Origin of the sequence: Vibrio sp. Isolate24 (genome assembly GCF_022398215.1) — a bacterium.
GTDB classification, from domain to species: Bacteria; Pseudomonadota; Gammaproteobacteria; order Enterobacterales; family Vibrionaceae; genus Vibrio; species Vibrio coralliilyticus_A.
Genome location: NZ_JAKEUU010000001.1, coordinates 1383269 through 1440939, shown reverse-complemented (window position 1 = coordinate 1440939; position 57671 = coordinate 1383269). Strand labels below are relative to the sequence as shown.

Here is a 57671-nt window from a genome sequence, read left to right as displayed (position 1 = left end):
TTTACACACAGCTCAAGAGTCGCTTGTAATTTATCGAGATTTATCTGCTGCTCCTGAGCGTAAGGAAGTGAAATCACAGCGACATCTTCATCTCGTATTTTTCCAGTGACGCCTTTCCCGCGCATGTTGTGAAAACCTTCAACCTCAGTCAGCTTAAGCTGAAGATCTTGAGCTTGTTTTACAATGGCTTTTGCCAATGGGTGTTCTGAGTATTGCTCTATGCTAGCGGCGGTCATCAGCAAGCGATTCTCGTCTTGGTTGAGTGAGTAGACATGGTGTACTTCGGGCTTACCTTGTGTCAGGGTTCCCGTTTTATCAAACACAACGGTATCGATCTGGCTTGCCGATTGCAGCACATCGGCATCTTTGATCAATATGCCCATTTCAGCGGCTTTACCAATACCAACGGTCACTGAAAGCGGCGTGGCTAATCCGAGCGCGCAAGGGCATGCGATAATGAGAACTGTGGTTGTGACAACCAACATATAGCTGGCTTTCGGCTCAGGTCCGATCATGAACCATATCAGTGCGGAGAAAAGAGCAATTGCAACAACGACGGGAACAAACACCGCTGAGATTTGATCCGCTAGCTTGGCGAGAGCAGGCTTACTGCTTTGTGCCTCTCGGACCATGGTAATGATGCGCGATAGCATAGTATTGCTGCCGACACCGGTCGCTTCGATGACTAAACTACCATCTTGGTTTAATGTACCGGCAGAAATGGTATCGCCATTTTGTTTGTAAACGGGTATGGGCTCACCGGTCAGCATGGATTCATCTATGTACGACGTGCCGGACACGACTTGACCATCAATGGGGGCTTTTTCACCGGGTTTAATTCGGAGTTGCATACCTTCGGTGATCTGCTCGATGGCAATGATTTGATCCCCTGATTCCGTTATTAATGTGGCCTTATTTGGTTGAAGGTTGATCAAAGCTTGTAATGAGCGAGTTGTCTTGGCTTTCGCTTTTGCTTCAATGTAATGACCTAGGGATATAAGGCCCACAATCATCGCACTGGCTTCAAAATAGACGTGCCTTGATGCAGCGGGAAACCACTGTGGAAATAGCACGACAAGCATTGAAAATAACCAAGCGGCTCCAGTGCCAAGCGCGACTAAGGTATCCATGGTCGCTCGTTTGTGCACTAATGCTTGCCAGGCATTAGTGAAAAAGCTCCGCCCAGCCGTCGCAAGTAGCCAGAAACAGAGCGCTCCGATCCCCCCCCAAGCCAGTTGATCCTGAGCGGTTCTAATCATCATGTTACCACCGAGTACCCCCCATAACATGAGTGGTACACCGAGCATAATGCCAGCCAAAGCACTTCTTTTATGGTGGGCCTGTAGCGCATTTTGCTGAGCTGCTTGCTTTTCTTGTTGAGTGCTTGGATCGTCGATGAGTTCCGCCTGATAACCCGCTTGTTGAACTGACTTGGCTAGTGCGCTGAACAGAGTACGACTTTTGTCCTCTGTAAAGACCAGAGCACTTTGCTCAGCAAGATTAACTTGAGCCTTTATGACCCCAGGAACTTGGGCGAGTGCTTTTTCTACGGAAGACACACAGCTGGCGCAGGTCATCCCTGCAATTAACAGATGAATTGTTTGTGTACCTTCTGGCGTGTTAGAGGGAGTAGAGCGAGTTTGGCTTGGAACGTGTTCAATCTCACTTTCTTCCTCTACACCAGTGTATTCACTGGCTTGGTAGCCGAGAGATTCAACCAATGCTTGTACCTGTTGTCGGGTTAAAAGCGTCGATATCGAAAGTTGAGTTTTTGCAACATCAAACTGACCGACTAATTCATGCGCTTCAAGAGCCGCTTTAACCTTTGCCACACATCGACCACAGTTCAGTCCGGATAAATGAAACGTATATTGGAATCCAGCTTGGTAACCAAGTGAGCGAATAGAGCTCTCTAATTCGGCAAAAGAACAATTGCTCTCCAGGGTGATGTGCTTTGGTGTTAAATCATGAATCGTAACTTGATACTGGGAGGTAAGCTCATGTTCAACTTTTCGGGCACACCCCATACAGCTTAACCCTGATAGTGGAATATCGAACTGACGCATAACATTACCCTCAACAAAGAACTGTTGCTGAGCATAAACCTTCCCTCAAGGGGAAGGTCAAGTGTCATTGTTCGAGAAAGACTAAAACCTTAAATAGACGCTTTATTCAGGTTATGTGATTTAGTCTGTGAGACATTCCAAATGTTTAGCTGGAAATTGGTCAAGCGAATAGACTTACTTTAAGTAAAACACCTCAGTGAATAATGAATTCTGTATAAGACGGATTGTAGATTTGCACATCAGTGCTAAAATACGCGCAATTTTGGCGCCATTCATCATCTCTATAGAGTGGTGCGGTCATTTCGACAATCAAGGTATTTTACATGACGGTTAAAACTCGTTTTGCTCCTAGCCCAACAGGCTACCTTCACGTGGGTGGTGCACGTACTGCACTTTACTCTTGGCTATACGCTAAAAACCAAGGCGGTGAATTCGTTCTGCGTATCGAAGATACTGACTTAGAACGTAACTCTCAAGAAGCAGTCGATGCCATCCTAGAAGGCATGCAGTGGATGGGGCTTGAGTGGAATGAAGGGCCTTACTTCCAGTCAAAGCGCTTTGATCGTTATAACGAGATGGTTGATAAACTCCTTGCGGAAGACAAAGCGTACAAATGTTATGCTTCTAAAGAGCTTCTCGATGAAATCCGTGCGGAGCAAGAAGCCGCTAAAGAGATGCCGCGTTATGATGCGAACCACCCAAAAATCGTTGCGGCTAATGAAGCAGCTAAAGAAGGTGACCCGTGCGTTGTCCGTTTTCGTAATCCGAAGCAGGGCAGTGTCGTCTTTGAAGACCAAATTCGTGGCCGTATCGAGATTGCTAACGATCAACTCGATGACCTTATTATCCGTCGAACAGATGGGTCTCCTACGTACAACTTCGTTGTGGTCGTCGATGACTGGGATATGGGTATCACGCATGTCGTACGTGGTGAAGATCATATCAATAATACGCCTCGTCAAATCAACATCTACGAAGCATTAGGTGCCCCAGTTCCGACGTTTGCACACTGTGCAATGATCCTAGGTGATGATGGTGCGAAACTGTCTAAGCGTCACGGTGCTGTTTCAGTCATGCAATACCGTGATGAAGGTTACCTTCCAAATGCTCTAAACAACTATCTAGTGCGTCTTGGTTGGTCTCACGGTGACCAAGAAATTTTCTCTACTGAAGAGATGATCAATCTGTTCTCTCTAAATGCGGTTTCTAAGTCAGCGTCAGCATTCAATACTGAAAAGCTACTTTGGTTGAACAACCATTACATCAAGACATCGGCTCCTGAGTACGTAGCTGAGTACCTACAATGGCACTTAGACAACCAGAACCTAAACATTGAAAACGGCCCAGCAATCACTGAAGTGATCACACTTGTTGGCGAACGTTGTAACACTCTAGTAGAACTCGCTGAGCAGATCCGCTACTTCTACGAAGACTTCTCTGAATTTGAAGCCGGCGCAGCTAAGAAACACTTACGTGGCGTCGCTAAAGGCCCACTAGAGTTGGCTCTTGCAAAAGCAGAAGCGCTAGAAGAATGGACAACGGCCAATATTAAAGAGAGCGTCATTGCTGCTGTATGTGAAGAGTTAGAGATTGGCATGGGTAAAATCGGCATGCCACTTCGCGTTGCGGTTACCGGTGGTGGTCAGTCTCCATCCGTTGATGCGGTTATGGAGCTGGTGGGTAAAGAACGTGTGCTTGCTCGCATTAAGATGGCGATAGCGTTTATCGAAGAGCGTGAAGCTAACGCATAAAAAAATGTACTTATTGCATATTAACCGCAGCTTAATGCTGCGGTTTTTTTATATTTCTATTTTTTTAAGGATAAATAAATAGCGGTCAGTACTTTTATTGGTCTGTGATTATGGTTCCAGTTTCTTATCTTAGTTGAACCGCAATAACGCAAAGTTATCTAATTAGATGAAATTAAATAAAAATTCACAAAGTTAATTGTCATTTATCTCGTTAAGGTGTAGTGTCCGCACAATTGTACGGTAACACTCTATGTGTTTGTTTTTATGTGGCTTGTCTATAGCGTCGCAAATCTAACGCGTATTAATAAGGTATGAAAAATGAAAAAATTAGCAGCGGTAGTTTCTGGCACACTTCTTCTTGCTTCAGCATCAGTGAATGCGCAATTTTATCTTGGCGCAAAAGCGGGAGCGAGTTGGGTAGATGATTTGTGCACAACAGGTGAATGTGATGATAACTCTTGGGCGCTTGGTTCATTTGTTGGCTATGAGTTCAATGACTATTTAGCCCTAGAAGCGGGCCTAGATACATTAGGTGAAACAACGGGCTCTGGTTATAAAGATGCTGGTTTGGTTTCTTATTCATTGGCGCCGCGCTTCAGCTTGCCATTAACAGAGAATGTTGATGCCTTTGCCAAAGCGGGTGGGGCTTATGTGGAGTATGGTAACAAGAGCGATAGCTCTTTCGTTGGTGGCGTTGGGCTAAGCTATAGTGTCCTGCCAAACATTGATATTCAAGTTGAGTATCAGCGCTTAACGGACATCGATATTGATACGCATGGTATTGCGGGTAATGCGGTGACACTAGGATTCACAACTAAATTTGGTGGTAGCGAACAACACACCGAGACACCCATACAAGAAGAAATGCAGGTGGAAGAAGTTGTCGAAGAAACGGTAGTGGTTCAGCCTATACTGCAAACGTTTGAATCGAAAGTGGTCTACTCGGTCAGCTTTAAATTTGATAGTGCAGAGCTGACTTCTGACAGTGAAATGGCGCTTAAAGAAGTGGCTGCTTTCATGAGCGAATATCCTCAAGCAACCGTGGATGTGGTGGGTTATGCTGACTCAGTTGGCCCAGCAGCATACAACCAAACTCTGTCTGAGCAGCGTGCTCAATCTGTAGCGGATATTATTGCAGATTATGGGGTAAACCAGTCACGTATTCACGTAGAAGGAGCGGGGGAATCCAAGCCTATCGCACCGAATGATACCCAAGAAGGGCGTATGCAGAACCGTCGTGCAGAAGTCACAATGAATGAGTTTGAATATCAAGTTCAGCCTTAAGCGCTCTGTTGATTGTAAAATTAAATCAAAGCCCTGTTTCGACAGGGCTTTGTCATATTTACGAGAAAGTAAGTCATTAGCATGCAAAAGGTGAAATTGGTCCATAAACCCATTTGTACATGTTATGAACTAAGGTGTACTGTTATTGCGACCATACTGTAACTTGATGATTGTTATTGTGTGGTGTGTTTGTTGTGGCACACAGTGCTGACAGTCATAAGGAAAAAACAATGAAAAAATTAGCAGCGGTAGTTTCCACCACACTTCTTCTCGCATCTACATCAGTAAGCGCTCAGTTTTATTTGGGTGCCAAAGCAGGAGCCTCTTGGCTCAATGAGTCATGTTCTACGGGGCCTTGTGATGATAATTCTTGGGCGTTGGGCTCCTTTGCCGGTTATGAGTTTAATGACATGATAAGCCTTGAGCTAGCACTGGATACATTAGGGGAGACCACTGGTTATGGCTATACAGATGCAGGTTTAAGCTCCTATTCCCTTGCGCCCCGATTCACTATGCCTTTGTCAGAAAAATTTGATGCATTTGCCAAGTTAGGTGGTGCGTATGTTGAGTATGGCAATAAAGACGATAGTTCTTTACTTGGTGCTTTGGGTGTGACGTATGCCTTCATGCCGACTATCGATTTTCAGTTGGAGTACCAACGTTTAACCGACATTAACATTGATACTCATCGTTTTAAAGGCAATGCCCTAACACTAGGTTTCATTGCGAAGTTTGGAGGTAATGATGAACCAACCTCGTATCCAGCTGAAGAAGAAATGGTGGTTGAAGAAGTTATCGAAGAAGAGGTTGTGATTGAACCTATCGTCAAGACCTTTGAGACGAAAGTGGTTGATTCCAGTAGCTTTGCACTGAACAGTGCAGAATTGAAACCAGAGAGCAAAGCGATGCTGGCGGAATTAGTGAATTTTTTGATGGAGCTTCCGCAGTCAACGGTCGAAGTGGTTGGTTACACGGACTCCAGCGGTGCAGCCTCGTACAACCAAGAATTATCTGAGAAGCGGGCTCAGTCCGTTGCTGAAGAGCTTGAAGAACAAGGTATCGATGCATCAAGAATCACAGCTCGTGGAGAGGGGGAGAGTAACCCGCTCGCTTCTAATGAAACCAAAGAAGGGCGAGCACAGAACCGACGGGTAGAAATTATGGTACCAGCTTTTGAGTATCAGGCTCAGTAAAAAACACTTCCCTAGCGTCTAAGCACCTCGAATCAATGTTCGGGGTGCTTCTATTTGAGGTCGATACTATTGAGTCGCCCCATAAATTCGAGGATTTCTAGGTTATCTTTATTCGCTTCCAGCAAGGCTTTCTTTGTTTTTGTATAGGCAGCGAGCCGACCGTGCTTTTTGATTGAGCACACTACACTCTTATAAATCAATTTGCCGTTTTCATCATAATTCCGCCAAGCCGCAATATAGCACTCATCTTTGGCATCGGGTTCTGCTTTGGTTGGACGAGGTTTGAAAATAATTTTGGGTTCTAAGGAGTGAGGGAGTCGAGTCATAAGGTAGGGATCTTTGAGCAACTTGCGCCAGAATTTTCCCCACATTGCACTACCCAATTCATTACGAAGTTTGATGGCTTTTTTTAGCCCTTTCTTTTCACCAATTCTCACGTAGCCGACAGAGCGGTGAAGTACCGTATCATCGGGTGTATGAATGTGAATTTTAAATGCAGTTTTAGCTTTAGATATAAAGCGATGACCAGTGTTAGTGGTCAAGTTACTTTTCTTCATTAATTGCTTATGAATAGTTCTGTTAATAATCATTTTAGTTGAATGTCTTCAATTGTTGAAGCCTTGATTTACCGCTTGCGAATTGGTTTGGTGAGGTGCCGTGATTAGGTGTGACTCTTGATTGGCAGTGCAGCAGATGATCAGTTAAAGGAGAGGGAGGCTTACGAGTGAAGAGTTTGATGTCAACCATAGTATTAGCGGGATGACTCTGACGGTTTTAAGTATATGCATCTGTTATATGGTAAGTTTCTCCTTCTGTTGTCCTCAAAAGAGATCTCTAGGCTATGAATTACAATAAAGAATACCATAGCAACGGCATAGTGCAGTTTGATGCTGCGAAAGAACTCATTCAGCTTTTACCAGACAAAGTGGATAGACTTCTTGATGTTGGCTGTGGTTCAGGAAAAGTCTCGCATTTAATACAGGAACACTCAGAACCGAAGACGATGGTGGCTATAGATGCATCTGCGGAAATGCTTGAGCAAGCGCATAGGCTTTACCCTGATAGCCGGATTCAATTCGAACACGCTGATATACGTCATTACACGACTGCTACAGGCTTTGATGTCATTACTTCAAACTCATCGTTTCAATGGTATCAAGATTATGATGTCGCACTTCTGGCAATCAGAAGTGCGCTAAATGTGCACGGTACCTTTGCTTTGCAAACGCCTTACAAACAAGAATGGTGTCCACTGGTTTCTGAATTGATGACGGAGTTTTTTCGTGATTACTATCCACAACTTGGCCAGTGTTTTCGTATGCCGTGTATGCATTTAGAGAGTGCAGAACAATACAGAGAAATGTTTGAATCAAGAGGGTTCCGTGTACTTTCGATAAAACCTAGGGAGTTTGTGTACTCCTTTGCCGGTGAAGAGTTCAAAAAGTTCTTCATGTCAGGGGCGTATAAAGTTTATACCTTAGCTCAAAGCTACACGTTGCCGATTCCTTCAGCCTTTACACGGGATTTGGAAAGTTTCATTGAAGAGATCGCAAACAGCAACTCGCGTTTCGATGTTAGTATCTTCAGGTTGTTAGCGTGCTTCGGACGGGCATAGTGAGTAGAGGTACTAACTATCCAGTAAGAAGCTCGGCCATTTGTGGTCGAGCTTCTTTCTTTTGGTGGGATTATCTATGCGTAGTTGGAACTTTCATCTAGTTCAGAAGATTCATTTTGCAGAAAAGTAATCGAGATAATTGAGATATAAGTAGAGCAGCGTGAAAGATATGAAAAGACCAGATCTATTGGGTTTAGATCTGGCCTCAATATGATATGGCGCTCCCGACAGGATTCGAACCTGTGACCTATCCCTTAGGAGGGGATCGCGCTATCCAGCTGTGCCACGGGAGCTTATTGCCATCATACTTAATTAAATCAAGTTGTTAAACCTTAGCTCACGGATTTATAGCATCTTGTGCATAACATCGCCAATTTGAATACTGCCTGCGAGTTCGGGCTGGTCTACTGTTAATTCCGCTTCGTTTTCATACACTCTGGATACTGTCAAAGTAATGTTTGACTCAGTGACTTTGTTTCTTGGTAAGCCGCGTTGATCAATGAAAGAGCCTGTGTGCCAAAGTTTGAGCTTATCGCCGAGCTGGACACCATGAATGCGTCCGAGGTCCATGGTGAGAATATTGTCCCACTTTGAAATGATCTCCGGGAGCGTGATTTTGCATGACACTTCGGATTCTAGATCCAACATGATATTACGACTGACGCGCAGCATCATATCACCGTAGGTTGATGCCCAGAAGCGAGCACTCTTAGTATCGACTTGGCTGGTTTTTGGAAATGGCCAGCGAGCGACTTCACGGTAATTTCGGTTATAAACCTCATTTCCCGTCTTGCCATCAAACACTGTCATTTCAAGAGCAAACTGACGATTGATGATGTCATCTTTCAATAATTTCTGTTCTATAGTGGCGGTTAAATCGGTAATAACACCACCGATGATGTATTGTGCACCAGTATCTTGTGCAATCATTTTAAGTCGTTCTGGATAGCGTTTACTGATTTGATAATCGGTTGTCCCCACAGAAACAAAGTTGGCTGATTGTTGATCAAGCTGGCGATTGATCACTGTAGCGAAGTCATCACCGACGCTATAAATCTGGCCCATCACCGCTTGTTGAGGTGAAGCAACATCTATGTTACCGACTAGGAAGGTCTTTTTATACTGACTGACATGGCAAGCTGTTGCCGATGGGTAAATATCAATGCGTGCTTTGACAAACATGACGCCATTACGCACCTTCTGCTCATCAACCACGATGTAGCGGACTTCCGTATTGCTGAACTGATACTCCTTGCGTTCGCTTTCTAGGAGTGGCCTCAAATTGGAGATGCTGCCGATATCTGCGCCAGAGAAGCTGATGGCCTTAAAAATGGCATCTTCCAAGGCATGAATACGTGCGACTTCTTCGGAGGAGACCACAGTAGCGGTACCCGTTACTTCATACCATCCGGCTGACACTATACTCGTGTACAGTGAGGCATAAATGGTTGAAATCATGATAAGAAGCATTTTTTTCATATTCATCTTCCAAGTTGGTTCATTTTTTGCTTTCTCTATCTTAGCTGGTTTAGGCATTGCCGTTCTGAATGGTTGCAGATTTAGAAAAGCAAAGAATGTTCCACTTTTTATGAGTGATAGAGAATGGGACAAATCAGTGCCTAATATATATCGGAGATTAGAGAATGAAAAAATGGCTAATGCTAGTGCCAGTGGTGTTTCTCACTGCTTGTGCCTATGCCCCAATATACAACGGTAAAGAACCGTATCCAGGTTCGCAGTTTATGCTGATGGAGAGTCCGCGTCATACTCTTGACTTCTTTATTGAAAGTATGACTGAAGAACTGGTGGTTTCGAACACTAGTGTGTCAGCACGGACACCTATTGCCGTTACTTCTTTTGTTGATTTACAAAATATGGACGCAACGAATTGGTTAGGTAACTCTGTATCTGAAGGATTTATCCACCAATTCCAACGTCGCGGCTTTAAAGTCGTCGACTACAAAACGACGGGCTCTATTCAAGTCACTCAGCAAGGTGACTTTGCCTTCAGTCGTGATTGGAAAGATTTGTCGCAGGAGCAGGATATTCAATACGTCCTGACAGGAACCATGTTACGTCAGGAAGGTGGCGTCCTAGTCAATGCGCGAGTGGTTGGTATGCAGTCTCGTGTGGTTGTCGCGACAGCTCAAGGCTTCCTACCTGCTGATCGTATTGGTCGTGACTTAGACACACTTAACAGTATCCGAACTGAGGATGGTGTTTTGATTCGCTCTGACCCTACAATAAGACAACCGTATACGGTTATTCTGCGTCCATAGGGAGTTGAGATGAAGAAGTTACTTTTACTGGCTGTTGCACTAATCATGGTTGGCTGTCAGCCTTTGCAGACTATGCGCCCAGATGATTGGTTAACCGCGGTAGGCTATGCCAATATCAGTGAGCAAAAAGGTCGTACTGATGAAGAGCGTCAGGTTCGCGCGATGCGTGCTTCAAAAATAGATGCCTACCGTGAGCTTGCAGAGCAAGTGTATGGTATGCGAGTCAGTGGCCGTGCTGATCTTCAGGATCAACGTTTGGGGACAGAGTTGACATCAGGTGCTGTGGATGGGGTCATCCGAGGTGCCGAAGTGGTGCGTAGTTATAAAGTGGGTGACAGCTATGTGACTGAACTGCGATTGGACATAAAGAAGATGAACAAGCTGCGCGACTATGGTGAAGTTCAGGTCGTACCGGAAAAACGTCAGCAAACCCTTTTCTAATTCTTTCTAATCTTCGAGCAAAATAAAAGCGGCAATGTTTGCCGCTTTTTTAGATTCTGATACTAGGCTTTAATGTTTGTGCCGAGTGTTGTGACATTTTTGGTCTGCCCTTCAGCTGTGTAGGTCATGCCGAGTTTGCCTTGGCTTTGCTGCATTAGGTTATTGAGTTTATTAAAACTCAGCTGTGCTCTTTGCAGTGCTTCACCATTCACGGCATTAGCTTGTTGACAGTCATGAACGATAGTACGAATTTTATCGACCAGAGGGCTCAACTCTGGGTCGGTAGATAAAGTCGCAACATCTGGATGCTGGCTAATGCGCTGGTCGGTTTGCTGAAGTTGGTTAATCAGAGTTAGTTTTTCTTTAGCAACTTGCTCAATGTCTTTGGCGACTCGGCTGGTAATTGCCGCTTTTTCTTTCTCGAGCAACAGAGATAAGTCAGTGGCACTTTTAAGCTGAAATTCAATTAAGCTGCTTAGGGCTGCCATAATAGAAACTCGTTATTCGAAACCGCCAAGTTCTTTTTCGAACTTGATCATATTATCGGCTAGCTTTTGCGGATCTACGCTGTAGGAACCATTAGCAATAGCTTCTTTGATTGCAGCCACTTTTGCTTGATCAAAACTTGGCTGGCTAGCAAGTTGAGTGTGCATTTCACCGACTGCCTTACCTTGTTGGCTTAAGGATACTGAGTCTTTTGCCACATCTGACTTTTTTGCCGAGTCAGTGCTTGTCGAAGGGTTATTTTCATTACGCGCAGTGCTTCTTGTCGACGTAGTGAGCGACTGCCCAGAGCGTATGTTATCAATACCTGCCATGTGTGTGAGCCTTTCGTGTTTAGAATCTTATGTTGTCAATATCGACTAGAGTAGGGATTACTTTAGGCTTTTTTTGGACTGATCAGAAAATAACCGTTACTTCCGAGATCCCAGTGACTCTCCCTTCAATTATACGGTTGGATTTTGTATTTTTCACTCTTATCTGTTCACCATGTGACCCATCGGTCAGGGCTGTGCCTTTGGTTGTGATGGTCATACCAGATTTTACCGCTTTGATTGTGACTGTTTCATTGCGGCAAACTACACATACATCATTGCTTTCAATGATTTCGCCAGCACGTAAGTTTTTCTTTGTTTTTGCTCCAATTACGTCATCAATGTTGGAAAAGCCTTGCCGCCTGAAGCGTTGCAAGTCTACCATATTAATAGTGACATCATTACGTGAGATGATTTGTCCCCGGCTTAGAGGACCTGTTAAGGTCACTTGAGGGCCAGTTCGGGTTAGTCTGACAGGAACATATAACTTCCAGTTATCTTCGCTACACTCTACTAACACGGTGATATTGCTGGCGTTAGGGTTGGTTGAAGATGAGGAGGTTTCAAGGTTACTTGGGCAGTCTGTGGCAAAGACACGGTTGTCAATATTTGCCGCTGTGGCATCTAAAGTGCCGTCTTCTGGCCATTCAATCGTCGAGAGAATGTACTCTTCTGCGGCTTGCTGGATAGCGATAATTTGCTCAGAGGTGGCTGATGTTGCTGAAAAACTAAAGAAAAAGCATAAAAAGACGATAGACTTATAAAAGTTTTTATAGAAAGCTCTACAATTAGTTATGGAAAATGAGCATAAGTGTGATTTAAGGTATGTCATTCTTTTTCTCTAATAGTTTCACATGGCCGTTAGTAGACTACCATTTTTTTAGCATGAAAGTTTGAGATGGAGATGAGCTTATGACGGGTATTCTTGATTCGGTGAATCAGCGTACACAACTCGTCGGTCAAAACCGACTAGAACTCCTAACATTTCGCCTAATGGGGCGACAGCGTTACGGTATTAACGTATTTAAGGTAAAAGAAGTTCTTCAGTGCCCTAAGCTTACTTCAATGCCAAACTTACACCATCTCGTTAAAGGTGTGGCTCATATCCGTGGCCATACTGTTTCCGTTATTGATTTAAGTCTGGCTGTTGGTGGCAGGCCGACTACTGATGTGGACAAAGCCTTTGTTGTAATTGCTGAGTTTAACAGAACCATTCAGGCCTTTTTGGTTACTTCCGTTGAGCGTATTATTAACATGCACTGGGAAGCAATTCTGCCACCGCCTGAAGGGGCTGGTAAATCCAACTATTTGACTGCCGTGACCAACATTGATAATGAACTGGTTGAAATTCTCGATGTAGAAAAAATCCTAGCAGAAATCGCGCCAGTCGATGAAACCATGGACTCAACCATTGGTGAAGAGATTGCCCAGGTTCAATCAGAGAAAGAGATTGTTCGTCGTATTTTGATTGCAGATGACTCAACGGTTGCCCGTAAGCAGGTTGAGCGCGCAATTACATCACTAGGTTTTGAAGCGGTGGCCGTAATTGATGGTAAACAAGCGTATGAAAAACTTGTTGAAATGGCGGCAGAAGGGAGTATTTACGATCAGATTTCTTTGGTCATCTCTGATATCGAGATGCCTGAAATGGATGGCTATACATTAACTGCCGAAATTAGGCGCAACCCTGATCTTAAAGATCTTTATGTAATTCTCCATTCATCACTCAGTGGTGTATTTAACCAAGCAATGGTTGAACGCGTGGGAGCCAACTCCTTTATTGCTAAATTCAATCCAGATGAGCTTGGTAATGCAGTGAAGACTGCGCTTACTGAATAAAGAGAAGTAAATGACAGCGATAACTATAAGCGATCAAGAATATCGTGATTTCAGCCGTTTCTTAGAATCTCAATGTGGCATCGTACTAGGTGACAGCAAGCAGTATTTGGTGAGGAGTCGCTTAAGTCCTCTGGTGACAAAGTTTAAGCTCAGCTCTTTGTCTGATCTATTACGAGATGTTGTCACTGGCCGTAACCGTGAACTACGAGTTGCCGCTGTTGATGCCATGACCACCAATGAAACCTTGTGGTTTCGTGATACTTATCCGTTTGAAGTCCTTGCTAACAAACTGTTGCCGGAAGCAGCGGCAAATAAACGGCCAATTAAAATTTGGTCAGCGGCAAGTTCTTCAGGTCAAGAGCCGTATTCGATGGCAATGACTATCTTGGAAACTCAGCAACGCAAACCAGGAATGTTGCCGAGCGTATCGGTAACGGCAACGGATATTTCAGCCAGTATGTTAGACATGTGTCGTGCTGGTGTTTATGACAATTTGGCTTTAGGACGTGGCCTATCGCCTGAGCGTCGTCGCAATTTCTTTGAAGATGCTGGTGATGGTCGAATGAAAGTCAAAGACAATGTAAAGCGATTAGTTAATTTTCGTCCACAAAACTTGATGGATAGTTATGCTTTACTGGGTAAGTTTGACATCATTTTCTGTCGTAATGTGTTGATTTATTTCTCTCCAGATATGAAGTCACAGGTTTTAAATCAGATGGCCAACAGTTTAAATCCAGGTGGATACCTACTACTTGGTGCGTCTGAATCTTTAACTGGGTTAACTGATCGTTTCGAGATGGTCCGCTGTAACCCTGGTATTATCTATAAACTTAAATAAGCCGATTACATTCCACTCAAGCCCAGCTACACGCTGGGCTTTTTCGTATTGGGATTATTTCTCTATACTTACAGTGACATTCCATTGCTCCACAATTCCACTCTTTGGCGTGGTAATTGCTGAGAAGCAAAGAGCAAAGAAATTACGAGTTAACTAAAGTTGGTACGCTAATTGCTTTGCTATCTAGTAGTAACGGTCAGTACTTGAGTAGAGGTTAACATGGCTATTTCTTTCGACAACGCATTAGGTATCCACCAATACACGGTGGGCGTTCGTGAACGCAATGCTGAGGTGATTTCCACCAACATTGCCCAAGCGAACACTCCTGGCTACAAATCGAAAGGCATGGACTTCCAAAAGGCATTGCAGGCGGCAACATCGGGGGCAAGCATTGGACTTAGCCGTACCGATAGTCGGCATATTCCTGCCTCTACTAGGGTGACTGGGGAAGTTATGTATCGTCTTCCAACACAACCCGACACGGGTGATGGCAATACGGTTGATGTCGATTTGGAGCGTAACTTATTTATGCAGAACCAAATCAGACATCAGGCATCACTTGACTTCTTAGGAAGTAAATTCAAGAACTTAACGAAAGCATTAAAGGGGAGTAACTAGATGAGCTTATTTAACGTTTTTAATGTAACTGGCTCTGCCATGAGCGCTGAATCTGTTCGTCTAAATACGACCTCAAGCAATCTGGCAAATGCTGATAGTGTCTCAAGCTCTGCAAAAGACACTTATAAAGCTCGTCACGCTGTGTTTGGTGCTGAGTTAAGTAAGGCTAAGTATGGTCGTGATCATTCGGTGCCAGTACAAGTGTTAGGGATTGTTGAAAGTGATAAGCCGCTGGATGCGGAGTACAACCCAGATCATCCACTTGCAAATGATGATGGCTATATCTACAAGCCAAACGTCAATGTGATGGAAGAAATGGCCAATATGATATCTGCTTCTCGTTCGTATCAAACCAACGTACAAGTGGCAGATGCAAGCAAACAAATGCTGCTGCGTACGCTGCAGATGGGTCAATAAGGATAGGAGGTAACCTATGGCCGGAGGCATTAATAATAATGTTGGTCAAAGTGGCTTGTCCTATGTTGACCAGCTTAAACAGCTTCAGGACAAGAATAAGCCTGATGAAACAACAGGTAAGCAGGATCTTAAACAAGAAGACTTCTTATCTTTGCTCACCAAGCAGCTTGCTCAGCAAGATCCGTTTAAGCCGGTTAGCAATGACCAGATGATTGCTCAAATGGCGTCGTTCGCGACGGTGGATGGTATCGGCAAAATGAACAATCAGTTTGAAACACTGAATGCGTCGATGACTTCTAACCAAGCGCTTCAGGCTTCATCACTTGTTGGTCGAGACGTTTTAGTCCCGGGTGCTGCAGGGGTGAAAGCGGATGATGGCGCCATGGCTGCCATGGTCAAACTACCTCAATCTGTTGATAACCTGATGGTGCGAGTAGAAGACCAAATGGGGCAGCTTATCCGTACCTTCGATGTCGGTTCAAAACCTGCAGGTGATAGCCGTGTCGTGTGGGATGGTAAGGATCAAAACGGTAATCCATTGCCGGCTGGCAAATACAATGTGAAAGCATCGGGTTTGCTGGACGGGCAGTCGAAAGAGTTTGAAGTTTCGACTTACGCTAACGTTAATAGTGTTTTGCTTGGTAAAGGTGATGGTAACGTACTACTCAATCTGGCTGGCTTTGAGTCGCCAGTTCGACTTGCTGAAGTACTAGAAGTTGGCAAAGCGTAATCACGCTGGCTAGATAGGAGATTTGGAATGTCTTATGTTGCATTAAGCGGCTTGTCCGCAGCTCAGTTAGATCTGAACACAACCAGTAACAACATTGCGAACGCAAACACGTATGGCTTTAAAGAGTCTCGTGCCGAGTTTGGTGATGTTTATTCAAATTCATTGTTTACTCATGCTAAGACCACACCAGGTCAAGGTGTGCAGGCCGCTAAAGTGGCTCAGCAGTTCCATGAGGGGTCGAGTATTTATACCAATAACCCTATGGATTTACGCGTCTCGGGTACCGGTTTTTTTGCTGTAGCTAAAGATCGATTAACGCCTACCTCGAATGAGTTGACGCGAAATGGTGCTTTCCACTTGAATAAAGATAACTACATGACAACTGCAAATGATGAGTTTCTATTAGGTTATCAAGTGAATAAAGATACTGGTGATGTACTGTCTTATGAGCCTTCACCGATTAATATTCCTAAAGAGTTTGGTAAACCTAAGCAGACTTCAAATATTGATGTTGGTGTTAATTTGCCTGCTGGTGGAGAGTTGAAGGACCCGGCGTTATTTGATTTCACCGATCCAGAAACGTACAACCGCTCAACCTCTTCGACGATCTATGACTCTATGGGTCAATCGTATAAGTTGACCACGTACTACTTGAAGGATCAGAACCAAGCCAATACTTGGCAGACGTATTATACAGTCACTGACAGTGCCGGCGAGAAACCGATTAATATTGTAGGTGGTGATGCGACGGCACCGACTGGCCATGTTGGTCACACGATGCGATTCAATAATGATGGCACATTAGCGAGCTTAAATAACGGTCAGAATATTGTGTCTGAAGCGCTAGGTGCCGGAGCTAACCCTGTTGAGCTCAATGGTGCAGATGCTACCCAAGTTTTATCATTCGGTCTGCGAGATGCGACTCAGTTTGCGGCTCCATTCGAATTGACTAAGTTTGACGAAGACGGCGCAACGACGGGCTTCCTGACTAAAGTTGATTTCGATGAGAACGGCAGTGTGCTGGGTACTTACTCAAATGGTGAGAATATTATCTTAGGTCGTGTGGCACTGGTTCGAGTCGCGAATGAGCAAGGTCTAGATAAGAAAGGGGGAACCCAGTGGGATTCAACTCAATTCTCTGGTGATAAGATTTGGGGTGAATCAAACAAAGGTTCCTTTGGTACGATTTCGAGTGGTACGCTGGAACAGTCAAATATTGATATGACTCAAGAGCTGGTGGATCTTATTTCGGCTCAACGTAATTTCCAAGCGAACTCTCGTTCTCTTGAAGTTCATAATCAAACTCAGCAGAACATCCTGCAGATTCGTTAATTAATGTTCTGAGAGTGAAGACATTCCGCAATCATCTGAATAGCAGGCTGGTGGCAACAACCAGCTTGCTATTGTTGCCACCTATGGCAATTCCCTTCGTATATCTCTTCCTATTATCGTTTATTTTTTTGATAAACATCTGATTTTTATTGATATTTTATTTTGGCACGCCATTTGCTTTAATTGATCTGAATTGTGATTATTGGAGCAAATTATGGATCGTGCACTGTTTCTCGCTATGAGTGGCGCAAAGCAGAATATGCAGGCTATGCAGCTTAGAGCGAACAACTTGGCAAACGTCAGTACCACGGGTTTCCGTGCTGATTTGGCGCAAGCCCGCTCAATGCAAGCCTATGGTGATGGTATGCCAAGCCGCGTATTCAGTATGACAGAACGCCCGGGCCATAATTTTCAACAGGGTAGTGTCATTACGACTGGGCGTGACTTAGACGTGACCATTCAAGATCAAGGTTGGATCTCTGTTCTCGATAAAACCGGTAAAGAAGGCCTGACACGCAACGGTAATATGAAGGTAGATGTTAATGGCCTGCTTACCACAGGTAACGGCAACTTGGTGTTAGGAGAAACTGGAGCGCCAATTACTATCCCTATCCCAGTCAGTAAAATTGAAGTTGGTACGGATGGTACCATTTCTGTTGTCCCTCAAGGGGCACCAGCTGATGCTATCGAAATTGTTGACCGTATCAAGCTGACCAGCACCAATAATCAATCACTATACAAAGATGTTAACGGGCTTTTCCGTTCCAAAGATCCTAATGCGGCATACGAAATGGATGCCGGTGTCAAACTGCTGACCGGTGCGCTGGAAGGCAGTAACGTCAATGCCATTGGCGAAATGACCAATCTGATTGACCTTCAGCGTCAGTTTGAGATGCAGGTCAAGATGATGAGTACAGCGGAAGAAATGGACAAAGCGTCTGATTCACTGCTTCGTATGAGCTAACCAGAATATTAGGAGAGAGATATGCATCCGGCATTATGGGTAAGTAAAACGGGTTTAGATGCCCAACAAACCAATATTTCTACGATTTCAAATAACCTGGCGAACGCTTCGACAGTGGGTTACAAAAAAAGCCGTGCTGTCTTTGAAGATTTGTTTTATCAAAATATTAATCAGCCAGGCGGTCAATCTTCACAAAATACCGAACTGCCAAGCGGATTGATGCTGGGAGCGGGTTCAAAAGTGGTGGCGACACAAAAAGTGCATACTCAGGGTAACACGCAGACCACCAACAATAGCCTCGACATGATGATCGAAGGTGATGGCTTCTTCCAGATTCTCATGCCTGACGGCAATATCGGCTATAGCCGTAACGGCCAATTTACGGTTAACGATGAAGGTGTCGTGGTGACTTCTGGTGCCGGTTATCCATTGGAGCCAGAAATCGCCATTCCTGAAGATGCAGTCAGTATTACGATCGGTACGGACGGTGAAGTGTCAGTAAGAGTGCGTGGTCAGCAAGAGAACCAAGTGGTTGGTCAGATTGCGACGGTAGATTTTGTCAACCCTGGTGGCCTTGAGCCAGTCGGGCAGAACTTGTACTTACCGACAGGAGCAAGTGGAGACCCTCAGGAGGGCGTGCCTGGTTTTGATGGCTTTGGTGATATCCGCCAGTCGATGTTGGAAACTTCGAACGTTAACGTTACAGAAGAGCTAGTGAATATGATTGAAGCTCAGCGCGTTTATGAGATGAACTCAAAAGTGATCTCGGCCGTTGATAAAATGATGAGCTTCGTTAACCAGCAGCTATAAGCTTGAGAAATTAAGGAACCATTATGAATCGCTTACTGACCATAATTGCTATCGCCTTATTATCGGGTTGTTCAATGTTGGAAGCCCCAATTGAAACGTCAGATGTTGTTCAGGGAACGACGACCGTTGATGCGGTTGAAGGTGATAAATCTCAAGATGAGAGTGCTGGTATCGTTGATACGCTTCGAGGCAGAAGCGATCCCGTTGCTGGTGATCCTGCTTGGGCGCCCATTCACCCCAAACATCAACCTGAGCATTATGCTGCTGAAACCGGCTCTTTGTTTAATACGGCGCAAGCAGCCAGCCTCTACGATGACTCCAAGCCACGTGGCGTTGGGGACATTATAACTGTGACCTTGGATGAAAACACCAAAGCCGCAAAAAGTTCAGATGCTGATCTATCGAAAAATAACGATGCCTCCATGGATCCTCTTGAAGTGGGGGGGCAGCAACTTAATATTGGCGACTATAACTTCTCGTATAATTTAAGTAATGATAACAACTTCAGTGGCAGTGCAGCTGCGAATCAGAGTAATAGTATTTCTGGATCAATCACTGTCGAAGTGATTGAAGTACTGGCAAATGGCAATTTGGTCATCCGAGGTGAAAAATGGCTAACGCTAAACACGGGTGATGAATATATTCGCCTAAGCGGCACTATTCGTCCCGAGGATATCTCCTATGAGAACACGATAGCGTCTAATCGTATTTCTAATGCCAGAATCCGCTATTCAGGCACGGGCACTCAACAAGATATGCAAGAACCTGGATTCTTGGCACGATTCTTTAATGTGGCTTTATAGGACTATTTTAAGTCGAAGTTTTGGCACTGAGTATTGAGTAAAGGTATCCCGATGAAGAAGCTAATTTTGTTACTGACCAGCCTAATTATCGTATCGACACACGCGTACGCGGCACGTATTAAAGACGTGTCACAAGTTGCTGGTGTTCGTAGCAACCAATTAGTTGGCTATGGTTTGGTTACTGGTTTACCGGGTACCGGGGAATCGACCCCTTTTACCGATCAAAGCTTTAATGCCATGCTCGAAAATTTCGGTATTCAGCTTCCACCAGGTACCAAGCCAAAGTCTAAGAATGTCGCAGCTGTTATCGTTACGGCAGACTTAGCGGCGTTTTCAAAGCAGGGTCAAACCATTGATGTCACAGTGTCGTCTATCGGATCTGCGAAAAGTTTACGTGGTGGCACACTCATGCAGACGATGCTGAAAGGTCTTGATGGGCAAATCTATGCCGTTGCTCAAGGAAATTTAGTGGTCAGTGGCTTTAGTGCGACTGGTGCAGACGGATCTAAAATTGTTGGTAACAACCCAACGGCAGGGATGATTTCAAATGGGGCTATCGTTGAACGAGAAATTCCATCACCGTTTAGTCGTGGGGATTACATCACTTTTAACCTTCTAGAATCTGACTTTACCACTGCGCAGCGCATGGCGGATGCGGTAAATAACTTCCTTGGTCCACAAATGGCTCAAGCTATCGATGCAACTTCAGTAAAAGTCCGAGCCCCGCGAGATATATCTCAACGAGTTTCATTCCTTTCTGCAATTGAAAACCTTGAATTTGATCCGGCAGAAGGCTCAGCGAAAATCATCGTCAACTCACGCACAGGGACGATTGTGGTAGGTAAGCATGTACGACTCAAACCTGCAGCTGTGACCCATGGTGGTATGACAGTCGCGATCAAAGAAGACTTTAATGTCAGCCAGCCAAACGCATTTGGTGGAGGTGAAACAGTCGTCACGCCTGAGAGTGATATCGAAGTGACAGAAGAGCAAGGGAAAATGTTTAAGTTCGAACCGGGGTTGACGTTGGATGACCTAGTTCGTGCGGTAAACGAAGTCGGTGCAGCACCGTCAGATTTAATGGCAATTCTTCAGGCTCTTAAGCAAGCCGGTGCGATTGAAGGTCAGTTGATCGTAATCTAGGGAGGCGGCATGATTAATAACGGTAAAGACATCGGTTTCATTCATGATATCGCTAACTTGGACAAACTACGTCAGAAAGCGGTGGATGGTGATGAGAACAGTGAAAAAGAAGCGCTGACCGCCGCAGCGAAACAGTTCGAAGCTATTTTTACTTCCATGCTGTTTAAGTCTATGCGTGATGCTAACTCGACGTTTGAATCTGGTTTGATGGATAGTCAGAACCAACAGTTTTACCGTCAGATGATGGATGAGCAAATGTCTAGCGAGTTAAGTGCATCAGGCTCTTTAGGATTGGCAGATATGATTGTCGCTCAACTGACCTCCGGTTCTGTCGAGAATCCGAACGCTGCTAGCCGTGAGGCAGACTTTGAAGCACTAATGAAAAAAATTGATCATGTGCGTCAAACTCGCCAGCCAGATGTAGAGTCGGCTCCGGCTGTTGAGCCATCCTCAACGAAACAGTCATTTGATTCCCCAGAAGCTTTTGTCGCTTCAATGAAACCCTATGCGGAAAAAGCAGCACGCGCTTTAGGTGTCGATTCTTCATTGCTCCTCGCTCAAGCGGCTCTTGAGACAGGGTGGGGACAAAAGGTGGTGAGCAATAGTCGTGGCAGTAGTAACAACCTGTTTAACATCAAAGCAGACAAGAGTTGGGCTGGCGATAAGGTAGCCACTCAGACATTGGAGTATCATCAAGGTGTACCTGTAAAAGAAAATGCTGCTTTCCGTTCATACACGAGCTTTGAAGATAGCTTCAATGATTATGTCCGATTCTTGAATGATAACCCTCGTTATACAATGGCACTTCGTCACGAAGGTAGTAACGAACAGTTTATTCGAGGTATCCATCAGGCCGGCTACGCGACAGATCCACAGTACGCTAATAAAGTTCTGAGGGTAAAAGCACAAATAGATGAAATGTAAAATGACTCACCTTCGGGTGAGTTTTTTATCAGCGAATGCACGTTATCTTCATAAACGGTGACCTTTGTGTTTTGCAAGATTCTAATCTGTTGACATTTGCTCCGCCTCAGAGAAAACATAATCCCGCACCCGCACCCGCACCCGCACCCGCACCCGCACCCCGATAACTTGGTATACATATTGCATTTTGATTAAGTAAGTTATTCAGTTCTACTGATTTTATTAGGTTTCTTGGGGGCGATATGGCGTCTGATCTTCTGAATCTTGGTTCGCAAAGCGTACTGACGGCTCAGAGACAACTAAACACCACGGGTCATAACATCTCTAATGTCAATACAGAGGGTTATAGCCGTCAGTCGGTGATACAAGGTGCAAACATGCCGCGCCAGTATGGCGGGGAGACTTATGGCATGGGCGTACATGTGGAAAAAGTTCGCCGCTCTTGGGATCAGTTTGCCGTTAACGAGATGAATATTTCTACGACCAACTACGCACATAAGGTCGATGATGAAGCCAATTTGGAAATGTTATCCAACATGCTGTCATCCGTTGCATCAAAGAAGATTCCAGAAAACCTGAACGAATGGTTTGACGCCGTCAAATCACTTGCGGACAGTCCGAATGATGTCGGCGCACGCAAAGTCGTACTTGAAAAAGCTGATCTTATCACCCAAAACCTCAATGACTTTCACGAAACGGTTCGTCGTCAATCAGATGTGACGAATAAAAAGCTCGACTTAGGTATTGAACGAGTAAACCAATTAGCACTTGAAATTAGAGACTTACATCGCCTGATGATGCGTACTCCAGGGCCTCATAACGATTTGATGGACCAACATGAAAAGCTCATCGCAGAGTTATCAGAATACACCAAGGTAACGGTCACGCCTCGTAAAAATGCTGAAGGTTTCAATGTTCACATCGGTAATGGCCATACCTTAGTGTCAGGAACAGAGGCCAGTCAGCTCAAAATGATTGATGGCTATCCTGATGTGCATCAACGACGCTTGGCAATGATTGAAGGCAAAGGGATTAAGGCCATTACTACGAAAGATATTGATGGCAAGATTGGCGCGATGCTGACCATGCGTGATGAGAAAATTCCTTACCTTATGGATGAACTCGGTAAAATGGCCACTGCGTTTTCTTATGATGTGAACAAGTTGCAATCACAAGGCCTAGATTTGCGAGGTGATATTGGTGGGCTAATGTTTACCGATGTTAACTCGGAGTTGATAGCCAAGTCTCGAGTAGTGACATCATCGAATTCGACGGCTGAATTGGAAGTGTATATCGAAGATACCAGTCAGTTAGTGGGAGGGGAGTACTCGCTGCAATTTACGGGTGGAGACTACTACATCACCCGACCTAGCGGTGAACAGTCTATTGTACCTGTTGTGGGGGGGGCTATTTCTCTCGATGGTATCCGTATCGATATAAAAAATGGCCTTGAAGCCGGTGAACGAGTTTTAATTCGCCCGACACGAAGTGGGGCTGCGCAAATGAGGATGGCGACTAATGATCCTTCCGATATTGCAGCACAAAGTTACGAAGCGTCCACCACATTTGCTCAAGGAAGCGCAACATTTTCAATTGATACCGCGGGTGATTTACGCGAGTTCGAAGTCATTATATCACCGGATGGTAAGCAATTTGCTGTCACCGATACTAAAGGCAAGATTCTTCTTCAGCCTCAAGACTATCCACCCTCCGGGCCTGTAACCGTTCAAGGCACAACATTTGAGTTATCTGCAGGGGCACTGGCAAACGACAAGTTCACGGCAAACCTTGTGCCATCGGAAGGTGATAACGGTAACTTACTGAAAATGCAGAATATTCAAACCAATAAACACCTCAATGACGGTGAATCTACGGTTTTGGATATTTACCACAACTTGAACACTGATGTCGGGCTGCAAATGTCGACTGCCTCTCGCTTGACCGATGTGTCGCGCTTAGAAAAAGAGGCGGCACAAGAACGCGTTGCGTCTATCTCTGGGGTTAACCTCGATGAAGAAGCCGCCAACATGATGAAGTTCCAGCAAGCTTATATGGCGTCATCACGCATTATGCAGGCGGCAAACGATACCTTTAACACTATATTGGCGTTGAGATAGGGAGGGGGATAAATGATGAATCGTATTTCCAGCTTCCATAACTATCAGTCAGTGCAGAATGATCTGCGTCGTCAGGAAGCGAAAGTTCACCACAATCAGGCGCAGCTGGCATCGGGTAAAAAGCTCATGCGTGCCAGTGATGACCCACTGGCTACTCACTACATTCAGAATATTGGACAACAGAAAGAGCAGCTACGTCAGTTTACGGACGCTATTGTTCTCAGTCGTAATCGCCTAGAGCACCACGAGGTGATTATTTCCAATGCAGAGCAGTATGCTGATGAAGCAAAGCGTACGGTAATGGAAATGATCAATGGTTCCTTATCACCGGAAGACCGAATAGCGAAACGTCGAGAGCTACAGGAAATTGCGAATAATTTTCTCAACTTGTCGAATGTTCAGGATGAATCAGGGAACTATATTTTTGCCGGAACCAAACCTAAGAATCAACCTTTCTTCCGAGACAAAGATGGGGATGTGGTATACGCCGGAGACGATTATCAGCGCAAGATGAAGATCTCCAACAGCTTAGAAATGCCTATCAACGATCCTGGTAGTAAGTTGTTTATGGAAATTGACAACCCTTATGGTGATTTTGAGCCTCAATATGATCTTAAAGGCGTATCAGAGCTGTTGTTAGAGCGTGCGGTGAACACGAATCCAGATGACCAGTCAACTTACAAAGTCACGTTTGTTGATATGCCCGATGGTAACTACGGTTACCAGCTTGAACGTGATGGTTCGGTTGTCAAAGCGGACAACTTTGACCCAGCAGTTGGGATAAAGTTTGAAGATGTCACTATTCAGGTTAAAGGCCAAATCACTAAAGGTGATGCAATTACTCTGGAACCACGAAAAACGTACAGTATCTTCGATACCTTTAAACAGGCCATGAAGCTGGCTGAAGGATCTGTCTCGGACACTTCAAATACTGCCGAGTTGCATCAGATCACTCAAGAATTTCATGCGGCATTCATTCACCTTAATAAGGCGAGAACGGATGTTGGTGCTCGCTTGAATACTTTGGATATTCAGGAAGAGCAACATGATGATTTCAATATGACCTTAGCAAAATCTAAGAGTAATTTTGAGGATCTGGATTACGCAGAAGCGATTATTGAGTTCAATGAGAACTCCCGAGCCTTACAGGCTTCACAACAAGCATTTGGCAAGGCCAAAGATTTAACCTTATTTAATTACATCTAACTTCAATGCCATACGTGCTAAGCCGTATGTGCGAAGTGAGATATTGCCCAGTGGTTAAGAACATAGCCAATCTCGCTATGGCAACTAGGTGGCAAATGAGCGGCAAGGGTATTGCCGCCATAGTGTGGCGATAAAATGAACATTTGTGTGAAATGGCATCGATAATTTTAAGTTATTGAAATTAAATTAAAAAATTATTTAATTATTCACACATTGAAGTTGGCACACTAATTGTATTGATAACACTAAGAGTTTAACGAACTGGTTGAAGCAGGCACTTCCTGCTTAGCAAGTTATTACGGTCAGTGCTTCCAACTGAGATTAAGCTGGCCGCTTCGCAAGAACTTGCGAACTCATTAGGAGAGCAAACTATGACCATTACTGTAAATACTAACGTGTCGGCAATGACTGCCCAACGTTACCTGAATAAGGCCACGGGGGAACTCAATACCTCGATGGAACGATTGTCTTCAGGTCAGAAAATTAATAGTGCAAAAGACGATGCTGCGGGGCTTCAGATCTCTAACCGACTGACCGCTCAGTCTCGTGGTTTGGATGTGGCTATGCGCAATGCCAATGACGGTATTTCTATTGCGCAGACTGCGGAAGGGGCAATGAACGAGTCTACGTCAATTTTGCAACGTATTCGTGACTTGTCGCTACAATCGGCAAACGGCACAAACTCAGCATCAGAGCGTCAGGCACTGCATGAAGAAGTTGCAGCGTTGCAAGATGAGCTGAACCGTATTGCTGAAACCACGTCGTTTGGTGGTCGTAAGCTACTTAACGGTTCATTTGGTGAAGCCTCTTTCCAAATCGGTGCGAGCTCAGGTGAGGCCATTATTATGGGGCTTACCAGTATCCGAGCGGATGAACCACGCATGGGGGGGCAAAGTTTTGTTTCTTCTCTTGAAAAAGCAAAAGATAAAGATTGGGGTGTTCCCCCAACAGCGAAAGATATTAAATTTGAGTTTACGACCAAGGATGGCGAAGCCATTACCTTAGATATCATTGCTAAAGAAGGTGATGATATTGAGGAAGTGGCAACCTATATCAATGGTCAAACCCAAAAATTGAAAGCATCGGTAGACGAAGAAGGTCGATTGCAGATCTTTGCTGCTGAACCAAACCTTGAGGGTAACCTGAATATATCTGGTGGCTTAGCGAGTGAACTTGGTCTCGAAGGTGGTCCGGGCGTGCAAACAACAGTACAAAATATTGATGTTCGCTCAGTGGGTGGCGCTCAAAATGCGGTAGGTATTATTGATGCCGCGCTAAGATATGTTGATTCACAGCGCGCAGATTTAGGTGCTAAGCAAAACCGACTCAGCCACAGTATTAATAACTTGGCAAATATCCAAGAAAACGTAGAGGCATCAAATAGTCGAATTCGCGATACCGATTTTGCGAAAGAGACTACTGCGATGACCAAAGCTCAAATTCTGCAACAGGCAGGTACTTCGATCCTTGCCCAAGCAAAACAGTTGCCAAACTCTGCAATGTCATTATTGCAGTAGTCATGAATATCTTCACTAACGTATACCCAGACGTGGGGTTAGTGAAGGTGTTTAGGCAAGCATAAGTGATAAGTTAACGAAGCTCTCTCACATTAGCTCTTGTTTGCTGACACTTATGTACACGGCAGCCAGGCTGTGATCATTTCTCTCGATCTCCACAATGGCTACCACACTAGCCCCGGTTCTCTCAAAGGAAAAGGGGCTTTTTCTTTGCTCCTTTTCTACTGAATTCCACTTAATTCTCCTCTTGAGCACCCCGACCGTTTCGACTAAATCTTTAACCATTGATTTCATATCTGTCGTAACGATCAATATATTTATGGTTAACCCTTTTTTTATTAGGAATTTTTAAAATTGCTCTAAAGTTAATCATCGCTTCGTCGTTAATAAGGTTACTTTGAGAGAACTTGGTTTACCGAGACGTCGGAAACCTTTCGAAACTTCCGAACTACGGAAAATCAATAGGAGTAACCACTATGGCGGTTAATGTAAACACGAATGTTGCGGCAATGACTGCACAGCGCTACTTAAACAGCGCAACTAGTGCACAACAATCCTCAATGGAACGTTTATCTTCTGGTTTTAAGATCAATAGCGCGAAAGATGATGCTGCAGGTATGCAGATCTCTAACCGCTTGAATGTGCAAAGCCGAGGTTTAGATGTCGCTGTGCGTAATGCAAATGATGGTATTTCGATGGCGCAGACAGCTGAAGGCGCGATGAATGAAACGACCAACATTCTTCAACGTATGCGTGATCTATCGCTACAATCGGCGAACGGCTCAAACTCTAAGTCTGAACGTGTGGCGATTCAAGAAGAGATTACGGCACTGAATGATGAGCTAAACCGTATTGCTGAGACGACTTCATTTGGTGGTAACAAACTACTTAATGGCACGTTCGCGACCAAATCATTTCAGATTGGTGCAGATAACGGCGAAGCCGTCATGTTAACGATGAACAATATGCGTAGTGACAACTCTATGATGGGGGGTAATAGCTATGTTGCGGCCAATGCGAAAGATAAAGATTGGGGAGTTCAATCGGGTTCCAATGATCTGACTATTTCACTGACTGATGTATTTGGTGAGCAGCAAAATATCACTATCAACGCAAAAGAAGGTGATGATATTGAGGAGCTGGCAACTTACATTAATGGTCAGACTGACATGGTTAAAGCATCAGTTGGTGACGATGGCAACCTTCAAATCTTTACTGACAACAATCGAGTTTCTGGTGAAGCGACATTTGGTGGCGCCTTGGCTGGTGAGTTGAGCATGGGGCCTGCGCAAGCGGTAACCGTTGACACTATCGATGTGACTTCTGTTGCGGGCGCTCAGGAAGCGGTTGCGATTGTTGACTCTGCATTGAAGTTCGTTGATAGTCACCGTGCAGAATTAGGTGCATTCCAAAACCGATTCGGCCATGCAATCAGTAACTTAGATAACATTAATGAAAATGTGAATGCTTCTAAGAGCCGCATCAAAGATACCGATTTCGCTAAAGAAACCACTGCATTAACAAAAGCTCAGATTCTTTCCCAAGCATCAAGTTCTGTTCTTGCTCAAGCAAAGCAGGCGCCCAACTCAGCGTTGGGGCTTCTAGGCTAAGAAAGTGATTTCGAAGCAAAATAGACAGTCATGACTTAAGTAAAAATCCAGCCTAGGCTGGATTTTTTATATCTGAGAAATGCCTATGATTGATAAAAGAAAACCCAGCTAAAGCTGGGTTTTTTATAATGGTGCGGAAGGAGAGACTTGAACTCTCACACCTTGCGGCGCCAGAACCTAAATCTGGTGCGTCTACCAATTCCGCCACTTCCGCATCTTATTCTGTTGTTATCTCGATCATTGGTAAATCGAAGTAACCTTGTATTGATGGTGGCTACGACGGGATTCGAACCTGTGACCCCATCATTATGAGTGATGTGCTCTAACCAGCTGAGCTACGTAGCCATGTGATTAAGATGGTGCGGAAGGAGAGACTTGAACTCTCACACCTTGCGGCGCCAGAACCTAAATCTGGTGCGTCTACCAATTCCGCCACTTCCGCATCTTAATCTGTRGTTATCAAGACAATTGGTAAARTCTCAATAACGTTACGTTGTGTATGGCAGGTCTACCTGGATTCGAACCAGGGAATGGCGGCATCAAAAGCCGCTGCCTTACCACTTGGCGATAGACCTGCAGTGTGAYAACTCAACGAGTCATCTAGATAATGGTGCGGAAGGAGAGACTTGAACTCTCACACCTTGCGGCGCCAGAACCTAAATCTGGTGCGTCTACCAATTCCGCCACTTCCGCATCTTAATCTGTGGTTATCAAGACAATTGGTAAAGTCTCAATAACGTTGTRTATGGCAGGTCTACCTGGATTCGAACCAGGGAATGGCGGCATCAAAAGCCGCTGCCTTACCRCTTGGCGATAGACCTGCAGGCATAGTCCTAAGACTATTCAATTTATGGTGCGGAAGGAGAGACTTGAACTCTCACACCTTGCGGCGCCAGAACCTAAATCTGGTGCGTCTACCAATTCCGCCACTTCCGCATAAATTGTTATTTGTAGAGTATATCAAGATGGTGCGGAAGGAGAGACTTGAACTCTCACACCTTGCGGCGCCAGAACCTAAATCTGGTGCGTCTACCAATTCCGCCACTTCCGCAACTTGAATCTACAGGACCGTTAGCCAAAAGCTAGCAGTCAAAATAAATGGTGGCTACGACGGGATTCGAACCTGTGACCCCATCATTATGAGTGATGTGCTCTAACCAGCTGAGCTACGTAGCCACTCGTGAGCGAGACAATATAAACTTTCACGCTCTCAGTGACAAGCCCTTTTTCCTAAAGGCTTACACTTTAAATAAATGGCAGGTCTACCTGGATTCGAACCAGGGAATGGCGGCATCAAAAGCCGCTGCCTTACCGCTTGGCGATAGACCTGCAGGCATAGCCCTAAGACTATTCAATTTATGGTGCGGAAGGAGAGACTTGAACTCTCACACCTTGCGGCGCCAGAACCTAAATCTGGTGCGTCTACCAATTCCGCCACTTCCGCATTGATTCCTAAAAACTCTTAAGCAAGAGCACTTAGGAATGGTGGCTACGACGGGATTCGAACCTGTGACCCCATCATTATGAGTGATGTGCTCTAACCAGCTGAGCTACGTAGCCATCTCATGTTTTGTACCTTCAAATAAGTTAGCTTATTGTCGGGAACGGCGCGCATTATGCGAAGTTGAGGCAAAGCCGTCAATAGTTTTTTTGAAGAAATCAGGATAAATCAACTGTTCGGTTTCTTTTTAAACAAAGAGGCGTGTTAATGATCGAAAAGTGATAACAAAATGTCATGCATTTATCGATTTAATTTAGAGGATCTAGTCGGCATAAAAAATAAAGCCAGCACTAAGGCTGGCTTTGAAAGTCAATAACTTGCAAGGAAATTATACGTTGAAGCGGAAGTGAACAACGTCACCATCTTTAACGATATAATCTTTACCTTCTAAACGCCATTTACCTGCGTCTTTTGCACCACTTTCACCGTTGTATTCGATGAAGTCATCGTAGCCGACCACTTCGGCACGAATGAAGCCTTTTTCAAAGTCAGTGTGAATCTTACCTGCCGCCTGTGGTGCTGTAGCTCCTACAGGAATTGTCCATGCACGTACTTCTTTAACGCCAGCAGTGAAATAGGTATGAAGGGTTAGTAGTTCATAACCTGAACGGATCACTCGATTCAAACCAGGCTCTTCAATACCCATATCCGCTAGGAACTCTTCACGATCCTCGTCTTCAAGCTCTGAAAGCTCAGACTCAATTGCTGCGCACACTGGAACAACGACATTGTTCTCTTTCTCAGCAAATTCACGCACGGCATCTAGATAAGGGTTGTCTTCGAAACCATCTTCGTTAACGTTGGCAATGTACATTGTTGGTTTTAGAGTCAGGAAGTTGAGGTAACCAATAGCCGCAAGTTCTTCTTTACTCAGTTCAACAGTGCGGGCCATGCCGCCTTCAGTTAAAACGGGCAATAGCTTCTCTAGTACTGTCAGTTCGAACTTCGCGTCTTTGTCTCCACCTTTCGCTTTTTTGGCGTTACGCTGAATTGCGCGCTCACAAGAGTCTAAATCGGCCATAGCCAATTCAAGGTTGATGACTTCGATATCCTCAATCGGAGACACTTTACCAGCAACGTGAACGATGTTTTCATTTTCAAAACAACGGACAACGTGGCCAATCGCATCGGTTTCTCGGATGTTCGCTAGGAATTTGTTCCCTAAACCTTCACCTTTAGATGCACCTGCAACCAAGCCCGCAATGTCAACGAACTCCATTGTGGTTGGTAGAATTTTTTGTGGGTTAACAATTTTTGCCAGTGCATCAAGGCGTAGATCTGGCACAGGTACAACACCAGTGTTTGGTTCGATCGTACAAAACGGGAAGTTTGCTGCTTCGATACCTGCTTTAGTTAGTGCGTTGAACAGTGTTGATTTACCGACGTTTGGTAGACCAACGATGCCACATTTAAAACCCATGATAATAACCTTATTCTGCTTTGAACGTGTGTAGACGATTTTGTGCTTTTGACAAGCCATCCTTGAGTAGAATGTCTAAACAGCGAACAGACTCATCTGTTGCTGCCTCTAGCAGCTCTTGCTCTTTAGCGGGCGCTTTGCTCAGAACAAAACCGGCCACTTTATCTTTGTGCCCCGGATGACCAATGCCAATCCGAAGACGATAAAAATCTTTGCAATTGCCTAGCTTACTGATGGTATCGCGCAGGCCATTATGACCACCATGTCCGCCCCCTTTCTTAAACTTAGCGACACCTGGAGGTAAATCCAGTTCATCGTGTGCCACCATAATCTCTTCAGGCTTAATTTGATAAAACTTCGCTACTGCGGCGATGGATTTACCTGAAAGGTTCATGAACGTAGTAGGGATGAGTAAGCGGAGATCCTGACCATTTATCATTATGCGTCCTGTAACCCCAAAAAACTTGGCTTCATTTTTTAGTATTATGTTATGGACGCGAGCAAGCTCTTCTACTACCCAAGCACCAGCGTTATGACGAGTCCTAGCGTATTCAGGGCCGGGATTAGCAAGCCCAACGAGAAGTTTGATTTGTTGACTCAAGGTAAGGATCTCTCTTGGAATCTCAAAAAGCGCAGTATGATAGCACAGAATTATTATTGCGGGCGAGGTGTGCTTGAGCGTTTATTCTCTGGCATAAAAAAACACCCCGAAATGGGGTGTTTTGAGAAACTGACGAATTCGAAATTAATTAAACATCGCTGAAATCGATTCTTCGTTGCTGATACGACGAATTGCTTCTGCCAGCATGCGAGATAGGCTAAGTGTGGTGACTTTACCTGTTGCTTGCATTTCTTTTGACAGGGTAATGGAGTCCGTCACGATGACTTGATCCAGTACGGAGTTCTTAATGTTTTGTGCCGCGTTACCTGAGAAAACAGCATGTGTTGCATAGGCGAATACGCGCTTTGCCCCACGCTCTTTTAGAGCTTCTGCTGCTTTACATAGTGTGCCACCAGTGTCGATCATGTCATCAACGATTACACAGTCACGACCTTCAACATCACCGATAAGGTTCATTACTTCAGATACGTTAGCGCGTGGGCGACGCTTATCAACGATAGCAATATCGATATCACCTAGCGCTTTAGCGGTTGCACGAGCACGAACTACGCCACCCAAATCAGGGGAAACCACAACTGGGTTTTCTAGGCCACGCGCTTCCATGTCATCAAGAAGCACTGGAGTACCGAAGATGTTGTCTACTGGTACATCAAAGAAGCCTTGAATCTGCTCAGCGTGCAGGTCAATAGTTAGGACGCGATCAACGCCAACGTTAGAAAGGAAGTCAGCGACAACTTTTGCAGTGATTGGCACGCGCGCTGAACGTACACGACGATCTTGGCGAGCATAACCAAAGTAAGGGATAACTGCTGTAATACGGCCCGCTGAAGCGCGGCGCATTGCGTCAATCATCACTACAAGTTCCATTAGGTTGTCGTTAGTTGGTGCGCAGGTAGATTGAATGATGAAAACATCACTACCACGTACGTTTTCGTTAATTTGTACAGCGACTTCGCCATCAGAAAAACGAGAAACACTTGCATCACCAAGAGAGATGTATAGACGATCAGCAATACGTTGGGCTAGTTCAGGTGTAGCGTTACCAGCAAATAGCTTCATATCAGGCACGGTGGAAACCTCGGGGTTGCGTCCAGTATTTAGATAGATATATTGTGGGCTAAGCGATACTTAGCAAGCGTCTCGTGTAAAGGAGAAATATTTTTTCCTTTCGCTATAAAAGCGGAGACGTTGTCAGGCACTTTTTCAAGAACCTCATTGGCCTCATTTTGGCTCGAAAACTCAGCAAAAACGCAGGATCCGGTTCCTGTCAGTCTAGACGGCGCGTATTGTAGCAGCCAAGAAAGTTGCTTATCAACCTCTGGGTACAGCATTCGAACAATTTTTTCGCAATCGTTTTCGTATGGGCTGTCAAGAAGTGTTGCCAAATCGCGCTTTGGTGTGTTTCGTGTCAGATCTGGATGGGTAAAAATATCCACTGTCGCAATCGCAACATTCGGTCTGACGACTAAATACCACTTTTCCTCGGGTTCCGCTTGAGTTAATTCTTCACCCACCCCTTCGGCAAATGCAGCGAAGCCCTGAGCGAATACTGGGACATCTGCCCCAAGTTTTAGGCCAATGTCAGCTAATTCTTGCTCAGTTAAGTGAGTTTGCCATAGGTGATTCAGGGCAACTAAAACGGTTGCTGCGTTTGAAGAGCCGCCACCGATGCCACCCCCCATAGGCAAGCGTTTATTGAGACTGATATCTGCGCCATATGCACAGCCGGTTTTGTTTTTCAAAGCCATCGCGGCTTTCCAGATGAGGTTGTCTTCAAGAGGAAGGCCCGGTAGCTCAGGTGTTAAAGTGATCGAGCCAGTCTTATTCGCTCTGATACTTATATCGTCACCAAAGTCAATGAACTGAAACAGCGTCTGCAGTTCGTGATAACCGTTTTCTCTTCGGCCCGTAATGTAAAGAAATAGATTGAGTTTTGCCGGTGATGGCCAATGGGTTGTTTCGCTGATCATTGTTCAAGATTCCATTTGGATATCACGATGTTAATTGATATATCGCCTTGTTTTAGCTTGAGCTTTTGTGGAAGAGGCAAAGCGCTACCTTGATATTGAATGTCTTGGTAATTGAGGTAATCAAGTTGCCAAACTTTATCGTTGATTTGTTTGGTCAATGAAGCGAGAGTGTGCGTCTCATTGAGTCTATAACTGTCAGCCTCTGCAGGGCTGCCTAAGAACCAGCTATTGAGCTGTTCGATAGGGAGCGTCAAACCAGTCAGCCGATATATGAGAGACTGAGCGTCATGTGAAGTATAAGTTTCATCATCATAAGTCTCGACTAGTGCGCCGCTAGGTGTGATTTTTAGATTCAAAGCGGTCTGGCCGATAAAAGTCGTTAGGCGAAGTTGACTTAAATCTGGGCTGTATTTCCACTGAAAATTCAGAGATTGACGCTGTTTAGGGGAGATATAACCGAGTTTACCGTTGGACTGATATTGAGCAATACTGGCTAATCGTTGTTGATGCGTTTGCCACTCGACATTCGTTGTACTGGTGTTGAAAGTGGCACAACCCGACAGAATGAAACTAGAGAATAGAAAAATGAGTAAGGGACGAAAGTAAGTCGTCATTGGCGATTATTTATCCATTTAAGTCCTTGTCTTACGCCACACTATATCATTGAAATCACGAAGTCATGAAAACATATCCCGAATACCCTTTAATTAAATTGGGCCATCAAGTAAAATTCCGTCCTTGTTTGTTCATTCGCTGATTCAGAGAACCTCGATTACATGTCTTTGCTTGCTATAGGTATTAACCACAATACAGCTTCGGTAGAGTTGCGTGAGAAAGTCGCATTTGGGCCGGAGAAGTTACCTCAAGCACTGAAGCAATTAGGCGATAACCCTCTTGTCAACGGCAGCGTTATTGTCTCAACCTGTAACCGTACTGAAATCTACTGCGATGTTAAACCTTCTGGAAAAAGCAAAGTTATTGATTGGCTTGCGCAATTTCACCAAGTAAGCCCAGAAGATCTAAAACCCAGTCTCTATATTCATGAAGAGCAAGCTGCTATTCGCCATTTAATGCGAGTGTCTTGCGGCTTAGATTCCCTAGTGTTAGGCGAACCGCAAATTCTAGGGCAAGTTAAACAAGCTTATTCGGATTCTCGCGAGCACAAAGCGGTGGATACCGCGATGGACAAGCTCTTCCAGAAGACATTTTCTGTGGCAAAACGTGTTAGAACAGAAACCGATATTGGTGGTAATGCTGTCTCTGTAGCGTATGCCGCTTGTACCTTAGCGAAACACATCTTTGAATCGTTACAAGATTCGACAGTATTATTGGTGGGTGCGGGTGAGACGATAGAGCTGGTTGCTAAGCATCTGGCGAGCAACGGCTGTAGCAAGATGATCGTGGCTAACCGTACTCGTGAGCGTGCTATGCCACTTGCCGAGCAGTTTGGTGCCCAGATTATCGGCTTACCGGAAATACCAGAACATCTCCCTCGCGCTGATATTGTGATAAGCTCCACCGCCAGTCCATTGCCGATCATTGGTAAGGGAATGGTCGAAACCGCTTTAAAAGCTCGTCGTCACCAGCCCATTTTATTGGTGGATATCGCTGTCCCGCGTGATATTGAGTCGCAAGTGGCAGAGCTCGATGATGCGTATCTCTACTCCGTGGATGACTTGCAGTCGATTGTTGAGAACAACATGGAGCAGCGAAAAGTGGAAGCGATTCAAGCGGAAGCGATTGTCAGTGAAGAGAGCGCCACCTTTATGTCTTGGCTACGCTCTCTGCAAGCGGTTGACAGCATCCGCGATTACCGTAAATCTGCCAATGACATACGAGAAGATTTACTGAGTAAAAGCCTCCAATCTTTGGCAGCCGGTGCGGATCCAGAAAAGGTTCTGCTTGAGCTAAGTAATAAGCTGACAAATAAATTGATTCATGCTCCAACCCGAGCGCTGCAAAGTGCAGCGGAGCAAGGCGAGCCAGCTAAGCTCGCCACGCTAAGACAAAGCTTGGGTCTGGAAGACTCCTAATTTCTTTGGTCGTGAAAGACGTCCAATTTATCGAACCCTGAGTTAAGAAAACTATGAAAGCCTCGATTCTAACTAAGCTAGAAACATTGGTTGAACGTTATGAAGAAGTTCAACATCTGCTTGGCGATCCTGATGTGATCGGTGACCAAGACAAATTCCGCGCATTGTCAAAAGAGTACTCTCAGTTAGAGGAAGTGACTAAGTGTTTCCAAGCCTACCAGCAAGCACAAGAAGATTTGGTCGCGGCTGAAGAAATGGCGAAGGAAGATGATGCAGAAATGCGTGAAATGGCTCAGGAAGAGATCAAAGAAGCACAAGACACTATCGCGCGTTTGAGTGAAGAGTTGCAAATTCTGCTGCTGCCAAAAGATCCAAATGACGATCGCAACTGCTTCCTCGAAATCCGAGCTGGGGCTGGGGGAGATGAAGCGGGCATCTTTGCAGGTGACTTATTCCGTATGTACAGCAAGTTTGCAGAGAAGAAAGGCTGGCGTGTTGAAGTCATGTCTTCAAATGAAGCTGAGCACGGCGGCTATAAAGAAATGATCGCTAAGGTTACTGGGGAAGGGGCTTACGGGGTACTTAAGTTTGAGTCAGGGGGCCACCGCGTTCAGCGAGTTCCAGCGACCGAATCTCAGGGACGTGTGCATACTTCGGCATGTACTGTCGCTATCATGGCTGAAATTCCAGAAGCAGAAATCCCGGAAATCAAAGCGGCTGATCTGAAAATTGATACCTTCCGTGCCTCTGGTGCGGGTGGGCAGCACGTTAACACCACAGATTCCGCTATTCGTATCACTCACTTGCCTACAGGTACGGTAGTTGAATGTCAGGACGAACGTTCACAGCACAAGAACAAAGCGAAGGCAATGTCGGTTCTTGCGGCTCGAATCATTCAGGCGGAAGAAGCAAAACGCGCAGCGGAAGAGTCTGATACTCGACGGAATCTACTTGGTTCTGGGGATCGCAGTGATCGCATCCGTACCTATAACTACCCGCAAGGCCGTGTCTCTGATCACCGTATTAACTTGACTATCTACCGACTGAACGAAGTGATGGAAGGGGATCTAGCCAGCTTGGTGGACCCAGTGATGCAAGAGCATCAAGCTGATCAGCTTGCGGCACTTGCAGAGAACAACTAATCAATGGCAGCAGCACACAGTGTTGAAAACACACTAAAGAGTGCCGTCGAAAAGCTTCAGAAGAGTGGCAGCGATTCGCCTGCTCTTGATGCGGCGGTACTGCTTTGCCACACCCTCAATAAACCTCGCGCCTTTCTACTGACGTGGCCTGATAAAATTCTTGAGCCAGAGGAATTACTGGCTTTTGAAAAGACGTTGCAAAGGCGGCTCAGCGGTGAACCGGTCGCTTACATTACTGGTGAGCGCGAGTTTTGGTCCTTACCACTGAAAGTGGCACCCAGTACACTTATTCCCCGTCCAGATACAGAGCGTTTGGTTGAAGTTGCTTTAGAGAAAGCCATTGAAAATCAGGGTGATATTTTAGATTTAGGCACTGGGACCGGCGCAATTGCGCTCGCCATTGCTTCAGAGTTACCAAGCCGGCAAGTATGGGGGATCGACCTCAAGCAAGAAGCTAAGCGGTTAGCAGAGTCCAATGCTGAGCTCTTGGGGATTCGTAACGCTAAGTTTTTATCAGGCAGTTGGTTTGAACCACTAGGAGCTGGTACAAAGTTTGCTCTCATAGTGTCAAACCCTCCTTATATCGAAGCGCAAGACCCGCATCTAAAACAAGGGGATGTTCGATTTGAGCCTTTGAGTGCGTTGGTTGCAAAAGATAATGGACTGGCAGATATCATACATATCGCCAAGCAATCGGTGACATTTTTGCTGCCTGATGGGTGGCTGATGTTTGAACATGGGTATGACCAAGGAGCTTCAGTGAGAGCCATTTTAGACTCACTGGGGTTCCAGAATATTACTACTTATAAAGACTACGGCGAGAATGACCGTGTGACCATAGGTCAGTTTTCTCCAGGGAAGCAAGAGAGATAATTATGTACGAAGGGTTGAAGCACTTTCATTTATTGACGATCGCTATCAGTGCCACTTTATTGTCTGTGCGTTATGCGATGATGATGGCAAATTCCGCTTTGGTGGAGAAGAAGTTTTTTAAGGTCTTCCCCCACATTAACGATACCTGCTTGTTGCTGTCTGGTATTGGTCTGATTTTTATCACTGGATTTATTCCTTTTACTCCAGCTGCACCTTGGCTGACAGAAAAGATCACTTGTGTATTGGCTTATATTGCATTGGGCTTTTTTGCACTTAAGTTAGGTAAAAATAAACTGCTACGTACGTTTTCCTTCTTTGGGGCACTGGGTTGGCTTGCAATGGCGGGTAAAGTGGCAGTAAGCAAAGCTCCAATATTTTTAGGTTAAGCGGGATTAGGAACTATTCATGCTTGAGTTGTTTGATGAAGATTTTGACGCTATTGAATTGGTAGAAGGAGCGCTCATATTAAATAAAGCGATTAATCCTGCTACCAATGTTCAATGGGCTGAGAGAGAACTGCATCGATTGCTGAAAGAAGCAGAACTCTGTCTCAGTCAAGAAGGAGATGAAAAGCAACGGTTTGACTCCTTATTGAGGCTTTTCTATCACGAGTGGGGGTTCGCTGGGGATCAGGAGGCTTACTACGACTCTTCGAATGCTTTTATCGACAAGGTCCTCGAGCGTCGAAAAGGCATCCCGGTCAGTTTAGGAGCGCTGTTACTTTACCTAGGGCGAAAGTTAGGCTTTCCTCTGACAGGTGTCACTTTTCCAAGCCAGTTTTTGTTAAAACTAGAATGGTATGGTGAGAGCCCGCAATTTATTAATCCATTTAGTGGGGAGTATGTCTCTAAACATGTATTAGGGGCATGGTTGATTGGTCATAGTGGGCCATTGGCGACTCTCGAAGCTAAACACCTTAAGTCTGTCGATAACCCAACCGTGATTGGCCGTTGGCTGGCACTGATTAAAAGCGCCTTACTGCGTGAGGAACGCTATACTTTGGCCCTGAGGTGTACTGACCTAGCACTGACTTTCGTGCCGGATGACCCGTATGAGATACGCGATCGTGGATTCATCTACCAGCAGCTCGACTGCCATCAGGTCGCATTGAGTGACTATCAATATTTTATTGAGCAGTGCCCTGATGACCCAGCAGCAGAGCTGTTAAAAAATCAAGTTAACGCCATGAGTGGGACTCAGGTGACACTCCATTAGTCCAGCTTCGGGTTGGCCTACACAGAGAAATAGAGAGAAAAAAATGGAACAGAAAATCGTTCATGTTGGTGACATTCCAGTGGCTAACGACAAGCCGTTTACTTTGTTTGCGGGTATGAATGTTCTTGAATCTCGTGATCTGGCTATGCAGATCTGTGAGCACTATGTCAAAGTGACCGAAAAGCTTGGCATCCCTTACGTGTTCAAAGCGTCTTTTGATAAAGCGAACCGCAGCTCTGTTCATTCGTATCGCGGCCCAGGCCTAGAAGAAGGCATGAAAATCTTCCAAGAGCTGAAAGATACGTTCGGTGTAAAAATTATCACCGATGTACACACAGAAGCTCAGGCACAGCCCGTGGCTGACGTGGTTGACGTGATTCAGCTACCTGCGTTTTTGGCTCGTCAAACTGACCTTGTTGAAGCGATGGCAAAAACTGGCGCTGTGATCAATGTGAAAAAGCCTCAATTTATGAGCCCTGGTCAGGTGGGTAATATCGTAGAAAAATTCGCGGAATGTGGTAACGAAAACATTATTCTTTGTGAGCGAGGCTCTTGCCATGGCTATGATAACCTAGTGGTTGATATGCTGGGTTTTGGTGTGATGAAAAAAGCGTCAAAAGGTAGCCCAATTATCTTTGATGTGACCCATTCACTGCAAATGCGTGACCCTTCAGGTGCAGCTTCTGGCGGTCGACGTGAGCAGACTGTTGAATTGGCAAAAGCAGGTTTAGCAACGGGTATTGCTGGTTTATTTATCGAAGCGCATCCGAACCCTGAAAAAGCAAGATGTGATGGCCCGTCAGCGTTGCCATTAGATAAATTGGAACCTTTCCTAGCGCAAATGAAAGCGCTAGATGACTTGATTAAAGGTTTTGAGCATATTGACATCAAATAGTGAGCGGATGTTGAGAAAAGGTTAGCCATGTGGCTAACCTTTTTTGTTTCAGACGGCTTATAAATCGATGAAACTCTTGTTAAAGCCTGAGTTATGTTTTCGTTCTTTGTTGAGTAAACGCTCAACCTCACACTTGCCGTTTGGTGATGTTAACTCACAGTCAAACGTTTGCTTGTGACCGTTTGATAGAACAGGTGTAATTATGCTGCTTTGTTACACACTTAAATGTCAATTAGGGTGATCTAATCTACATAAATATGAAATCAAGATGCCACCCCAAATAGCTTAATTTAAACTAGTTCAAGTTTTACTGAGTTCTCAGCGACTGATTGCTGAGCATGTCTGTTCAATAGGCACAGTATCTAATGCAGTGGAAACCCAATAGTTCAAAGGTATGACAATGAAGCAACGCCTGATTGTAAAAACCGCTCTAAGCGCAGCAATTCTTGCCACTCTAGCAGGGTGTGCGACAGCACCTCAGCAAGAGTGGGAAGCGGATAAAACTTATAAGCTGACCGTTCTACACACGAATGACCATCACGGTCGTTTCTGGCAGAACAAATACGGCGAGTACGGCATGGCTGCTCGCAAAACATTGGTTGATGAGCTGCGTGCAGAGGTAGAAGCCGATGGCGGTAGTGTGCTGCTGCTTTCAGGTGGTGACATCAACACAGGTGTTCCAGAGTCTGACCTGCAAGATGCTGAGCCAGATTTTAAAGGCATGAACAAAATTGGTTACGATGCCATGGCTCTTGGTAACCATGAATTTGATAACCCACTTGAAGTGCTGTTTAAACAGAAAGAGTGGGCAAACTTCCCGATGCTATCAGCAAATATCTATGACAAAAAAACGGGTGAGCGTATGTTCCAGGCTTACCAGATGTTTGATAAGCAGGGCATTAAGATTGCCGTTATTGGTCTAACCACTGAAGATACGGCGAAAATCGGTAATCCAGAGTTTATTGGTGGTATCGACTTCCGTGATCCTAAAGAAGAAGCGAAGAAGCTTATCGCTGAGATCGAAGAAACGGAAAAGCCCGATCTGATCTTTGCTGTGACTCACATGGGTCACTACGAAGACGGTAAGCGTGGTGTTAATGCTCCGGGTGACGTGGCTCTTGCTCGCTACCTAGACGAAGGTTCTTTGGATATGATCGTCGGTGGTCACTCTCAAGAGCCAGTATGTATGGAAGCGCCTAACGTCGTGAAGAAGAACTTCAAGCCTTCTGATGAATGTAAGCCAGATCTGCAAAACGGTACTTACATTGTTCAAGCTCACGAGTGGGGTAAATACGTAGGTCGAGCGGATTACGAATTCCGTAACGGTGAGCTAGAAATGGTTAGTTATGACCTTATTCCTGTGAACCTTAAGAAGAAGGTTAAGATCGACGGTAAGAAGCAGCGTGTTCTTATTGAAGACGAAATCAAGCAGGACGAAGAGCTACTGGAGTTCCTACGTCCTTACCAAGAAAAAGGTAAAGCACAACTAGACGTTAAGATAGCAGAAACGAACGGTAAACTTGAAGGTGACCGTAATGTGGTTCGCTTCAAGCAGACTAACCTCGGCCGTCTTATCGCGACTGCACATATGGAACGTGCCAAAGCGGATTTTGCGGTAATGAACTCAGGTGGTGTTCGTGATTCCATTGAAGGTGGCGATGTAACGTACAAAGATGTGCTAACAGTACAACCATTCGCGAATATCCTGACTTACACTGACATGTCAGGTAAAGAAGTGCTGGATTACCTCAACGTAGTGGCAACTAAGCCTGTTGATTCTGGCGCTTACGCACAGTTTGCTGGTATCTCTATGACAGTGGCAGACGGCAAAGTATCTAATGTGTTCATTGGTGGTGAGCAACTTCGCCTTGATGAGACTTACCGTTTCACCATCCCAAGCTTTAACGCAGCGGGCGGTGATGGTTACCCTAAACTGACAGGTCACCCTGGTTATGTGAACACTGGTTTTGTCGATGCTGAAGTTCTAAAAGAGTACCTAGAAGCGAACAGCCCAGTCGATGTGAACAAGTACGCACCTGCTGGCGAGATTATTTACAAGTAAGTTGACTAAAACGTCGAAATCTCATTAACTTAAAAGCGCTGCACATTCTGCAGCGCTTTTTTTGTTATGTATCTAATGGAATCAGTATGACCCCAGCAATTAATCTCGCGAAGAAGAAAAAAGTGGCGCACACTATTCATCAGTATGATCATGACCCTCGTGCAAATAGCTATGGTATGGAAGCGGTAGAGGCGTTGGGGCAAGATCCTGAACAAGTCTTTAAGACCTTACTGTTTAGCATAAACGGTGAACCTAAAAACTTAGCGGTTGCGGTGATACCAGTCGATCAAAAGCTGAACCTCAAGTTGGCTGCAAAAGCCGCGAAAGCAAAGAAAGCAGAGATGGCAAATCCAGAGATAGCTCAGAACACCACGGGATATATAGTGGGTGGCATTAGCCCACTTGGACAGAAAAAAGCACTACCAACATTTATACATCAGAGTGCCGAATACAGAGAGACGATCTGTGTCAGTGCAGGCAAGCGTGGGTTAGAGATTGAGCTTGCACCGAAAGATTTAGCCTCACTGACACGAGGTCAGTTTGCAGATTTATGCTTCTAGAGATTAAACGATAAGAGGGTTGATGCCATTACATCAACCCTCTTGCTATCTGCGCCTTATTTTACTTTGCTTCTTCTTCCATTTGCGCATTGTCGACAACATGATTTTCACCTAGGTCCTGTGGAAGTAACAGGTTGAGAAGGATTGCGACGATACCACACAAACTCACACCTTGTAGGCTAAATTCGCCAATACCAAAAGCCATACCGCCGATACCAAATACTAAGGTGATCGCAACGATAACTAGGTTGCGGGATTTGTGCAGGTCGACATTGTTCTTGATAAGGGTGTTTAGGCCAACCGTCGCAATTGAACCAAATAATAGGATCATAATGCCGCCCATAACCGGCATAGGAATGGTTTGCAGTGCTGCACCAAGTTTGCCAACTAAAGCTAATATAATGGCGGTCACCGCTGCCCAAGTCATGATTACTGGGTTGAAGGCTTTGGTCAGCATAACGGCACCTGTCACTTCAGAGTAAGTCGTATTAGGCGGTGCGCCAACCATAGATGCGGCAATCGTTGCTACGCCATCACCAGCAACGGTGCGATGTAGGCCTGGCTTTTTCAGGTAGTCTTTACCAGTGACATTGGAGATAGCCAACATATCACCGACGTGTTCGACGGCAGGGGCTATCGCGACAGGAATCATAAATAAGATTGCGTTAATGTTGAATTCTGGCGTCGTGAAATTAGGTAGTGACAGCCAAGCCGCCTGCGTGACTGGGCCAAAATCGACCACGCCATATACTAGGCTGGTTAAATAACCTGCGATAATCCCACCAAGAATTGGCATTAACTTGAGAAAGCCTTTAGCGAAAACGCTGATGATGATTGTTGTGAGTAAGGAAATACTTGAAATCACAAGCGAAGCATCAGCGTCGATGAGCTGCGTTCCATCACCACCTTTACCTAATGCCATGTTCACAGCAACGGGAGCAAGGCCCAGCCCTATCACCATGATTACCGGACCGACAACAACAGGAGGCAGCAGCTTATGAATGATTTCTACGCCGCGGAGTTTAATGACTGCACCCATAATGACGTAAACAAAACCCGCCGCCATTAGCCCCCCCATGGTGGCTGGAATGCCCCAAGTTTGGACACCGTAAAGAATCGGGGCAATAAAAGCAAAAGACGAAGCAAGGAAAATAGGTACCGTCCTTCGGGTCATAAATTGAAAGAGAAGGGTTCCAAGACCAGCACCAAATAATGCAACACTAGGGTCTAGCCCTGTCAACAGAGGTACCAACACGAGCGCACCGAATGCAACGAAAAGCATTTGAGCGCCTTGAATGGCATTTTTCATCTTTATTTCCTTTAGTAGCAACTAAGAGCAGCAATAGCAGAGCCTGCTAAACACAAAATTCGCGGGATCTTATCACCTTAGCAAACGATTGCAATCTGAGCCGGATCAAATAAACAGTAATTGACCAATAACTTAGCTTGATGACTTCAAGGGGCAAAACACATAAATTTGAGCTTTAGTTGCTCCAAATTAGATAGTTGCTTATCATCCGAAGTTGCAATAAAAAACTGACTTTAGGAAAGCTATGCGTCATTTAGTTTTGTTGGCTTTAGCGCTAGTAGGATTACCTGCAGCAGCATTGACCAATGTAGATTTATATCAAACAGAAATTGTGCTCGACCAAAGTGCTGACAATGCAGACGCACAAGCGCGTGTGGACGGGATGAAAGAGATCATCGTCCGAGCTTCCGGTGATCAGGATGCGGTGACTAATCCTGTGGTAAAAAAGGCGCTAAAGCAAAATTCTCAGTACCTTACTCAAATCAGCTATGGGCAACAAAATGGTCAGCAAACACTACGATTAGGCTTTAGTGCGCCACATATTCGTTCTTTGTTGAGTCAGGCTCAACTCCCAATTTGGCCTGCAGCACGCGCCAACCTATTAGTGTGGTTAGTGGAAGAAACTCAGCATGATCGTAATATCAGTTGGGAGCACTCTGATTCACAGGTACTGAATCAGATGCGTATTGAAGCACAAAGACGTGGCTTACCATTGACTGTGCCTGTCGGTGATTTTGATGATATTACAGGTGTAGCTGTCTCTGATTTATGGGGAGGTTTTGCACGCCCAGTAGGTGAGGCAAGTCAACGTTATCCAGTAGATGCTGTATTGGTTGTCAGAGTGCAGGGCAACTCGTTGCGCTGGACTTTATATGATCAAAAACCCGCTACGATAGGCGTTACGCGTCAGGCACCTGTGTCTGGATCTAATGGTGGCGCAGAAGCAGCAATGAAAATGGTTAACCAAATCAGCGACTACTATGCGAAGAAGAGTGCTGTTGTTGTTGCAAGCGAATCTTCTGAAACCATCAAGGTGCGGTTTACTTCACTAGATAATGCTGTCGATTTCTTTACTGTAGAAAATCAGCTCAAGAAGCTAAGCTCTGTGGCATCGTTGGATATTCTGAAAATTCAGGGCAATCAAGTTACATTTAATATCCACTTATTAGCTTCTCAGGCAGAATTTGAACATGAAGTGACACGCATGGGAAAAGTGGTGCAACTAGAAAGTGCAACTGAGTCACAGCCGGTCGTTAAACAACAAGAGCAGAGCGAGCAGCCTGTTGATGCCGTAAATGATGATCTATCAACAGAGTCAAGTGACCTCACTGTTGATGTACCAGAGATTATCCCAGCAGAGCAAGTGCTGGTGTTTGAGTGGCAAGGTGCTCCCACGAGATCCACCATTGACCATACAGAGTCCCCCGAGGGAAAAACTGACACAGCTCTTGATGAAGTCATTGAATAATAAAAAGGTCTGGCAAATGCCAGACCTTTTTATTCGAATCGTTCTTTTTCTTCTTTCTCTACTTTAGACAGACGTTTGAGTTTGAGTCCTAACTCTTTACCTCTTGAACGTGCGTAGAGAATATTGCCGACAAAAGCGGCAGCTGTCAGTACCAGCTCAATGCTCGCTAACCAGCGTTCACCGCCATCCACATAGAGGATGGTAAAGGCATGTAAGAAGTACAACATGAGCACAAAGTTTGCCCACGCATGTGTGTAAGGCTTACCTGCGAGGAGCCCGGGCAGGGGTAATAACAGAGGGATACTCCAAGCAATGGCAAGTGTGGTGCTGCTGATGTGAGGGTGGGGAGATAAACTGAGTTGCCACAGTGCGACCCAGGCAAGTAAACCTAGATTGCCAAACAGTGCAAGAAGTCGAAACAGTTTTGTATGAGATTGCATTGCCTGCATGTGTTATTTGTCCTTCACTTTTAAAGCGGTAGTAGCGAGGCGCCTGCCTAGCGTTTGTGCCAGCTCGTTCTCTTCTTTACTTAATGTGTTGCCATCATGGCTAACGGAGGTAGCTCCATAAGGCGTCCCGCCCGTTTGAGTGGTATGTAAGCTGGGCTCCGAGTAAGGGATCCCTAAAATCATCATGCCATGGTGGAGAAGAGGCAACATCATGGTTTGCAGCGTGGTCTCTTGGCCACCGTGTAAGCTAGAGGAAGAGCTAAATACACAGGCTGGTTTGTCAATCAAGTCACCAGAGACCCATAAAGACGTCGTCTGGTCCCAAAAGTGTTTCAAAGACGCTGACATATTGCCAAACCACACTGGGCTCCCCATGGCTAACCCGTCACAGTTTTTTAGTTCTTTCAAGGTCAATACAGGGTCTTGAGGTGTAATCCTTTCATCAATATCAGCGACGGTTCTAATCAAGGCTTCACAATGAGGGATAGACTCTATCCCCCTAGCGATTTGTCGTGCTAATGCGCGAGTAGAACCGTGTCGACTGTAATAGAGGACGACGATTTGGCAACTCATAGAATATCGAGAACCTGCTCTGGTGGACGGCCATGCTTGGCTTGACCGTTATTGACCACAATTGGTCGTTCAATCAGTTTGGGGTTGTTTGCCATGGCTTCAAAAAGCTGCTCATCTGACGCTTGAGCGAGATTGAGCTCTTTATAGATATCTTCCTTAGTGCGCATCATGGCACGCACTTCAGTCAGGTTAAGCTGGGCGTAGAGTTCTTTCAATTCCGCAACACTAGGTGGGGTTTCTAAGTATTTTACGATTTCAGGTTGGATGTTTTTTTCTTCTAGTAGTGCCAATGTTTGTCGGCTTTTTGAGCAACGTGGATTGTGATAAATCACGACTGACATAATGTTAATCTCCGAATTATAAGTAAGCAGCACTGAGTGCTGCTTGGTCGTTATTGTAGAGCCATAAAACGATCTCGCTGAACCATCAGCTGATCAATACGCGCATCGTAACGTGCTTGCTTGAGACTGCCAAGCTCCGCGAGCTGACTTGCCTGAGTATAATACTGAATAGCCTTATTCCAATTGGCTTTGAGAGCTAAGACCTCGGCTCGCGCAGCAAGGTCTTCGTCACTGCGACCAAGATGAATATTCGCTTCTGAAAGCAGGTGCCAGCCGTTGACATCATTCGGGTTGTCGTGGGTATACCGCTGAAGGACTCTGATGGCTTCTTCATTCTTGTCTTGCTTCATTAACACATTCGCGTAATTGATCGTCAGTACTGAGTTCTTAGGTTTGTCCTTGAGTGCCGCTTGCAACATATTCTCAGCTTGTGATGCTTTTTCCTGCGCTATATACAGGTCAGACATGGCGTCGAGATAGAAGTTATTGTCAGGTTGCAATTTGATGAGTGATTGCAAAATCTCACTGGCTTCGTCCAGTTCATTGTTATCAAGATGAACCAGCGCCCGACCATATTGGAATGAAACTTTGAGATTTTCTGGTGCTTTCTTTTCTGTACGAGAAAACCAATCCATGGCTGATTTCGCACTGATGCCTGCATATCGAGCGACAATACGAGCACGGGCTAAGTTATAATTTAGTGAAGGATCGACACGACGGGCTGGGTAATTCTGCGCTCTTGCACGACTATCGGTAATGCGATCTTCCGGCAATGGGTGAGTCAGCAACATTGGCGGTGGCTTGCTAGCGTATCGATACTCATCGGCTAGGCGACTGAAGAAGCGTGGCATCGCATTAACGTCATATCCCGCTTTGGCTAAGGTATCGATGCCAAATCGGTCTGCTTCTTTTTCGTTGCTGCGTGTGTAATTTATCTGGCCTTGAATGTTTCCCGCAGTAGTGGCGGTAATTGCGGCGATCCCTGCTTCTGGGGCAGCAATAGCCAGCAACAGAGAGCCAGCTAGTGCTGCCATGGTTGCTGGCGAACGTCGTGCTTGCTCTTCCATACTGCGAGCGAGATGGCGCTGAGTCACGTGGGCAATCTCGTGAGCAACGACCGAAGCCAACTCACTTTCGCTTTGGGCATGAAGAAACAGTCCGGTATGTAGAGCGACATACCCACCAAAGAATGCAAATGCATTGATATTGCGGTCACGGATCATAAAGAAGGTAAATGGTGTCTTAACGTCATTGGCGTTAGCGACCAATTGGTGACCTAAGCTATCAATGTACTCATTCAATACTGGATCATTGACGATGGGCTGATTATTACGCAGCATGCGCATATAGGCATCACCGTATTGCAGCTCCTGATCTATGGTCAGTGTACTACTGGCTGCGGTACCAATATCGGGTAGGTCAAGAGTATTGGCGTAGATAGGTGATGGTGCACCAAGAGAAGCCGCTACACATAAGCAGACAATCGAACGCGTACGTTTAAACATATTTTATCGGTGATACTCCGTGATCATTTGGTCTATCCACTCTGTCTGTACCATTTTGTTATACTTATGGCATCAGGACAAGAAGTATAGCTTTTGACACTCGTTAACTGAGATGGTTTCACAGTTGTGAGAAGGGGTAAAGCCTTTAATAAGTGATACCCTTGGCTTTCGTGCTGATGCAAAAGTGTTCCACTGAGACGAGTCATTTCAATGTGAAACTTTTCGGCATCGATGTATTTGCACTGACGCTTGGAAAAAAACACTATACAATATTCTTTCTATGATAAGTATCGGGCTGAAGAATGGAACTGAATCTTTTGGATTTGCGTCAAGAGCGTTGCCCAATGGCGCTACTGTTAGCCAAGCGCCACACTAAGGCGTTGAGTGAGGGGCAGCAAACCAGTATTTATGTCTCTGATTCCAGCTCTTTGTCCGATATAACCTCTTTCCTACTTAAGCAGTCATTTGAATTGGTGTGCGAAGAGTTGGATGGCTATTACTCTTTGCAAGTGACTAAAGGAACCTTGTCGAATGTTTGAAATGGTGAGTCGCTGGTATAAGCGACGCTTTTCTGATCCACACGCTGTAAGCCTAGTGGCAATCCTGCTCTTTGGTTTTATCACGATTTATTTTTTTGGCAATTTGATTGCGCCTTTGCTGGTGGCTATCGTGTTAGCTTACTTGCTTGAATGGCCTGTATCCCAGCTATCACGCCTTGGTATTCCCAGAACCTTGTCCGTTATCTTGGTGATCTTAGGTTTCACCAGTTTGATGCTGGTAGCGGTTTTTGGGTTGGTTCCTACTATCTGGCAGCAGGTCGGTAACCTGATTAATGATATTCCTTCAATGTACACCGGGCTGCAAAAAGTGATAGCTGAGCTTCCGCAGCGTTACCCCGAGCTGGATAATTTTCAGATTGTTGAATCTTTGGTGTCCAATGCAAAGAATCAAGTCATTGTGATGGGGGAAACGGTAGTAAAGGGATCACTGGCATCATTGGTGAGTATTGCGACTTTGGCGGTTTATCTAATTTTGGTGCCGCTATTAGTGTTTTTTCTATTAAAAGACAAACAAGAAATGATTGCGATGGCGAGTGGTGTTTTACCGCGTAACCGCAAGCTGGCGAACAAAGTATGGCATGAGATGAATGAGCAAATCTCGAATTACATTCGCGGTAAGGTGATGGAAATCTTGATTGTCGGTGGGGTGAGTTATGTAACATTTGCCATCTTAGATTTACGTTACTCGGTATTGCTAGCGGTTGCAGTCGGGCTCTCTGTGTTGATCCCTTATATTGGTGCAGCCGCAGTGACCGTGCCTGTTGCTATCGTAGGTTTGTTCCAGTGGGGACTAACGCCACAGTTTTACTGGTTGCTGATTGCCTATGGTATTATTCAAGCACTGGACGGTAATGTCCTTGTCCCAGTTCTTTTCTCTGAAGCGGTAAATTTACATCCCGTTGCCATTATAGTTGCGGTGTTGGTTTTTGGTGGCTTATGGGGGTTCTGGGGAGTCTTTTTCGCTATCCCGTTAGCGACGTTAGTCAAAGCAGTTTGGAATGCGCTACCCAGCAATGATGAGGAAGTGCATTCCTATCCTAGTTGATATGTTTATCAAGCTCATTGCATATACAGCCCTAATGCATTTTGTGCATTAGGGCTTTTTATTTGCGCAAACGGTATATACTTTTTAAAAGATTGTTGTACAAAGTATGAATTTTGTAAGAAATTTCTTAAGTCTGCTGTGGTTAGGGCGATAATAACTAATGACAACATAACAATTACAAAACGAATTAATCTTTGAGGGACACTATGAGATTTAGTCAAAAAATCGTTGCTGCATCATCAGCATTGCTGTTGGTAACCGTGGTATTACTTTCGGTGCAACAACTGAGTACAGTAAAGGATGAAGTCGAGGACTTGGTTGATACCAGCCTCATTGAAATGGTGAAAGGGGTGAAAAATACTGTCACTTCTGAAATGGCAAGCAAGAAATCCCTTGCTCAATCCACCACCGAGGTGATTGAACTCGACCCTCAAAATAAAGCCCGTGTTAAAGATATTCTTGAAAAGCCCAATTTAAAAGGCAGCTTCTTGGCTGTTGGATATGGTTATGAAGTTGATGGTTTTGTTGTAGAAAATGATGACGGTTGGGAAGCAGGCCCTGATTATGATCCACGAGTCCGACCTTGGTACAAAGATGCCAAAGCGCAAGGCAAGCTCGTCGTAACGGCCCCCTATGTGGATGTGTCTTCAAAGAAAGTCATTATTTCTATTGGTACTCCTGTTCGAGATAATGGCCAGTTTACCGCAGCTATGTTCTACGATTTAGAGCTGACAGGTTTAGCCGATTTAGTGAATAGCGCTAACCTATTGGATGCTGGTTACTTGTTTATTATCACCGCTGATGGGACAACCATTGCTCACCCTGATGCCAAAAATAATGGCCAAAACCTTTCTGCCTATTTGCCTGAAGCGAGTATCAAAGAAGGTAATCAACGTATAGAAAAAGAGGGCAAATCCTACCTCGTTCACTTTACGAAAGTGCCAAGTGAAAACTGGTATATCGGTGCGATTGTGGATGAAAGCATTGCATTTGCAGCAATAGACGATATGCGTAGTAGTTCGATCCTTTATGCTGTGATTAGTGTGGTGTTGAGTGTGGTGGTATTGAGCTTCCTGATTAAGTTCCTTATGAAGCCTCTAGGTACACTCAATGAAGCAATCAAGGATGTCGCTTCGGGACAAGGTGATCTGACCAAACGTCTAGACACAAACACGGATAAAGAATTCGCGGAATTGGCTGAAGGCTTTAATACCTTTACCGAAACCTTGCAGAAGCAAATCCAACAGTCGAAAGCTATTGGTGCTGAAATTCTACGTGGTACGGAAATGACGGTTCAGGGCTCTCAAGAATCCGCTGAAGCGATGCGTAGCCAACTGCAAGAACTGGAACAGCTAGCCACTGCAATGAATGAAATGGCTGTGACGGCAACCGAAGTGGCAAATAATGCTCAAGGCGCAGCCGGGGCTGCCAAGGAAGCCGATGAAGCAACTCAGCAAGGTTCTTCTGTGGTGAGCGAGACCACAGTATCAATTGATGCTCTATCTGCTCGCATCGATCAGGCTGTTGAAGAAGTTCAAGGGTTAGAATCTGCGACTGCGAATATTGAAACCATTCTTAAAGTCATCAATGATATTGCCGACCAAACGAATTTACTGGCTTTGAATGCGGCTATCGAAGCAGCGCGTGCTGGTGAGTCTGGTCGAGGCTTTGCGGTTGTTGCAGATGAGGTTCGAACTCTTGCGCAGCGTACTCAGGAATCCACGACAGAGATTCGCAGCATGATCGAGCAGTTGCAAGCCGGAGCAAGCTCCGTGTCTGCGGCTATGCACGAAAGTAAGAACACAGCAGTTGATGCGGTAGATAAAGCACAAGCCGCGGATGAATCTTTACACCGAATCCGTGATGCCATTCAGCGTATTACGGATATGAACATGCAGATAGCTTCTGCAGCAGAAGAGCAAAGCTTAGTGGCGGAAGAGATCAACAGCAACACCGTCAAGATTAAAGATCTCTCCACGCAAGTCGCAGACTCAGCCGAGAATGCCAATATTGCCATGCAAGTTCAGACTGAGAACGTGCGTGAGCAAGACGCCATTTTAAACAAATTTATTGTCTAGAATCCCAACAAAAAACGCCAGCGACTCGCTGGCGTTTTGTTATTAGCTGAATTATTTGTTTTCGTTTAGATAGTCCAGCACGACTTCATGGTGGTTTTTGGTCTTAAACTTATCAAAGACGTGCTCAATCACACCTTCTTCGTTGATAAGGAAGCTGATACGGTGTAGACCGTCGTAGACTTTTCCCATGAATTCACACCCTTGGGAATATTCTAAGACCTAAATTTTGACAATTATTGACAAACTCTATTTTTAACAGTGAGTTAGGGTAATAAATTTTCTTTTTGAACTCTAATTATAGCAGTTGTCATAATTTTTTGTAAATCTGGTTGTTTTTGACGCTTTTCAAAGTGGAAGCTTGTCATAAAAAGTTTAGGCGATGTTATAATATGAAGCTGATTGTCATTGCGACAGAATCGCTCGGTGATCACAAGCATAATTCTGAGCTTGTAACTCATTTGTGGACAGAAACGTGTCAGCGAGTTTTCTAAATTAGTGATTTATGAATTACTTCAAGTATTGCAAACCTCCAATCAAGTGGCCAAACTCACTCAGCCGTTACAGTCCACTATATTTAGTGTCATACAAGAAATAGAGAAAGGCTTCTTGAGCCTCTTAAAGCCTTTCTCTATAGATTAAAAGGACAAAAACAGACCAGCGATTGTTGCACTCATTAAGTTAGATAACGTACCGGCAAGAATGGCATATAAACACAGGCTAGAGATCTCAGAGCGCCTTTCTTTTGCCATACTACCTAAGCCGCCCAACAACATTGCGGCAGCTGAGAAGTTAGCAAAGCCACACAGGGCAAAGGTGATGATAGCGGTAGTACGCTCAGATAGTGGGTTGTCAATTAAGAACTCGGTAAAATTAACGTAGGCAACAAATTCATTAAGCACTAATTTTTGACCAATAAACGTAGCAGCATTAAATGCTTCGTCTAGTGGAATACCAATGATCAAAGCAAGAGGTGAAAACAGGTAGCCAAGAATGAGCTCTAATGACAGTTCAGGTAGACCAACAAGCCCACCGACTAAACCTAGTAGGCCATTTAAAAGAGCAATTAAAGCAATAAATGCTAAAAGCATACCACCCACATTAATCGCCAAAGCTACCCCATTTGATGCTCCCTCAGCGGCTGCATCAATAACATTACTTGGCTTGTGAGCTTCTATTGATTCGCTTACCTCACTATTTTCAAGCTCTGCCTGCAATTCTTCAGGTTTCTTAGTTTCTGGCAATAAGATCTTGGCAAACAACAAGCCACCAGGCGCTGCCATAAATGATGCCGCAATTAAGTACTCCATATTTACACCCATTGCAGCAAATCCCCCGAGTACCGTACCGGCGATAGATGCAAGGCCACCACACATCACTGCGAATAACTCTGACCGACTTAGTTTATTAATATACGGTGCAATGACAAGAGGTGCCTCGGTTTGACCAACAAAGATATTTGCGGTTGCCGACATAGACTCAAATTTACTCGTTCCTAGCAGTTTCTGAAGGCCTCCTCCAAGAAAACGAATGAAGATCTGCATAATGCCAAAATAGTACAAAACGGATACTAAGGCAGAAAAGAATACTATTACTGGCAATACGCGAATGGCAAAGACGAAGCCGCCGCCACCAAATACTTCAAACATCTTGTCACTGGCTAAACCACCAAATAAGAAGCCAATACCATCAGCAGAATAACCAAGAACAGCATTGATTCCATTTGATACATGCTGAAGAAGGTCTTTACCTATGGGCACAAACAGAACGAACGCACCGATTAAAAATTGAATGACAAATGCGCCAAGAACCGTTCTTAGATTTATAGATTTTCGGTTCATAGAAAAGGCATAAGCGATACCGAGTAACGCTAGCATGCCAAGTAGACTAAAGAGGATTTGCATAGAAATTATCCTTGTTCTATCTAATAAAAACGGCGGACTTAAATAGCCTGCCGTTCTATTGGGGTTAGTGATTGATCCAGTGTTCGCAAGCTAGTTCAGCCACCATCATTTCGATATCATATGGCACTGGCTGCGGTATTTTAGAGAGCGTTTTAGCATTAAGTGCGATACGCTCAAGGCTTAGAGTTTGAAGTGCTAGCCCTAAATCCATAATTTCGATTGGGTTGCCATCACCTGCAGATAGATTAACCAAGTTGGCATCAGAGAGAACGAACAACTCTTTATCTTCCCCTGCTATTTGATAGGCTGTTACGTGTGGACGAATACGGTTGATGCCCTGACTCATCTCTTTGAGTTCGGACAAATTAATTTCGCGTTGAAAGTGACCTGCGTTTGCAATAATGGTCTTATCACGCATGAGTTCGAAATGTTCTTTGCGAAGAACATCGTCGCGACCGGTGATCGTCACAACCATGTCCGCATCTGGTAGTGCGTCTTCAAGCGTTGCGGTATAGAAACCTTCCATGTGCGCTTCAAGCTTAGTAAGAGAATTGCTTTCAACTACGGTTACATGAGCCCCCATGCCACGTAGTCGTTGTGCTGTACCAGAGCCGCAGTAACCATAGCCAATTACAACCACTTTCTTACCGTGAAGCATCACGTTTGTGGCTCGCATAATGCCGTCAACAACAGAAGAACCCACCCCAAAGCGATTTTCAATGATGCGCTTAGACATAGTGTCGTTGATGATCAACGTTGACCACTTATCAGATTTGAAGTCTTCACGGAGACGGTTGGCTCCAGTAGTCGTTTCTTCTGTAGCTCCTAGGAGTTTGCCCTTTAGATGCTCAAATTCAGGGTGAGTAAACACAAGTTCATGTAGGTCTGCACCATTATCAGCAATGATATCTGGGTTGAAGCTGAGAACATTTTCACAATAACGTATGTGATCTTCAAATGACTCATTGCGATGAGAAAATACATGAACGCCGTAATCTTTTACGAGTGCTGCTGCGGTTTCATCTTGGGTAGAACCGGGCGAGCCGGTCAAAACGACTTTGGCTCCACCTTTTGTCAAAGCTTCCATCCATACACCGGTTTTAGCTTCTACATGAAGGCAAATGCCGATGGTTAACCCCTTAAATGGTTGTTCTTTCTCTAAGCGTTCGATAAGACTTCGCATAATTGGCATGTGTGCACGCGCCCAGTCAATCCGCTTCGTACCTTCTGGTGCAAGAGTTAGATCTGCTACGTCATAGGTGATATTCGTCATTTCTGTATCCTTTTGTGGAAATTGGTATGGACACAGAATGAGTGAAATTGAGGTTTAGAAAAACAAAGCTACGTGGAAAGATTGTTTTTATAGAGAAACTATAATGTGAGGTGTGCAAAGGAACTCGTGAGCTCTTTTAGTAGTAATGCATTAGAATAGAATGACTATTAGAGGTACCCCGATGAAAAACCTGAACCTAAACTTGGTCACTACCTTTTACACCGTAGTGAAGCATAATTCGTTCTCACAGGCTGCTGATGAATTGGTACTGTCTAAGTCTGTTGTCAGCAAGCAAATACGCCAGTTAGAGAATGAGTTGCAATGTACGCTTATTCAGCGAACAACCAGAACATTATCTTTAACAGAGCAAGGGCAATACCTCTATGAACGATACTCAAAGGTTCTCGATGACATTAAAGAAGCTCATGACGTCATCGACCAACGAAATGACACACTGAGCGGCTCTTTTAGGATACGCCTGCCAATTGTTCTTGAGCACGATTTGAATCTCATGCAAAAGATCAGCTCGTTTGCTCAAATTTATCCCAATGTAGAACTAGAGGTCATGTATGGCTATACACTGGATGACCTTGTTTCAGAGGGTATAGATCTCGCCTTTCATATCGGCGATATGCCCAATAGCAGCTTTCGATGTAGAAAGATTAAGAGCATCGGCACCAAGGTAGTCGCTTCTAGAGACTACTTAGAGATAAATGGAACACCTAATATCCCATCAGACTTAAAAATGCATCGCTGTATGAACTACCGAAGTTGTCTAACAAAGGATAAATGGCGATTTAACTTTGCAGATGAATCGCATGAATTTGTCGAGTTAAATTCAACGATTCGATCGGATTCAGAAGCTATGTTGGTCGAGATGGCTAAAAATGGAGTGGGCATTTCGTGTGCTTTGGAATTTTTAGTCGGTGACTATATTGAACAAGAAGAACTGGTGAATCTACTCACTGAGTATACTTGGTCCACTGAGCTTTATTTTGTCTACCCAAGTGCGGCGATCACCCCCCATAAAGTACGAACATTTATTGACCACATGTTGAAATAATCGCGCCCGTCGTGAAATGACAATTCGCTAGGAGAAACAATAGAGTGATTGGCTCAGCGTAGAATCTTTACCTATTCTATTATGGTGACTGCCGACTAGATCATTAAACAACGATTTATTGACTCTAAAGGCGGATAATATGAATAGGTCAGCTATATACAGTAGTTTGCTATATATCAAACTTGCTTAGCCTGCCCCTACAGATCCATGCTTTACTTATTACTTTGAGACAAAGTAGAACTTTCTTGTTGGCTCAGAGATGCGTTTTAAAGCATGAGTGAAAGTAGGTCGAATGGACATACTTAGACCTTGATACTTATCAAGCTTAACTCATTTTGGGGCACAGGCTTTTCAGGAGAAAAGCCTGTATCAGCAAGCCTCAGCAGTCTGTTTGCTCTGAGAGCCTCAGAGCGTCTTCCAGTTCCACGCCAAGGTAACGAATAGTGTTATCTAGCTTCGAGTGCCCCAGTAAAATCTGTACCGCTCTGATGTTTTTTGTTTTGGCATAGCTCAAGGTTGCTTTAGTACGGCGCATGGAATGAGTGCCATAGTAGCCCGCATTCAATCCAAGTTTTACTGCCCAGTTCCTGATAATCGATCGATAGAATGAGTAGCTGATAGGTTGTCCTTTTCGGCGACCACTTGGAAACAAAAAACTGCTTGCCTCTAAGGATGTCGAGTAGATCCATCGGCTAATACTTTGTTGCGTTCTCGGGGTAATCTCGTAGTGGACGTCGGTGCCAGTTTTTTGCTGGATGCATTGAACCCTTTCATAGATTACACCTTGCGAAGAAACATCATATACATGCAGCCTTAGTAAATCACTTGCCCTTAATTTGCTATCAATGGCTAAGTTCAATAGTACAAGCTGCATTAGGTCGCTTTCAAGCTCTAGCCTAGTTCTAATTCGCCAAATTTCTTCCAACTTGAATGGTCGTTTAATGCCGCTGCATTTTCCTGAAGATAACTTTCTCATGTTGACCTCCTCTTCGATATTATTGGTCAACATAAAGTCTGGCTATAAACTGAAACTGTTCCAGCCTGATAGCCATCGATCACACAGTCGTTCAGGGTGCTCAGAATCATCCGTGGACACAAGCGAGTTAACATAAATACTCTACTATCCCGCTTTGAGATAACTTCTCGTATCTCAAAATGCAATCAGGCACCGCTTTAAGCAGTGTCTGAGATGGAAGGTTTTGGATATTTTCAATCATGGTTTAAGCGCATCAAAAGTTCGTATAGTCGCATAATAACGCCTTCTAAATGCATATATAAATAAAATTAAATCTACCCACGAATACTGCCGTTCATGGGTAAATCTTTATTTTGGGCTAATAAATTCCTATTGAGATGAGTTAGACTTTGAATTTTCTTGTGTATTCTGTCAATGTTTCAGCAGAACGAGCAACTTCCTGACTTGCCGCAAGCAACTGTTGAGAGCTGGCTGAAGTTTCTATCGACACTTCGCTAATGTGCAAAATTCGTTTGTTGATATCTT

General features: G+C 44.8%; 54 protein-coding genes, 13 tRNA genes and 1 pseudogene (2 of these 68 running past the window's edge). 34 read left to right on the top strand and 34 right to left on the bottom strand.

The annotated features are described in order from the left end of the window. Window positions 1-2066 carry the 5' portion of a copper-translocating P-type ATPase gene (locus L1D23_RS06375; protein ID WP_239864902.1) on the bottom strand. Its footprint begins 631 nt before the window's first position, so 2066 of the gene's 2697 nt are visible here — the first part of the coding sequence; its start codon is at window positions 2064-2066; the stop codon falls past the left edge of the window. A 323-nt stretch (window positions 2067-2389) separates the two neighbouring features. Between L1D23_RS06375 and gltX the strand changes: the two genes are divergently transcribed. The 3 genes from gltX (at window position 2390) to L1D23_RS06360 (ending at window position 6294) form a co-directional block, all read left to right on the top strand. Further along, complete coding sequence (gene gltX, locus L1D23_RS06370) at window positions 2390-3817, top strand: glutamate--tRNA ligase (RefSeq protein WP_239864900.1); 1428 nt, start codon at window positions 2390-2392, stop codon at window positions 3815-3817. 318 nt (window positions 3818-4135) lie between these two features. Continuing rightward, window positions 4136-5101: an OmpA family protein gene (locus L1D23_RS06365; protein ID WP_239864899.1), complete on the top strand. Its 966-nt coding sequence runs from the start codon at window positions 4136-4138 to the stop codon at window positions 5099-5101. Between the two features lie 230 nt (window positions 5102-5331). Then, on the top strand, window positions 5332-6294 hold the full coding sequence (locus tag L1D23_RS06360; protein WP_239864898.1) for an OmpA family protein: 963 nt from the start codon (window positions 5332-5334) through the stop codon (window positions 6292-6294). A gap of 50 nt (window positions 6295-6344) precedes the next feature. Here L1D23_RS06360 and L1D23_RS06355 read toward each other — a convergent pair whose 3' ends face one another. Beyond that, window positions 6345-6851: a Fe3+-citrate ABC transporter substrate-binding protein gene (locus L1D23_RS06355; RefSeq protein WP_239864897.1), complete on the bottom strand. Its 507-nt coding sequence runs from the start codon at window positions 6849-6851 to the stop codon at window positions 6345-6347. A gap of 284 nt (window positions 6852-7135) precedes the next feature. On the opposite strand from L1D23_RS06355, the gene L1D23_RS06350 reads away from it, so the two are divergent. Beyond that, the gene (locus L1D23_RS06350; RefSeq protein WP_239864896.1) at window positions 7136-7909 is read left to right on the top strand and encodes a methyltransferase domain-containing protein; all 774 of its coding nucleotides are present in this window, start codon (window positions 7136-7138) and stop codon (window positions 7907-7909) included. 216 nt (window positions 7910-8125) lie between these two features. Here the strand turns inward: L1D23_RS06350 and L1D23_RS06345 are convergent. Together L1D23_RS06345 and L1D23_RS06340 are read right to left on the bottom strand one after the other, a co-directional pair. Beyond that, a tRNA-Arg gene (locus L1D23_RS06345) sits at window positions 8126-8202 on the bottom strand. A gap of 52 nt (window positions 8203-8254) precedes the next feature. After that, the gene (locus tag L1D23_RS06340) at window positions 8255-9388 is read right to left on the bottom strand and encodes a flagellar assembly protein FlgT (RefSeq protein WP_239838298.1); all 1134 of its coding nucleotides are present in this window, start codon (window positions 9386-9388) and stop codon (window positions 8255-8257) included. A gap of 164 nt (window positions 9389-9552) precedes the next feature. Between L1D23_RS06340 and L1D23_RS06335 the strand changes: the two genes are divergently transcribed. Both L1D23_RS06335 and flgP read left to right on the top strand, forming a co-directional pair. Next, the gene (locus L1D23_RS06335) at window positions 9553-10188 is read left to right on the top strand and encodes a FlgO family outer membrane protein (protein WP_239838297.1); all 636 of its coding nucleotides are present in this window, start codon (window positions 9553-9555) and stop codon (window positions 10186-10188) included. 9 nt (window positions 10189-10197) lie between these two features. Beyond that, window positions 10198-10629, top strand: coding sequence for a flagellar assembly lipoprotein FlgP (gene flgP, locus L1D23_RS06330; protein WP_239838296.1), 432 nt, complete (start codon window positions 10198-10200; stop codon window positions 10627-10629). Between the two features lie 62 nt (window positions 10630-10691). Here the strand turns inward: flgP and flgN are convergent, their stop codons facing one another. The 3 genes from flgN to flgA all read right to left on the bottom strand — a co-directional run bounded on the left by flgN (window position 10692) and on the right by flgA (window position 12276). Further along, the gene (gene flgN, locus L1D23_RS06325) at window positions 10692-11117 is read right to left on the bottom strand and encodes a flagellar export chaperone FlgN (protein WP_239864895.1); all 426 of its coding nucleotides are present in this window, start codon (window positions 11115-11117) and stop codon (window positions 10692-10694) included. A 12-nt stretch (window positions 11118-11129) separates the two neighbouring features. Continuing rightward, a complete protein-coding gene (gene flgM, locus L1D23_RS06320) occupies window positions 11130-11447 on the bottom strand; it encodes a flagellar biosynthesis anti-sigma factor FlgM (RefSeq protein ID WP_239864894.1) in 318 nt (105 codons plus the stop codon). Between the two features lie 82 nt (window positions 11448-11529). Beyond that, on the bottom strand, window positions 11530-12276 hold the full coding sequence (flgA, locus tag L1D23_RS06315) for a flagellar basal body P-ring formation chaperone FlgA (protein WP_239864893.1): 747 nt from the start codon (window positions 12274-12276) through the stop codon (window positions 11530-11532). A gap of 80 nt (window positions 12277-12356) precedes the next feature. Here flgA and L1D23_RS06310 point away from each other — a divergent pair, with 80 nt between their 5' ends. The 15 genes from L1D23_RS06310 (at window position 12357) to L1D23_RS06240 (ending at window position 28312) form a co-directional block, all read left to right on the top strand. Next, window positions 12357-13283 (top strand): chemotaxis protein CheV, encoded by a 927-nt coding sequence (locus L1D23_RS06310; RefSeq protein WP_239838292.1) that lies wholly within the window; start codon window positions 12357-12359, stop codon window positions 13281-13283. A gap of 10 nt (window positions 13284-13293) precedes the next feature. Beyond that, window positions 13294-14121 (top strand): protein-glutamate O-methyltransferase, encoded by an 828-nt coding sequence (locus L1D23_RS06305; protein WP_006957416.1) that lies wholly within the window; start codon window positions 13294-13296, stop codon window positions 14119-14121. A 219-nt stretch (window positions 14122-14340) separates the two neighbouring features. Next, on the top strand, window positions 14341-14739 hold the full coding sequence (flgB, locus tag L1D23_RS06300; protein WP_239838291.1) for a flagellar basal body rod protein FlgB: 399 nt from the start codon (window positions 14341-14343) through the stop codon (window positions 14737-14739). Next, a complete protein-coding gene (flgC, locus tag L1D23_RS06295) occupies window positions 14740-15156 on the top strand; it encodes a flagellar basal body rod protein FlgC (RefSeq protein ID WP_239864891.1) in 417 nt (138 codons plus the stop codon). Between the two features lie 16 nt (window positions 15157-15172). After that, complete coding sequence (flgD, locus tag L1D23_RS06290) at window positions 15173-15886, top strand: flagellar hook assembly protein FlgD (protein WP_239838289.1); 714 nt, start codon at window positions 15173-15175, stop codon at window positions 15884-15886. A gap of 27 nt (window positions 15887-15913) precedes the next feature. Next, on the top strand, window positions 15914-17218 hold the full coding sequence (flgE, locus tag L1D23_RS06285; RefSeq protein ID WP_239838288.1) for a flagellar hook protein FlgE: 1305 nt from the start codon (window positions 15914-15916) through the stop codon (window positions 17216-17218). A gap of 214 nt (window positions 17219-17432) precedes the next feature. Then, window positions 17433-18182 carry a flagellar basal body rod protein FlgF gene (locus L1D23_RS06280; protein WP_239838287.1) on the top strand — a complete coding sequence of 250 codons (750 nt, stop codon included), beginning with the start codon at window positions 17433-17435 and terminating at the stop codon, window positions 18180-18182. A gap of 21 nt (window positions 18183-18203) precedes the next feature. Further along, window positions 18204-18992, top strand: coding sequence for a flagellar basal-body rod protein FlgG (flgG, locus tag L1D23_RS06275; RefSeq protein WP_239838286.1), 789 nt, complete (start codon window positions 18204-18206; stop codon window positions 18990-18992). 23 nt (window positions 18993-19015) lie between these two features. Then, window positions 19016-19795 carry a flagellar basal body L-ring protein FlgH gene (flgH, locus tag L1D23_RS06270; protein WP_239838285.1) on the top strand — a complete coding sequence of 260 codons (780 nt, stop codon included), beginning with the start codon at window positions 19016-19018 and terminating at the stop codon, window positions 19793-19795. Between the two features lie 51 nt (window positions 19796-19846). After that, a complete protein-coding gene (locus tag L1D23_RS06265) occupies window positions 19847-20938 on the top strand; it encodes a flagellar basal body P-ring protein FlgI (RefSeq protein WP_239864889.1) in 1092 nt (363 codons plus the stop codon). Between the two features lie 9 nt (window positions 20939-20947). Further along, on the top strand, window positions 20948-21862 hold the full coding sequence (gene flgJ, locus L1D23_RS06260) for a flagellar assembly peptidoglycan hydrolase FlgJ (RefSeq protein ID WP_239838283.1): 915 nt from the start codon (window positions 20948-20950) through the stop codon (window positions 21860-21862). 242 nt (window positions 21863-22104) lie between these two features. Further along, on the top strand, window positions 22105-23979 hold the full coding sequence (gene flgK, locus L1D23_RS06255) for a flagellar hook-associated protein FlgK (RefSeq protein WP_239864887.1): 1875 nt from the start codon (window positions 22105-22107) through the stop codon (window positions 23977-23979). Between the two features lie 12 nt (window positions 23980-23991). Next, window positions 23992-25185, top strand: coding sequence for a flagellar hook-associated protein FlgL (gene flgL, locus L1D23_RS06250; protein ID WP_239864885.1), 1194 nt, complete (start codon window positions 23992-23994; stop codon window positions 25183-25185). A gap of 371 nt (window positions 25186-25556) precedes the next feature. Next, window positions 25557-26702 (top strand): flagellin, encoded by a 1146-nt coding sequence (locus tag L1D23_RS06245; protein ID WP_239838280.1) that lies wholly within the window; start codon window positions 25557-25559, stop codon window positions 26700-26702. A 476-nt stretch (window positions 26703-27178) separates the two neighbouring features. Then, complete coding sequence (locus tag L1D23_RS06240) at window positions 27179-28312, top strand: flagellin (RefSeq protein WP_239864882.1); 1134 nt, start codon at window positions 27179-27181, stop codon at window positions 28310-28312. Window positions 28313-28441: 129 nt separating this feature from the next. On the opposite strand, the gene L1D23_RS06235 is transcribed toward L1D23_RS06240, so the two are convergent. The 17 genes from L1D23_RS06235 to lolB all read right to left on the bottom strand — a co-directional run bounded on the left by L1D23_RS06235 (window position 28442) and on the right by lolB (window position 34439). After that, window positions 28442-28526: transfer RNA gene (locus tag L1D23_RS06235), tRNA-Leu, on the bottom strand. Between the two features lie 54 nt (window positions 28527-28580). Beyond that, window positions 28581-28657, bottom strand: a tRNA-Met gene (locus L1D23_RS06230). Between the two features lie 12 nt (window positions 28658-28669). After that, window positions 28670-28754: transfer RNA gene (locus L1D23_RS06225), tRNA-Leu, on the bottom strand. A gap of 58 nt (window positions 28755-28812) precedes the next feature. Continuing rightward, a tRNA-Gln gene (locus L1D23_RS06220) sits at window positions 28813-28887 on the bottom strand. A gap of 33 nt (window positions 28888-28920) precedes the next feature. Further along, window positions 28921-29005, bottom strand: a tRNA-Leu gene (locus L1D23_RS06215). 53 nt (window positions 29006-29058) lie between these two features. Beyond that, window positions 29059-29133 (bottom strand) — tRNA-Gln (locus L1D23_RS06210). A gap of 30 nt (window positions 29134-29163) precedes the next feature. Next, a tRNA-Leu gene (locus L1D23_RS06205) sits at window positions 29164-29248 on the bottom strand. Window positions 29249-29278: 30 nt separating this feature from the next. Continuing rightward, window positions 29279-29363 (bottom strand) — tRNA-Leu (locus L1D23_RS06200). A gap of 48 nt (window positions 29364-29411) precedes the next feature. After that, a tRNA-Met gene (locus L1D23_RS06195) sits at window positions 29412-29488 on the bottom strand. Between the two features lie 78 nt (window positions 29489-29566). Next, window positions 29567-29641 (bottom strand) — tRNA-Gln (locus L1D23_RS06190). Between the two features lie 30 nt (window positions 29642-29671). Beyond that, a tRNA-Leu gene (locus tag L1D23_RS06185) sits at window positions 29672-29756 on the bottom strand. A 39-nt stretch (window positions 29757-29795) separates the two neighbouring features. Next, window positions 29796-29872: transfer RNA gene (locus tag L1D23_RS06180), tRNA-Met, on the bottom strand. Between the two features lie 269 nt (window positions 29873-30141). Next, window positions 30142-31233 (bottom strand): redox-regulated ATPase YchF, encoded by a 1092-nt coding sequence (gene ychF / locus L1D23_RS06175; RefSeq protein ID WP_239838085.1) that lies wholly within the window; start codon window positions 31231-31233, stop codon window positions 30142-30144. Between the two features lie 10 nt (window positions 31234-31243). Continuing rightward, window positions 31244-31834, bottom strand: a complete 591-nt coding sequence (gene pth / locus L1D23_RS06170) for an aminoacyl-tRNA hydrolase (protein WP_239864880.1) — start codon at window positions 31832-31834, stop codon at window positions 31244-31246. 144 nt (window positions 31835-31978) lie between these two features. Then, window positions 31979-32923, bottom strand: coding sequence for a ribose-phosphate pyrophosphokinase (locus tag L1D23_RS06165; protein WP_239838087.1), 945 nt, complete (start codon window positions 32921-32923; stop codon window positions 31979-31981). A 29-nt stretch (window positions 32924-32952) separates the two neighbouring features. Beyond that, window positions 32953-33825: a 4-(cytidine 5'-diphospho)-2-C-methyl-D-erythritol kinase gene (ispE, locus tag L1D23_RS06160; RefSeq protein ID WP_239864877.1), complete on the bottom strand. Its 873-nt coding sequence runs from the start codon at window positions 33823-33825 to the stop codon at window positions 32953-32955. Next, the gene (gene lolB / locus L1D23_RS06155; RefSeq protein WP_239864875.1) at window positions 33822-34439 is read right to left on the bottom strand and encodes a lipoprotein insertase outer membrane protein LolB; all 618 of its coding nucleotides are present in this window, start codon (window positions 34437-34439) and stop codon (window positions 33822-33824) included. The genes ispE and lolB overlap by 4 nt, the downstream gene beginning before the upstream one ends. Before the next feature lie 162 nt (window positions 34440-34601). Here lolB and hemA point away from each other — a divergent pair, with 162 nt between their 5' ends. The 8 genes from hemA to ybaK all read left to right on the top strand — a co-directional run bounded on the left by hemA (window position 34602) and on the right by ybaK (window position 42605). After that, window positions 34602-35858 carry a glutamyl-tRNA reductase gene (gene hemA / locus L1D23_RS06150; RefSeq protein ID WP_239864873.1) on the top strand — a complete coding sequence of 419 codons (1257 nt, stop codon included), beginning with the start codon at window positions 34602-34604 and terminating at the stop codon, window positions 35856-35858. A gap of 53 nt (window positions 35859-35911) precedes the next feature. After that, entirely contained in the window at window positions 35912-37000 is a 1089-nt protein-coding gene (gene prfA / locus L1D23_RS06145; protein WP_239864871.1) for a peptide chain release factor 1, read from the top strand. Window positions 37001-37003: 3 nt separating this feature from the next. Further along, on the top strand, window positions 37004-37873 hold the full coding sequence (gene prmC / locus L1D23_RS06140; RefSeq protein WP_239864868.1) for a peptide chain release factor N(5)-glutamine methyltransferase: 870 nt from the start codon (window positions 37004-37006) through the stop codon (window positions 37871-37873). 2 nt (window positions 37874-37875) lie between these two features. Next, window positions 37876-38259: a SirB2 family protein gene (locus L1D23_RS06135; RefSeq protein WP_239864866.1), complete on the top strand. Its 384-nt coding sequence runs from the start codon at window positions 37876-37878 to the stop codon at window positions 38257-38259. Window positions 38260-38278: 19 nt separating this feature from the next. Then, on the top strand, window positions 38279-39088 hold the full coding sequence (locus tag L1D23_RS06130) for a SirB1 family protein (RefSeq protein ID WP_239838094.1): 810 nt from the start codon (window positions 38279-38281) through the stop codon (window positions 39086-39088). Window positions 39089-39131: 43 nt separating this feature from the next. Beyond that, window positions 39132-39983, top strand: coding sequence for a 3-deoxy-8-phosphooctulonate synthase (gene kdsA / locus L1D23_RS06125; protein ID WP_239864864.1), 852 nt, complete (start codon window positions 39132-39134; stop codon window positions 39981-39983). Window positions 39984-40383: 400 nt separating this feature from the next. Continuing rightward, entirely contained in the window at window positions 40384-42045 is a 1662-nt protein-coding gene (gene ushA / locus L1D23_RS06120) for a bifunctional UDP-sugar hydrolase/5'-nucleotidase UshA (protein WP_239864862.1), read from the top strand. Between the two features lie 86 nt (window positions 42046-42131). Beyond that, window positions 42132-42605: a Cys-tRNA(Pro) deacylase gene (ybaK, locus tag L1D23_RS06115; RefSeq protein ID WP_239864860.1), complete on the top strand. Its 474-nt coding sequence runs from the start codon at window positions 42132-42134 to the stop codon at window positions 42603-42605. Between the two features lie 61 nt (window positions 42606-42666). On the opposite strand, the gene L1D23_RS06110 is transcribed toward ybaK, so the two are convergent. Then, window positions 42667-43914 (bottom strand): uracil-xanthine permease family protein, encoded by a 1248-nt coding sequence (locus L1D23_RS06110; protein WP_239838098.1) that lies wholly within the window; start codon window positions 43912-43914, stop codon window positions 42667-42669. 244 nt (window positions 43915-44158) lie between these two features. On the opposite strand from L1D23_RS06110, the gene L1D23_RS06105 reads away from it, so the two are divergent. Beyond that, a complete protein-coding gene (locus L1D23_RS06105; RefSeq protein WP_239864858.1) occupies window positions 44159-45382 on the top strand; it encodes a DUF2066 domain-containing protein in 1224 nt (407 codons plus the stop codon). Window positions 45383-45411: 29 nt separating this feature from the next. On the opposite strand, the gene L1D23_RS06100 is transcribed toward L1D23_RS06105, so the two are convergent. The 4 genes from L1D23_RS06100 to L1D23_RS06085 are packed head-to-tail and all read right to left on the bottom strand — an operon-like array spanning window position 45412 to window position 48250. Continuing rightward, window positions 45412-45831 (bottom strand): DUF2069 domain-containing protein, encoded by a 420-nt coding sequence (locus L1D23_RS06100; protein WP_239864857.1) that lies wholly within the window; start codon window positions 45829-45831, stop codon window positions 45412-45414. 3 nt (window positions 45832-45834) lie between these two features. Next, entirely contained in the window at window positions 45835-46404 is a 570-nt protein-coding gene (gene wrbA / locus L1D23_RS06095; protein ID WP_239864856.1) for an NAD(P)H:quinone oxidoreductase, read from the bottom strand. Next, entirely contained in the window at window positions 46401-46745 is a 345-nt protein-coding gene (gene arsC, locus L1D23_RS06090) for an arsenate reductase (glutaredoxin) (protein WP_239838102.1), read from the bottom strand. The genes wrbA and arsC overlap by 4 nt, the downstream gene beginning before the upstream one ends. 50 nt (window positions 46746-46795) lie before the next feature. Then, window positions 46796-48250 carry a M48 family metallopeptidase gene (locus L1D23_RS06085; RefSeq protein WP_239864855.1) on the bottom strand — a complete coding sequence of 485 codons (1455 nt, stop codon included), beginning with the start codon at window positions 48248-48250 and terminating at the stop codon, window positions 46796-46798. A 302-nt stretch (window positions 48251-48552) separates the two neighbouring features. Between L1D23_RS06085 and L1D23_RS06080 the strand changes: the two genes are divergently transcribed. From L1D23_RS06080 to L1D23_RS06070, 3 genes are all read left to right on the top strand, one after another. Next, on the top strand, window positions 48553-48789 hold the full coding sequence (locus tag L1D23_RS06080; RefSeq protein ID WP_239838104.1) for a sulfurtransferase TusA family protein: 237 nt from the start codon (window positions 48553-48555) through the stop codon (window positions 48787-48789). Next, a complete protein-coding gene (locus L1D23_RS06075) occupies window positions 48782-49855 on the top strand; it encodes an AI-2E family transporter (protein WP_239838105.1) in 1074 nt (357 codons plus the stop codon). The genes L1D23_RS06080 and L1D23_RS06075 overlap by 8 nt, the downstream gene beginning before the upstream one ends. A gap of 206 nt (window positions 49856-50061) precedes the next feature. After that, the gene (locus L1D23_RS06070) at window positions 50062-51933 is read left to right on the top strand and encodes a methyl-accepting chemotaxis protein (protein ID WP_239864854.1); all 1872 of its coding nucleotides are present in this window, start codon (window positions 50062-50064) and stop codon (window positions 51931-51933) included. Between the two features lie 51 nt (window positions 51934-51984). Here L1D23_RS06070 and L1D23_RS06065 read toward each other — a convergent pair. The 3 genes and pseudogenes from L1D23_RS06065 to L1D23_RS06055 all read right to left on the bottom strand — a co-directional run. Further along, window positions 51985-52128: pseudogene (locus tag L1D23_RS06065) on the bottom strand (thioredoxin-dependent thiol peroxidase); the annotation flags it as partial. Window positions 52129-52568: 440 nt separating this feature from the next. Next, entirely contained in the window at window positions 52569-53834 is a 1266-nt protein-coding gene (locus L1D23_RS06060) for a NupC/NupG family nucleoside CNT transporter (RefSeq protein WP_239864853.1), read from the bottom strand. Between the two features lie 64 nt (window positions 53835-53898). Further along, the gene (locus L1D23_RS06055; protein WP_239864852.1) at window positions 53899-55107 is read right to left on the bottom strand and encodes an adenosylhomocysteinase; all 1209 of its coding nucleotides are present in this window, start codon (window positions 55105-55107) and stop codon (window positions 53899-53901) included. A gap of 181 nt (window positions 55108-55288) precedes the next feature. Between L1D23_RS06055 and L1D23_RS06050 the strand changes: the two genes are divergently transcribed. After that, window positions 55289-56170, top strand: a complete 882-nt coding sequence (locus L1D23_RS06050; RefSeq protein ID WP_239864851.1) for a LysR family transcriptional regulator — start codon at window positions 55289-55291, stop codon at window positions 56168-56170. Window positions 56171-56549: 379 nt separating this feature from the next. Here L1D23_RS06050 and L1D23_RS06045 read toward each other — a convergent pair whose 3' ends face one another. Both L1D23_RS06045 and L1D23_RS06040 read right to left on the bottom strand, forming a co-directional pair. Continuing rightward, on the bottom strand, window positions 56550-57146 hold the full coding sequence (locus L1D23_RS06045; RefSeq protein WP_239864850.1) for a tyrosine-type recombinase/integrase: 597 nt from the start codon (window positions 57144-57146) through the stop codon (window positions 56550-56552). 382 nt (window positions 57147-57528) lie between these two features. Then, window positions 57529-57671 carry the final stretch of a methyl-accepting chemotaxis protein gene (locus L1D23_RS06040; RefSeq protein WP_239864848.1) on the bottom strand. It continues 1813 nt past the right edge of the window, so the window shows 143 of its 1956 coding nt (coding positions 1814-1956); its start codon lies beyond the right edge, outside the window — the gene reads right to left on this strand; it ends in the stop codon at window positions 57529-57531.

Bases quoted from the DNA above. Each gene is read 5' to 3' on its own strand.
- gltX (WP_239864900.1), top strand. From the start codon at position 2,390: ATGACGGTTAAAACTCGTTTTGCTCCTAGCCCAACAGGCTACCTTCAC.
- L1D23_RS06365 (WP_239864899.1), top strand. From the start codon at position 4,136: ATGAAAAAATTAGCAGCGGTAGTTTCTGGCACACTTCTTCTTGCTTCA.
- L1D23_RS06360 (WP_239864898.1), top strand. From the start codon at position 5,332: ATGAAAAAATTAGCAGCGGTAGTTTCCACCACACTTCTTCTCGCATCT.
- L1D23_RS06355 (WP_239864897.1), bottom strand. From the start codon at position 6,851: ATGAAGAAAAGTAACTTGACCACTAACACTGGTCATCGCTTTATATCT.
- L1D23_RS06350 (WP_239864896.1), top strand. From the start codon at position 7,136: ATGAATTACAATAAAGAATACCATAGCAACGGCATAGTGCAGTTTGAT.
- L1D23_RS06340 (WP_239838298.1), bottom strand. From the start codon at position 9,388: ATGAAAAAAATGCTTCTTATCATGATTTCAACCATTTATGCCTCACTG.
- L1D23_RS06335 (WP_239838297.1), top strand. From the start codon at position 9,553: ATGAAAAAATGGCTAATGCTAGTGCCAGTGGTGTTTCTCACTGCTTGT.
- flgP (WP_239838296.1), top strand. From the start codon at position 10,198: ATGAAGAAGTTACTTTTACTGGCTGTTGCACTAATCATGGTTGGCTGT.
- flgN (WP_239864895.1), bottom strand. From the start codon at position 11,117: ATGGCAGCCCTAAGCAGCTTAATTGAATTTCAGCTTAAAAGTGCCACT.
- flgM (WP_239864894.1), bottom strand. From the start codon at position 11,447: ATGGCAGGTATTGATAACATACGCTCTGGGCAGTCGCTCACTACGTCG.
- flgA (WP_239864893.1), bottom strand. From the start codon at position 12,276: ATGACATACCTTAAATCACACTTATGCTCATTTTCCATAACTAATTGT.
- L1D23_RS06310 (WP_239838292.1), top strand. From the start codon at position 12,357: ATGACGGGTATTCTTGATTCGGTGAATCAGCGTACACAACTCGTCGGT.
- L1D23_RS06305 (WP_006957416.1), top strand. From the start codon at position 13,294: ATGACAGCGATAACTATAAGCGATCAAGAATATCGTGATTTCAGCCGT.
- flgB (WP_239838291.1), top strand. From the start codon at position 14,341: ATGGCTATTTCTTTCGACAACGCATTAGGTATCCACCAATACACGGTG.
- flgC (WP_239864891.1), top strand. From the start codon at position 14,740: ATGAGCTTATTTAACGTTTTTAATGTAACTGGCTCTGCCATGAGCGCT.
- flgD (WP_239838289.1), top strand. From the start codon at position 15,173: ATGGCCGGAGGCATTAATAATAATGTTGGTCAAAGTGGCTTGTCCTAT.
- flgE (WP_239838288.1), top strand. From the start codon at position 15,914: ATGTCTTATGTTGCATTAAGCGGCTTGTCCGCAGCTCAGTTAGATCTG.
- L1D23_RS06280 (WP_239838287.1), top strand. From the start codon at position 17,433: ATGGATCGTGCACTGTTTCTCGCTATGAGTGGCGCAAAGCAGAATATG.
- flgG (WP_239838286.1), top strand. From the start codon at position 18,204: ATGCATCCGGCATTATGGGTAAGTAAAACGGGTTTAGATGCCCAACAA.
- flgH (WP_239838285.1), top strand. From the start codon at position 19,016: ATGAATCGCTTACTGACCATAATTGCTATCGCCTTATTATCGGGTTGT.
- L1D23_RS06265 (WP_239864889.1), top strand. From the start codon at position 19,847: ATGAAGAAGCTAATTTTGTTACTGACCAGCCTAATTATCGTATCGACA.
- flgJ (WP_239838283.1), top strand. From the start codon at position 20,948: ATGATTAATAACGGTAAAGACATCGGTTTCATTCATGATATCGCTAAC.
- flgK (WP_239864887.1), top strand. From the start codon at position 22,105: ATGGCGTCTGATCTTCTGAATCTTGGTTCGCAAAGCGTACTGACGGCT.
- flgL (WP_239864885.1), top strand. From the start codon at position 23,992: ATGATGAATCGTATTTCCAGCTTCCATAACTATCAGTCAGTGCAGAAT.
- L1D23_RS06245 (WP_239838280.1), top strand. From the start codon at position 25,557: ATGACCATTACTGTAAATACTAACGTGTCGGCAATGACTGCCCAACGT.
- L1D23_RS06240 (WP_239864882.1), top strand. From the start codon at position 27,179: ATGGCGGTTAATGTAAACACGAATGTTGCGGCAATGACTGCACAGCGC.
- ychF (WP_239838085.1), bottom strand. From the start codon at position 31,233: ATGGGTTTTAAATGTGGCATCGTTGGTCTACCAAACGTCGGTAAATCA.
- ispE (WP_239864877.1), bottom strand. From the start codon at position 33,825: ATGATCAGCGAAACAACCCATTGGCCATCACCGGCAAAACTCAATCTA.
- lolB (WP_239864875.1), bottom strand. From the start codon at position 34,439: ATGACGACTTACTTTCGTCCCTTACTCATTTTTCTATTCTCTAGTTTC.
- hemA (WP_239864873.1), top strand. From the start codon at position 34,602: ATGTCTTTGCTTGCTATAGGTATTAACCACAATACAGCTTCGGTAGAG.
- prfA (WP_239864871.1), top strand. From the start codon at position 35,912: ATGAAAGCCTCGATTCTAACTAAGCTAGAAACATTGGTTGAACGTTAT.
- prmC (WP_239864868.1), top strand. From the start codon at position 37,004: ATGGCAGCAGCACACAGTGTTGAAAACACACTAAAGAGTGCCGTCGAA.
- L1D23_RS06135 (WP_239864866.1), top strand. From the start codon at position 37,876: ATGTACGAAGGGTTGAAGCACTTTCATTTATTGACGATCGCTATCAGT.
- L1D23_RS06130 (WP_239838094.1), top strand. From the start codon at position 38,279: ATGCTTGAGTTGTTTGATGAAGATTTTGACGCTATTGAATTGGTAGAA.
- kdsA (WP_239864864.1), top strand. From the start codon at position 39,132: ATGGAACAGAAAATCGTTCATGTTGGTGACATTCCAGTGGCTAACGAC.
- ushA (WP_239864862.1), top strand. From the start codon at position 40,384: ATGAAGCAACGCCTGATTGTAAAAACCGCTCTAAGCGCAGCAATTCTT.
- ybaK (WP_239864860.1), top strand. From the start codon at position 42,132: ATGACCCCAGCAATTAATCTCGCGAAGAAGAAAAAAGTGGCGCACACT.
- L1D23_RS06110 (WP_239838098.1), bottom strand. From the start codon at position 43,914: ATGAAAAATGCCATTCAAGGCGCTCAAATGCTTTTCGTTGCATTCGGT.
- L1D23_RS06105 (WP_239864858.1), top strand. From the start codon at position 44,159: ATGCGTCATTTAGTTTTGTTGGCTTTAGCGCTAGTAGGATTACCTGCA.
- L1D23_RS06100 (WP_239864857.1), bottom strand. From the start codon at position 45,831: ATGCAGGCAATGCAATCTCATACAAAACTGTTTCGACTTCTTGCACTG.
- wrbA (WP_239864856.1), bottom strand. From the start codon at position 46,404: ATGAGTTGCCAAATCGTCGTCCTCTATTACAGTCGACACGGTTCTACT.
- arsC (WP_239838102.1), bottom strand. From the start codon at position 46,745: ATGTCAGTCGTGATTTATCACAATCCACGTTGCTCAAAAAGCCGACAA.
- L1D23_RS06085 (WP_239864855.1), bottom strand. From the start codon at position 48,250: ATGTTTAAACGTACGCGTTCGATTGTCTGCTTATGTGTAGCGGCTTCT.
- L1D23_RS06080 (WP_239838104.1), top strand. From the start codon at position 48,553: ATGGAACTGAATCTTTTGGATTTGCGTCAAGAGCGTTGCCCAATGGCG.
- L1D23_RS06075 (WP_239838105.1), top strand. From the start codon at position 48,782: ATGTTTGAAATGGTGAGTCGCTGGTATAAGCGACGCTTTTCTGATCCA.
- L1D23_RS06070 (WP_239864854.1), top strand. From the start codon at position 50,062: ATGAGATTTAGTCAAAAAATCGTTGCTGCATCATCAGCATTGCTGTTG.
- L1D23_RS06060 (WP_239864853.1), bottom strand. From the start codon at position 53,834: ATGCAAATCCTCTTTAGTCTACTTGGCATGCTAGCGTTACTCGGTATC.
- L1D23_RS06055 (WP_239864852.1), bottom strand. From the start codon at position 55,107: ATGACGAATATCACCTATGACGTAGCAGATCTAACTCTTGCACCAGAA.
- L1D23_RS06050 (WP_239864851.1), top strand. From the start codon at position 55,289: ATGAAAAACCTGAACCTAAACTTGGTCACTACCTTTTACACCGTAGTG.
- L1D23_RS06045 (WP_239864850.1), bottom strand. From the start codon at position 57,146: ATGAGAAAGTTATCTTCAGGAAAATGCAGCGGCATTAAACGACCATTC.